This window comes from Blattabacterium cuenoti (genome assembly GCF_014251735.1).
GTDB lineage: Bacteria > Bacteroidota > Bacteroidia > Flavobacteriales > Blattabacteriaceae > Blattabacterium > Blattabacterium cuenoti_C.
On the sequence record NZ_CP059197.1, the window covers coordinates 57672 to 115342 of the forward strand.

The 57671-nt window shown below is 27.6% G+C and carries 55 protein-coding genes, 2 tRNA genes and 1 pseudogene (2 of these 58 cut by a window edge); 35 read left to right on the top strand and 23 right to left on the bottom strand.

Features of this window, described 5'->3' with window-relative positions; all coding sequences use genetic code 11:
* Positions 1–999, top strand: partial view of a 2-oxoglutarate dehydrogenase complex dihydrolipoyllysine-residue succinyltransferase gene (gene odhB / locus H0H60_RS00230; protein ID WP_185862732.1) — the 3' portion only. It extends 201 nt beyond the left edge of the window; 999 of the gene's 1200 nt are visible here — the last part of the coding sequence; the start codon falls outside the window, past its left edge; the stop codon is at positions 997–999.
* A 65-nt stretch (positions 1000–1064) separates the two neighbouring features.
* Here the strand turns inward: odhB and H0H60_RS00235 are convergent, their stop codons facing one another.
* The 3 genes and pseudogenes from H0H60_RS00235 to H0H60_RS00245 all read right to left on the bottom strand — a co-directional run bounded on the left by H0H60_RS00235 (position 1065) and on the right by H0H60_RS00245 (position 2975).
* Entirely contained in the window at positions 1065–1619 is a 555-nt protein-coding gene (locus H0H60_RS00235; RefSeq protein ID WP_185862733.1) for a hypothetical protein, read from the bottom strand.
* A gap of 4 nt (positions 1620–1623) precedes the next feature.
* Positions 1624–2289 (bottom strand): alpha/beta hydrolase, encoded by a 666-nt coding sequence (locus H0H60_RS00240; protein WP_185862734.1) that lies wholly within the window; start codon positions 2287–2289, stop codon positions 1624–1626.
* Between the two features lie 12 nt (positions 2290–2301).
* Positions 2302–2975: pseudogene (locus tag H0H60_RS00245) on the bottom strand (ABC transporter ATP-binding protein).
* A gap of 104 nt (positions 2976–3079) precedes the next feature.
* Between H0H60_RS00245 and sucC the strand changes: the two are divergent.
* The 4 genes from sucC (at position 3080) to H0H60_RS00265 (ending at position 8638) form a co-directional block, all read left to right on the top strand.
* Positions 3080–4309, top strand: a complete 1230-nt coding sequence (gene sucC, locus H0H60_RS00250) for an ADP-forming succinate--CoA ligase subunit beta (protein WP_185862735.1) — start codon at positions 3080–3082, stop codon at positions 4307–4309.
* Between the two features lie 6 nt (positions 4310–4315).
* A complete protein-coding gene (holA, locus tag H0H60_RS00255) occupies positions 4316–5767 on the top strand; it encodes a DNA polymerase III subunit delta (protein WP_185862736.1) in 1452 nt (483 codons plus the stop codon).
* 92 nt (positions 5768–5859) lie between these two features.
* Positions 5860–7998: an ATP-dependent Clp protease ATP-binding subunit gene (locus tag H0H60_RS00260; protein WP_185862737.1), complete on the top strand. Its 2139-nt coding sequence runs from the start codon at positions 5860–5862 to the stop codon at positions 7996–7998.
* Complete coding sequence (locus H0H60_RS00265) at positions 7967–8638, top strand: endonuclease III domain-containing protein (protein WP_185862738.1); 672 nt, start codon at positions 7967–7969, stop codon at positions 8636–8638. The genes H0H60_RS00260 and H0H60_RS00265 overlap by 32 nt, the downstream gene beginning before the upstream one ends.
* Here H0H60_RS00265 and H0H60_RS00270 read toward each other — a convergent pair whose 3' ends face one another.
* From H0H60_RS00270 to H0H60_RS00290, 5 genes are all read right to left on the bottom strand, one after another.
* Complete coding sequence (locus tag H0H60_RS00270; protein WP_185862739.1) at positions 8639–8989, bottom strand: DUF3127 domain-containing protein; 351 nt, start codon at positions 8987–8989, stop codon at positions 8639–8641. It lies immediately after the preceding gene.
* Positions 8990–8995: 6 nt separating this feature from the next.
* The gene (locus H0H60_RS00275) at positions 8996–9949 is read right to left on the bottom strand and encodes an SPFH domain-containing protein (protein WP_185862740.1); all 954 of its coding nucleotides are present in this window, start codon (positions 9947–9949) and stop codon (positions 8996–8998) included.
* A gap of 15 nt (positions 9950–9964) precedes the next feature.
* Positions 9965–10288: an SUF system Fe-S cluster assembly protein gene (locus tag H0H60_RS00280; protein ID WP_185862741.1), complete on the bottom strand. Its 324-nt coding sequence runs from the start codon at positions 10286–10288 to the stop codon at positions 9965–9967.
* 12 nt (positions 10289–10300) lie between these two features.
* On the bottom strand, positions 10301–11674 hold the full coding sequence (locus H0H60_RS00285; RefSeq protein ID WP_238784906.1) for a M16 family metallopeptidase: 1374 nt from the start codon (positions 11672–11674) through the stop codon (positions 10301–10303).
* A 61-nt stretch (positions 11675–11735) separates the two neighbouring features.
* Positions 11736–13022, bottom strand: a complete 1287-nt coding sequence (locus H0H60_RS00290) for a M16 family metallopeptidase (protein ID WP_185862958.1) — start codon at positions 13020–13022, stop codon at positions 11736–11738.
* Positions 13023–13235: 213 nt separating this feature from the next.
* On the opposite strand from H0H60_RS00290, the gene H0H60_RS00295 reads away from it, so the two are divergent.
* From H0H60_RS00295 to H0H60_RS00320, 6 genes are read left to right on the top strand one after another with little or no spacing between them, the layout of a single operon-like run.
* Positions 13236–14540: a c-type cytochrome gene (locus tag H0H60_RS00295; RefSeq protein ID WP_185862743.1), complete on the top strand. Its 1305-nt coding sequence runs from the start codon at positions 13236–13238 to the stop codon at positions 14538–14540.
* Positions 14541–14580: 40 nt separating this feature from the next.
* Entirely contained in the window at positions 14581–17532 is a 2952-nt protein-coding gene (locus H0H60_RS00300) for a 4Fe-4S dicluster domain-containing protein (RefSeq protein ID WP_185862744.1), read from the top strand.
* Positions 17533–17543: 11 nt separating this feature from the next.
* Positions 17544–18935, top strand: a complete 1392-nt coding sequence (nrfD, locus tag H0H60_RS00305; protein ID WP_185862745.1) for an NrfD/PsrC family molybdoenzyme membrane anchor subunit — start codon at positions 17544–17546, stop codon at positions 18933–18935.
* Positions 18928–19464 (top strand): DUF3341 domain-containing protein, encoded by a 537-nt coding sequence (locus H0H60_RS00310; RefSeq protein WP_185862746.1) that lies wholly within the window; start codon positions 18928–18930, stop codon positions 19462–19464. Before nrfD ends, H0H60_RS00310 begins: the two co-directional genes overlap by 8 nt.
* Positions 19461–20078 (top strand): c-type cytochrome, encoded by a 618-nt coding sequence (locus tag H0H60_RS00315; RefSeq protein ID WP_185862747.1) that lies wholly within the window; start codon positions 19461–19463, stop codon positions 20076–20078. The genes H0H60_RS00310 and H0H60_RS00315 overlap by 4 nt, the downstream gene beginning before the upstream one ends.
* Before the next feature lie 17 nt (positions 20079–20095).
* The gene (locus tag H0H60_RS00320) at positions 20096–21382 is read left to right on the top strand and encodes a hypothetical protein (RefSeq protein ID WP_185862748.1); all 1287 of its coding nucleotides are present in this window, start codon (positions 20096–20098) and stop codon (positions 21380–21382) included.
* A 22-nt stretch (positions 21383–21404) separates the two neighbouring features.
* On the opposite strand, the gene H0H60_RS00325 is transcribed toward H0H60_RS00320, so the two are convergent.
* From H0H60_RS00325 to tsaB, 5 genes are all read right to left on the bottom strand, one after another.
* Complete coding sequence (locus tag H0H60_RS00325; protein ID WP_185862749.1) at positions 21405–22109, bottom strand: uroporphyrinogen-III synthase; 705 nt, start codon at positions 22107–22109, stop codon at positions 21405–21407.
* Positions 22102–22803 carry a potassium channel family protein gene (locus H0H60_RS00330; protein WP_185862750.1) on the bottom strand — a complete coding sequence of 234 codons (702 nt, stop codon included), beginning with the start codon at positions 22801–22803 and terminating at the stop codon, positions 22102–22104. Before H0H60_RS00330 ends, H0H60_RS00325 begins: the two co-directional genes overlap by 8 nt.
* 13 nt (positions 22804–22816) lie before the next feature.
* Positions 22817–24364 carry a TrkH family potassium uptake protein gene (locus H0H60_RS00335; protein WP_238784908.1) on the bottom strand — a complete coding sequence of 516 codons (1548 nt, stop codon included), beginning with the start codon at positions 24362–24364 and terminating at the stop codon, positions 22817–22819.
* Positions 24365–24565: 201 nt separating this feature from the next.
* Positions 24566–25501 carry a hydroxymethylbilane synthase gene (gene hemC / locus H0H60_RS00340; RefSeq protein ID WP_185862752.1) on the bottom strand — a complete coding sequence of 312 codons (936 nt, stop codon included), beginning with the start codon at positions 25499–25501 and terminating at the stop codon, positions 24566–24568.
* A gap of 11 nt (positions 25502–25512) precedes the next feature.
* Positions 25513–26154 carry a tRNA (adenosine(37)-N6)-threonylcarbamoyltransferase complex dimerization subunit type 1 TsaB gene (gene tsaB, locus H0H60_RS00345; protein WP_185862753.1) on the bottom strand — a complete coding sequence of 214 codons (642 nt, stop codon included), beginning with the start codon at positions 26152–26154 and terminating at the stop codon, positions 25513–25515.
* A 50-nt stretch (positions 26155–26204) separates the two neighbouring features.
* Between tsaB and nadE the strand changes: the two genes are divergently transcribed.
* The 3 genes from nadE to cysS all read left to right on the top strand — a co-directional run bounded on the left by nadE (position 26205) and on the right by cysS (position 29244).
* Positions 26205–27032: an NAD(+) synthase gene (gene nadE / locus H0H60_RS00350; protein ID WP_185862754.1), complete on the top strand. Its 828-nt coding sequence runs from the start codon at positions 26205–26207 to the stop codon at positions 27030–27032.
* A gap of 88 nt (positions 27033–27120) precedes the next feature.
* On the top strand, positions 27121–27795 hold the full coding sequence (gene folE / locus H0H60_RS00355) for a GTP cyclohydrolase I FolE (RefSeq protein ID WP_185862755.1): 675 nt from the start codon (positions 27121–27123) through the stop codon (positions 27793–27795).
* Positions 27796–27798: 3 nt separating this feature from the next.
* Positions 27799–29244 carry a cysteine--tRNA ligase gene (gene cysS / locus H0H60_RS00360; protein WP_185862756.1) on the top strand — a complete coding sequence of 482 codons (1446 nt, stop codon included), beginning with the start codon at positions 27799–27801 and terminating at the stop codon, positions 29242–29244.
* Here cysS and H0H60_RS00365 read toward each other — a convergent pair.
* Complete coding sequence (locus H0H60_RS00365) at positions 29241–30389, bottom strand: trans-sulfuration enzyme family protein (RefSeq protein ID WP_185862959.1); 1149 nt, start codon at positions 30387–30389, stop codon at positions 29241–29243. The two genes, cysS and H0H60_RS00365, sit on opposite strands and share 4 nt — an antisense overlap.
* Positions 30390–30541: 152 nt before the next feature.
* Between H0H60_RS00365 and atpB the strand changes: the two genes are divergently transcribed.
* The 15 genes from atpB to ilvA all read left to right on the top strand — a co-directional run bounded on the left by atpB (position 30542) and on the right by ilvA (position 45950).
* Complete coding sequence (gene atpB, locus H0H60_RS00370) at positions 30542–31600, top strand: F0F1 ATP synthase subunit A (protein ID WP_185862757.1); 1059 nt, start codon at positions 30542–30544, stop codon at positions 31598–31600.
* A 15-nt stretch (positions 31601–31615) separates the two neighbouring features.
* Positions 31616–31843 carry an ATP synthase F0 subunit C gene (gene atpE, locus H0H60_RS00375; RefSeq protein ID WP_185849863.1) on the top strand — a complete coding sequence of 76 codons (228 nt, stop codon included), beginning with the start codon at positions 31616–31618 and terminating at the stop codon, positions 31841–31843.
* 9 nt (positions 31844–31852) lie between these two features.
* Positions 31853–32347, top strand: coding sequence for a F0F1 ATP synthase subunit B (atpF, locus tag H0H60_RS00380; RefSeq protein ID WP_185862758.1), 495 nt, complete (start codon positions 31853–31855; stop codon positions 32345–32347).
* A 10-nt stretch (positions 32348–32357) separates the two neighbouring features.
* Positions 32358–32915, top strand: coding sequence for an ATP synthase F1 subunit delta (gene atpH / locus H0H60_RS00385; RefSeq protein ID WP_185862759.1), 558 nt, complete (start codon positions 32358–32360; stop codon positions 32913–32915).
* Positions 32916–32928: 13 nt separating this feature from the next.
* Complete coding sequence (gene atpA, locus H0H60_RS00390) at positions 32929–34509, top strand: F0F1 ATP synthase subunit alpha (protein ID WP_185862760.1); 1581 nt, start codon at positions 32929–32931, stop codon at positions 34507–34509.
* Positions 34510–34520: 11 nt separating this feature from the next.
* Positions 34521–35411 carry an ATP synthase F1 subunit gamma gene (gene atpG, locus H0H60_RS00395; protein WP_185862761.1) on the top strand — a complete coding sequence of 297 codons (891 nt, stop codon included), beginning with the start codon at positions 34521–34523 and terminating at the stop codon, positions 35409–35411.
* A gap of 28 nt (positions 35412–35439) precedes the next feature.
* Positions 35440–36429, top strand: a complete 990-nt coding sequence (gene trpS, locus H0H60_RS00400) for a tryptophan--tRNA ligase (RefSeq protein WP_185862762.1) — start codon at positions 35440–35442, stop codon at positions 36427–36429.
* 86 nt (positions 36430–36515) lie between these two features.
* The gene (locus H0H60_RS00405; protein ID WP_185862763.1) at positions 36516–37067 is read left to right on the top strand and encodes a nucleotide exchange factor GrpE; all 552 of its coding nucleotides are present in this window, start codon (positions 36516–36518) and stop codon (positions 37065–37067) included.
* Positions 37068–37082: 15 nt separating this feature from the next.
* Positions 37083–38201, top strand: coding sequence for a molecular chaperone DnaJ (gene dnaJ, locus H0H60_RS00410; RefSeq protein WP_185862764.1), 1119 nt, complete (start codon positions 37083–37085; stop codon positions 38199–38201).
* Between the two features lie 55 nt (positions 38202–38256).
* The gene (gene mnmA, locus H0H60_RS00415; RefSeq protein WP_185862960.1) at positions 38257–39444 is read left to right on the top strand and encodes a tRNA 2-thiouridine(34) synthase MnmA; all 1188 of its coding nucleotides are present in this window, start codon (positions 38257–38259) and stop codon (positions 39442–39444) included.
* Positions 39445–39803: 359 nt separating this feature from the next.
* Positions 39804–41492, top strand: coding sequence for a dihydroxy-acid dehydratase (ilvD, locus tag H0H60_RS00420; protein WP_185862765.1), 1689 nt, complete (start codon positions 39804–39806; stop codon positions 41490–41492).
* Between the two features lie 6 nt (positions 41493–41498).
* Positions 41499–43193, top strand: coding sequence for a biosynthetic-type acetolactate synthase large subunit (ilvB, locus tag H0H60_RS00425; protein ID WP_185862766.1), 1695 nt, complete (start codon positions 41499–41501; stop codon positions 43191–43193).
* Positions 43194–43209: 16 nt separating this feature from the next.
* Positions 43210–43524 (top strand): acetolactate synthase, encoded by a 315-nt coding sequence (locus H0H60_RS00430; RefSeq protein ID WP_185862767.1) that lies wholly within the window; start codon positions 43210–43212, stop codon positions 43522–43524.
* 27 nt (positions 43525–43551) lie between these two features.
* Positions 43552–44610: a ketol-acid reductoisomerase gene (gene ilvC, locus H0H60_RS00435; protein WP_185862768.1), complete on the top strand. Its 1059-nt coding sequence runs from the start codon at positions 43552–43554 to the stop codon at positions 44608–44610.
* A 77-nt stretch (positions 44611–44687) separates the two neighbouring features.
* A complete protein-coding gene (gene ilvA / locus H0H60_RS00440; protein ID WP_185862769.1) occupies positions 44688–45950 on the top strand; it encodes a threonine ammonia-lyase in 1263 nt (420 codons plus the stop codon).
* A 20-nt stretch (positions 45951–45970) separates the two neighbouring features.
* Here ilvA and H0H60_RS00445 read toward each other — a convergent pair.
* Positions 45971–46055, bottom strand: a tRNA-Leu gene (locus H0H60_RS00445).
* A gap of 6 nt (positions 46056–46061) precedes the next feature.
* Positions 46062–46757: an SDR family oxidoreductase gene (locus H0H60_RS00450; RefSeq protein ID WP_185862770.1), complete on the bottom strand. Its 696-nt coding sequence runs from the start codon at positions 46755–46757 to the stop codon at positions 46062–46064.
* Positions 46758–46836: 79 nt separating this feature from the next.
* Here H0H60_RS00450 and dapB point away from each other — a divergent pair, with 79 nt between their 5' ends.
* Both dapB and lepB read left to right on the top strand, forming a co-directional pair.
* Positions 46837–47541, top strand: a complete 705-nt coding sequence (gene dapB, locus H0H60_RS00455) for a 4-hydroxy-tetrahydrodipicolinate reductase (protein ID WP_185862771.1) — start codon at positions 46837–46839, stop codon at positions 47539–47541.
* 8 nt (positions 47542–47549) lie between these two features.
* The gene (lepB, locus tag H0H60_RS00460) at positions 47550–49055 is read left to right on the top strand and encodes a signal peptidase I (protein WP_185862772.1); all 1506 of its coding nucleotides are present in this window, start codon (positions 47550–47552) and stop codon (positions 49053–49055) included.
* 4 nt (positions 49056–49059) lie between these two features.
* On the opposite strand, the gene H0H60_RS00465 is transcribed toward lepB, so the two are convergent.
* The 6 genes from H0H60_RS00465 to H0H60_RS00490 all read right to left on the bottom strand — a co-directional run bounded on the left by H0H60_RS00465 (position 49060) and on the right by H0H60_RS00490 (position 55152).
* The gene (locus H0H60_RS00465) at positions 49060–49761 is read right to left on the bottom strand and encodes a rhomboid family intramembrane serine protease (protein ID WP_185862773.1); all 702 of its coding nucleotides are present in this window, start codon (positions 49759–49761) and stop codon (positions 49060–49062) included.
* Positions 49758–51527, bottom strand: coding sequence for a DNA mismatch repair endonuclease MutL (gene mutL / locus H0H60_RS00470; protein ID WP_185862774.1), 1770 nt, complete (start codon positions 51525–51527; stop codon positions 49758–49760). The genes H0H60_RS00465 and mutL overlap by 4 nt, the downstream gene beginning before the upstream one ends.
* The gene (gene ribH, locus H0H60_RS00475; RefSeq protein WP_185862775.1) at positions 51527–52003 is read right to left on the bottom strand and encodes a 6,7-dimethyl-8-ribityllumazine synthase; all 477 of its coding nucleotides are present in this window, start codon (positions 52001–52003) and stop codon (positions 51527–51529) included. Before ribH ends, mutL begins: the two co-directional genes overlap by 1 nt.
* 7 nt (positions 52004–52010) lie before the next feature.
* Positions 52011–52652 carry a tetratricopeptide repeat protein gene (locus H0H60_RS00480; RefSeq protein ID WP_185862776.1) on the bottom strand — a complete coding sequence of 214 codons (642 nt, stop codon included), beginning with the start codon at positions 52650–52652 and terminating at the stop codon, positions 52011–52013.
* A gap of 61 nt (positions 52653–52713) precedes the next feature.
* Positions 52714–54024 carry a gliding motility-associated protein GldE gene (gene gldE, locus H0H60_RS00485; RefSeq protein WP_185862777.1) on the bottom strand — a complete coding sequence of 437 codons (1311 nt, stop codon included), beginning with the start codon at positions 54022–54024 and terminating at the stop codon, positions 52714–52716.
* 69 nt (positions 54025–54093) lie between these two features.
* Positions 54094–55152 (bottom strand): A/G-specific adenine glycosylase, encoded by a 1059-nt coding sequence (locus H0H60_RS00490; protein WP_185862778.1) that lies wholly within the window; start codon positions 55150–55152, stop codon positions 54094–54096.
* Positions 55153–55236: 84 nt separating this feature from the next.
* On the opposite strand from H0H60_RS00490, the gene H0H60_RS00495 reads away from it, so the two are divergent.
* The 4 genes from H0H60_RS00495 (at position 55237) to H0H60_RS00510 (ending at position 57353) form a co-directional block, all read left to right on the top strand.
* On the top strand, positions 55237–55530 hold the full coding sequence (locus H0H60_RS00495; RefSeq protein WP_012821259.1) for an HU family DNA-binding protein: 294 nt from the start codon (positions 55237–55239) through the stop codon (positions 55528–55530).
* A 1-nt stretch (position 55531) separates the two neighbouring features.
* Complete coding sequence (locus H0H60_RS00500; RefSeq protein ID WP_185859981.1) at positions 55532–55690, top strand: hypothetical protein; 159 nt, start codon at positions 55532–55534, stop codon at positions 55688–55690.
* 24 nt (positions 55691–55714) lie between these two features.
* A complete protein-coding gene (locus H0H60_RS00505) occupies positions 55715–57244 on the top strand; it encodes an Rne/Rng family ribonuclease (RefSeq protein ID WP_185862779.1) in 1530 nt (509 codons plus the stop codon).
* A gap of 26 nt (positions 57245–57270) precedes the next feature.
* Positions 57271–57353: transfer RNA gene (locus H0H60_RS00510), tRNA-Leu, on the top strand.
* An 80-nt stretch (positions 57354–57433) separates the two neighbouring features.
* Here H0H60_RS00510 and H0H60_RS00515 read toward each other — a convergent pair.
* Positions 57434–57671, bottom strand: the end of a protein-coding gene (locus tag H0H60_RS00515; RefSeq protein WP_185862780.1) for a GYDIA family GHMP kinase. It continues 716 nt past the right edge of the window; the window shows 238 of its 954 coding nt (coding positions 717–954); the start codon falls outside the window, past its right edge — the gene reads right to left on this strand; the stop codon is at positions 57434–57436.

The following is a 57671-nucleotide window of genomic DNA, read 5'->3' on the forward strand; positions in this document are numbered from 1 at the left end:
GTTGGGGATATTATATGTATCATAGACACTTCTAAAAAAAAACCCATTTATAACAATAAAAATTCTAAAGAGTTAGATTTTCATGAAAAAAAAATCCCAAAAGAACAGGATATCATAAAAAAAATTCCTTCTCCAGCATCCAAAAAAATATTATCAGAAAAAAATATTTCCATAGAATCTATTCACGGAACTGGTAAACAGGGAAGAATTACAAAAAAAGATTGTCTTCTTGCTGAAGAATGGATAAATCCCAAAACTTCCATGTCTCGTGCAAAAAAAGTTACTCCTCTTTCTTCATTAAGAAGAAAACTATCTGAAAGATTAGTATCTGTAAAAAATCAAACAGCCATGCTGACTACTTTTAATGAAGTGAATATCCAGGAAATTTTTCTTATAAGGAAAAAATATAAAGATATGTTTAAGGATAAACATGGAGTGAATTTAGGTTTTATGTCTTTTTTTACTCTCTCTTGTGTAAGAGCATTAAAATTATATCCAGATGTCAATGCTATGATTAGTGGATCAGAAAAGATTAATTTTGAATATTATGATATTAGTATTGCTATATCTGGACCTAAAGGACTAATGGTTCCTGTTGTTAGAAACGCTGAAAATCTATCATTTCGTGGAATAGAACAGGAAATTCATAGATTATCTACACGTGTTCGTGACGGTAAAATTACTATAGATGAAATGACAGGTGGAACTTTTACCATTACTAATGGCGGAGTATTTGGATCTATGCTTTCTACTCCAATAATAAATCCACCACAAAGTGCTATTTTAGGAATTCATAAAATAGTGGAAAGACCTGTAGTTATTAATGGATCAATAGAAATACGTCCTATAATGTATCTAGCTTTATCTTATGATCACAGAATCATTGATGGAAGAGAATCTGTTGGATTTTTAGTTTCTGTAAAAGAAACAATAGAAAATCCAATAAAATTTTTAATGGAAGGAAGTGAAAATAACATTCGTAAAATATTAGAATTATAAAAAAGAATAAAGAAAATAGGAATAATGTTTTCCTTATTCTTTTTTTTATTATTTTCATGAAAATTTCAAAAATTTTTTCTGAGAAAAGGGTTCTGTCTATTCCCTAGATTCATTTTTTTCATTTGTATTTTTATGATCTGAATCTGTTCATGTAATAAACCATGAACATCCGTCTTTTTTACCTCTAATAATAATAATTCAGCTTTTTTTTTATTTCCTTTTGATAAAGAAGCTATAGCTATATTTAATTTAGCTATGGCTATATTTTGTTTAAATTTTAATCCTAGATCTAGAGCTTTTTGCATGTAGTTTTCTGATTGATGTATATTGGATTCTGAATATAGGATTCCATGAAGAAAATAGTAATAAGCTAGTTGATTTTTAACTAATTGTAACTTTGGATCTCTTATATATCCCAAATACTTTTTTAAACCTTTCATATCTTTTTTTTTTATTTTAAAAAAGGCTAATAACAAAAATTCATTCATGAAAAGAAAAAAAACAGGAATAAAACTTAATAATAACAGAATTATTCCATAGAAATAATTTTTATGCAAAAAAAAATAAATACTGCCTATCATCATCATCAAGAATAAAACTATTTTTGTATATTTTTTCATGAGTTTAATGTGTTTTAATCCAGTTAATTAAATCCTGATAATTAGAATTGCATAAAACATGTCCAGAATCATATTCTTTATAGTCTAAAGAAAGTATTTGACGATTCTTAAGAAAAGACAAACCTTTTTTTACCCATTGGATAGGAATAATAGTATCATATTTTCCATGAGAAATAAAAAATTTTAAATCTGCATAAGAATCTTTGCAGATTTTTTCTTGATCTATTGATAAAAGATTTTCATCGAAATAGCCACTTAAAGCTATAACCCTTTTTACTTGACTAGGTTTTTTTAAAGCAATAGCATAACTCAAAATAGCTCCTTGACTAAATCCACATAACCATACATTATTTTTGTTTAATTTATATTCTTTAATGGATTCATCTATAAAAACAGATATTTTTTCAATTGTCTCTTTCGCCTGTGAGATATTTATAAATTTTTTTTGATCTTGAAAATCAATATCATACCATGAATATTTTTCTTTGTTCATGGCATATATTCCTTGAATACTAATTATAAAAAATTTTTCTGGAATATCCTTATGCAAGGAAAAAAGATCCTTTTCATTACTTCCATATCCGTGAATCATTAAAAAAAGAGGAGGATAATTTTTTTTATTTCTTGGTTTTTTTATAATATGTTTAATAGAAAATTTATTTAAGAGCATTTTTTTTTATTTTTATTGAATCTTATTTACTTTTCCATTTTTTATTTTTAGTTTTTCATCTGCCATATCAGCTAATTGAAGATTATGTGTGACAATTAAAAATGTTTGTTTTAATTCTTCTCTTAGAGAGAAGAATAGATCATGTAGATATTTAGCATTTTTAAAATCTAGATTTCCGGAAGGCTCGTCCGCAAAAATAACTTTAGGATCATTAATTAATGCTCTGGCTACTGCTAATCTTTGTTTTTGACCTCCAGACAATTCATCAGGTTTTGAATTTTCGTATGGAGAAAGATGCAATTTTTTTAATAATATTTTCGCTTTTTTTTTACATGATCTCTATCTTTGATTTTTATAAATCTTGGCAAACAAACATTTTCTAATGCGGTGAATTCAGGAAGAAGTTGAGGAGATTGAAAAACAAAACCTATTTTTTCATTTCTAATAATGGAAAGTTTTTGTTCCGATAGGGAAAGGACATTTTCTCCATCTATTTTTAAAACAGTCTTTTCCTTTTTTTTAAAAGTAGGTTTTTCCAAAGTTCCCAATATATGCAATAATGTACTTTTTCCAGATCCAGATTCTCCTAATATGCATACGATATTTCCTTTTTTTACTCTAAGATTGACTCCTATCAAAATTTCTTTTTTTCCAAAAGATTTGTAAATGTTTTCAGCTTGAACCATAAAGTTTTATATAAATTTAAAAAATATTCTCATCAAGAAACTAAAAAAAACGTTTCAAAAATAAACGAATTTTAGTTTAAATTTACTTGTAAAAACTGTTTTGAATGAATTTACATGAATTCCAAGGTAGGGAAATATTAAGATCTTTTTCTGTTAATATTCCTGATGGAGTTGTCGTTACTACTCCAGAAGAAGCAGTTGAAGCTGCAAAAGTCATCTTCAAAAAAACAAATAAAACTTCTTTAGTCATTAAAGCACAAATACATGCAGGTGGTCGCGGAAAAGGAGGAGGAATACAAATAGCCAAATCTTTGGAAGAAGTATATGAAAAATCAAAAAATCTTTTAGGAAAGTATTTGATTACTCCACAAACTTCAAAAAAAGGGAAATTCGTTCGCAAAATTCTCATTTCTGAAGATATCTATTCTAATTCTAGTAAGATGAGGATAACAATGAAAAATTGTTTTTTTTCTCCCAAAGAATACTATTTATCGATATTAATGAACCGTGATATAGAAAAAAATGTAATTCTATATTCTAAAGAAGGAGGAATGGAGATAGAAGATATATCTAAAAAACATCCAGATAAAATCTTTATAGAAGAAATAGATCCATTTTTTGGTTTACAATTATTTCAAGTTAGAAAAATTGGATATAATCTAGGATTCAATGAGGAAGTTATAAAATATTTCAAACATTTTTTAATTTCTTTATACAAAGCTTATTTGTCTTGTGATGCATTATTATTGGAGATTAATCCTTTAATTAAAACTTTTGATCATCAAATTGTAGCAGTAGACATAAAGATGGTTTTGGATGATAATGCTTTATTTCGTCAGAAAAAATATGCGAGTTTTCGTGATCAACAAGAAGAAGATCCTGTTGAAATAGAAGCTTTTGAAGCAAAATTAAATTTTTTAAAATTAGAAGGAAATGTAGGATGTATGGTAAATGGAGCTGGATTAGCTATGGCTACCATGGATATGATTAAATCTTGTGGAGGAAATCCAGCTAATTTTTTAGACATAGGGGGATCTGCTGATAAAGATCGTGTTGAAAAAGCTTTTCGAATTATATTGAAAGATCCATCTGTACAGGCGATATTAATAAATATTTTTGGAGGAATTGTCCGTTGTGATACGGTCGCAGAGGGAATTATTAATTCATATCATAACATTGATCATAAAATCAAAATTCCGGTGATTGTTCGTTTACAAGGAACTAATGAGTTGGTTGCAAAAAAAAGACTTGAAAATAGTCAATTACCTATTTATTTCACATCCACTTTAAAAGAGGCAGCTGATAGAATAAAAAAAATTTTAATGATTAGATAATATTATATGGATAAATTTTTTTCATACATTGTATGGAGTATAAAATATAGGCCTGTCAAATGGAATGAAGTTATTGGACAAATGGATATTACAACCATTTTAAAAAATTCCATAGAAAAAAATCGTTTGTCTCAAATTTTATTATTTTTGGGACCTAGAGGAGTAGGAAAAAACACCTGTGCACGAATTTTGGCTAATGAATTAAATTCTTTTTCAAATATTTTTGAAATAAGTGGATTTTTGAATCATTCAGTGGAATCTATATGTAAAACAATCCATAAAATTCGTTCATATCCAAAAAACGGAAAATATAATATTCTTATTATAAATGATTTTCACTTCATCCCTCAAGATTCTTTTAATATAATTTTGAAAATTATAGAAAAACCTCCTTCACATGTATTATTGATTTTCTGTACAACAGAAAAAAATAAAATTTTTTCTATTATTTCACGTTGTCAAGTCTATGAATTTAGACATATTTCTTTAAGAGATATTTTTTTTTACTTAAAAAAAATAGCGAAAAAAGAACGTATAGAAATAGATAATGAGGCTTTGTTTATTATTTCAAAAAATGGGAATGGTTCACTTAGTGAAGCGCTTAATACTTTCGAGAAACTTACATTTTATGACCAAAAAAAAATTTCTAGAGAATTAGTTATGGAAAAATTAGGAATTCTGGATACTGGTTACTATTTTAAAATAATTGATTATTTATTGAATCAAAAAATATCTCATGTCTTAATTTTATTAGATAAAATTTTTCAATCCGGAGTAAGTTCTATTAATTTCATAGGTGGATTAACTAAACATTTTAGAGATCTATTGTTATCGAAAAATACTGAAACTTTATTCCTTTTAAAATTAAAAAAGAAAACTATACAATTTTATATACAACAGTCCAGAAAAATATGTTCTTCTTTTTTAATTAATGCTTTGAAAATTTGTCGTCAGATGGAAAAAGAATCTATAATATATAATAATTCTAGATTAACAATAGAAATATATCTGATACAATTAGCCAATTGTCTATGTACTTATCCTAAAGATTCTGATGAGAATCATGAAAAAAAAGTTCAATATTTACAAGAAAACTGGATAAATTTCATCCAAAAATTTTCTGAAAAAATTCATCCTACTTATTTAAATTCACTCAAACATGAAATACAATTTCATATTGATAAAAATCAAATACTTCTAGTCATTCCATCCCAATTAGAAACTCGTAATTTTTCTTTTATACAAACACATTTTATAAAATATTTCAGAAATAAATTTCCACATTTAGAATTAAAAATTCTAGTAAAAGAAAAAGATTTGGAAAATTTTCCAATAGAACAATACAATTCTTTATCCAGAAAGAATAAGTGTGTAGATAAATTAATAGAAAGATTAAATTTGAAAATTTTATCTTCTATTCCAACTAAATTTTACGATAAAAAAATATCCTTATCGTAAGTAAACATTGGAGGAATTATCCGTTTATTTATTTGTACAAATGAAAGAGATCATTTATCTTCTTAGATAAACATTTTTAATGATTTTAATTTATGATTCATAATTGGTTATCCTTTTTTACAAATGAAAAAAAATATTTCTTTTTCTTAAAAAGAAGAATTTTTTTTTCTTCTGCTTATTCAGATGAAGATATTGAAAATGATAGTTCCACATCTTATGGATCTGGTGGAAGTGGAGCGGGATCTAGTTATTATGGAGGTGCTTCAATAAGAAGTAAAACACCAGTATTAGATAATTTTGGAAGAGATCTAAATGCCATAGCTATTCAAGGAAAATTAGATCCTGTAGTGGGTAGAGACAAAGAAGTAGAAAGGGTATCTCAAATACTGAGTAGAAGAAAAAAAAATAATCCCCTTCTCATAGGAGAACCAGGAGTTGGAAAGTCTGCTATAGCTGAAGGATTAGCATTACGTATTGTACAAAGGAAAGTATCTAGAGTTTTATATAATAAAAGAGTAGTTGTTTTAGATTTGGCTAGTCTAGTAGCCGGAACTAAATATAGGGGGCAATTTGAGGAAAGGATGAAAGCAATCATAAATGAATCCGAGAAAAATACAGATTTAATTCTTTTTATCGATGAAATTCATACTATGATTGGAGCTGGAGGGACAACAGGTTCATTAGATGCTTCTAATATATTCAAACCTGCTTTGGCTAGGGGAGATATTCAATGTATTGGAGCTACTACATTAAATGAATATAGACAATATATAGAAAAAGATGGAGCATTAGAACGTAGATTTCAAAAAATTATCGTACAACCCTCTTCGGAAGAAGAAACTATTGAAATTTTGAAAAAAATAAAAGGAAGATATGAAAGTCATCATAATGTGATTTATACAGAAGAAGCAATAAAGGCTTGTGTTCATTTAACTGGACGATATATTGTAGATCGTTATTTTCCTGATAAAGCTATTGATGCATTAGATGAGGCAGGATCTCGTGTACACATTAAAAATATTAAAGTTCCACAAGAAATAGTCCTTCTAGAAAAAGAATTGGAAAATATTCGTGAAGAAAAATCTCAAGTAGTTAAAAGTCAAAAATATGAAGAAGCTGCACGTCTCCGTGATACGGAAAAACGTATAGAAAAACAATTAATACAAGCACAAAAAGTTTGGGAAGAGTCTTCTAAAGAAAATAGAGAAACAGTTTCTGAAGAAAACGTAGAAGAAGTCGTCTCCATGATGAGCGGAGTTCCGGTGAATAGAATAGCTCAAGCTGAAATGAAAAAGTTGAATAAAATGATAGATATTCTAAAAGAAAAAATAATCGGACAAGATGAAGCTGTGGAAAAAATAGTGAAAGCAGTTCAAAGAAATAGAACAGGATTAAAAGATCCTAATTGTCCTATAGGATCTTTCATTTTTTTAGGACAAACAGGTGTAGGGAAAACTTATTTAGCAAAAGTTTTTGCTAAGGAATTATTTGATTCAGAAGAATCATTAGTACGTATAGATATGAGTGAATATATGGAAAAATTTTCTGTTTCAAGATTAATAGGAGCCCCTCCTGGCTATGTCGGTTACGAAGAAGGAGGACAACTAACAGAAATTATACGTCGTAGGCCTTATTCTGTCATTTTACTAGATGAAATAGAAAAAGCACATCCTGAAGTATTTAATGTCCTATTACAAATGTTGGATTATGGATGTGTAACAGATAGTCTTGGAAGAAAAGTAAACTTTAAAAATACCGTAATCATTTTTACCTCAAATACAGAAATACAAAAATTAAAAGAATTTGGTCAGGAGATTGGTTTTTATACTCAGGCTAGAAAATCGAATAATTATAAAAACATTTTAGAACATGCTTTGAAACGTACTTTTTCTCCAGAATTTTTAAATAGAATAGATGATATTATCCTTTTTCATTCTTTAAAACCAGAGCATATATCTAAAATAACTCATATAGAATTAGAAAAAATAAATACTCATATATCTAATTTAGGATATCAATTAATATTGCTTCCTGAAGTAAAACATTTTATTGAAAAAAAAGGGTTTGATAAAGAATATGGAGCTCGTCCATTAAAAAGAGTTATAGAAAAATTCATAAAAAATCCTATATCGGAATGTATCATTAGTGAAACCTTAAAAAAAGGAGATCAAATTACATTGAAAATGAATGAAAAAAAAGATGGGGTACAAGTTTTTATTCAAAAATCATAGAATCAAATTTCATGTTAAAAAAAAAATAAAAATTATCACAGATATTTTAAATTTTATTTATCCTAATCCAATTAGTTCCTTATACTACACTAATGAATTTACTTTGCTTATAGCAATTATATTAACTTCAAGAAGTCAGGAAAAAAAAGTGAACCAAATAACAAAACTTTTATTTAAAAAAATTCAAAAACCTCAAGATGTTATTCAATTGTCTGTGAATGATATTCAAAATTATATAAAATATATTGGACTTTATAACAGAAAATCCAAAAATATTTATGATTTATCCATTATTTTAATAAAAAAATATAATGGAATTATTCCAAAAAATATTTTCGAATTAGAATCTTTACCAGGTGTCGGACATAAAACGGCCTCTGTTTTTATGTCTCATGTATCAGAAGTCCCTGTATTTCCTATAGATACTCATATTCATCGAATGATGTTTCGATGGAAACTAAGTAACGGAAAAAATATAAAACAAACAGAAAAAGACGCCAAACATTTTTTTTCGAAGAAAAATTGGAAAAAATTACACCTTCAAATCATTTCTTACGGAAAAGAATATTCTCCATCTCGAGGATGGAATCCTAAAAAAGATATTATCTATCAAAAACTCGTCAACAATAATCTAATATAATTAAAAAGGTAAATCATCAAAATCATCTGAAGATGAAGATAAAGATGGAGATACAGATGTTTTATTTCCTATAGAATGCTGAATTTCTTCAATTTTCCATCCTTGAATAGAATTAAAATATTTGATAGTTCCTTCTGGATTAGTCCATTCTCTTCCACGAATATTGATAAAAACTTTGATTTTATCCTCTGGTCTTATAGATCCTAATAAATCCACTTTATCTTGAATAAATTCTATCAATATATTTTGAGGATACGGTTCTTCCGTAGTAAGAACCATTTCTCTTTTTCTAAATCCACTATTAAACTTTTGAATATCAAATAATTTCTTAACTCTTCCTATTATTTCCATGTAATTTTATTTATTTTTTTTACTATTACTATTTTTATTATCATTTTTCTTTTTTATAGATTCTCCAATCTGACTAGATATATTAAATGAAGTTATCATATTATTCAACATATCACTAGCAGCTCCTGGAGAATTAGGTAATAAAATTAAATTAGCATTGGAACTTTCTCCCATAGATTGAAGGGTATCATAATGTTGCGTAACAACAATTAAAGCTGAGGCCTCTTGTGAATTGATTCCTACATTGTTTAATACTTCTACAGATTCTAAAATTCCTCTAGCTATTTCTCTACGCTGATCTGCTGTTCCTTTTCCTTGTAATTTTTTACTTTCGGCTTCTGCTTTAGCTTTAGCTACTATTTTAATTCTTTCAGCTTCCGCTTTATATTCAGCAGCTACTTTTTCTCTTTCAGCTGTATTAATTCGATTCATTGCTTGTTTCACCTGTTCATCGGGATCCAAATCTGTAACTAAAGCTTTAATAATAGAATATCCATAATTTAACATAGCTCCTTCTAGCTCTCCTTTTACAGCAAGAGCTATATGATCTTTTCGTTCAAAAACATCATCTAGACGCATTTTTGGAACTTCAGCTCTTACAACATCAAATATATAGGAAGTAATTTGGGAATGAGAATTATCCAATTTATAAAAAGCTTCATATACCTTATTTTTAATCACTTGGAATTGAACGGATATTTTTACTTTCACAAAAACATTATCTTTAGTTTTTGTATCTACTAAAATATCTAATTGTTGAATTTTCAATGTTAACTTTCCTACTACATTATCTATAAAAGGAATCTTTAAGTGTAATCCTGCTTGACGAATGCTATAAAATTTTCCAAGTCTTTCAACAACAGCGGCTGTTTCTTGATGAACTATAAAAACAAAACTAGAAAAAAAAGAAAGGATTAAAAGAATTAATAATCCATAAAATAGTAAACTAAAAATGCTCATATATATATATAAAATTTATAACATTCCAAGTTCTAAACGAGCTTCTTCACTCATAAATTCTCTACTCCAAGGAGGATCAAACGTTAAAACTACATCTACCTTTTTAATTCCCTCAATAGATTGAACTTTTTCTTTGACTTTTATAGGCAAACTGTCTGCAACGGGACAATTCGGTGTAGTGAGAGTCATGACTATTTTTACCTCTTCTTCATGAGATACTTGTATATCATAAATAAGACCAAGTTCATAAATATCTACCGGGATTTCTGGATCATATATACTTTTCAATACATAAACAATACGATCCTCTAAATCTAAAGAGGAATAATCTTCTTTCATTTCAAATTATATTCATTTTAATTTGGTTCCAAATTTATCAAAAAAACGAATAGGATAACCCAAATTTCTCAAAATGGGCAAAATATCATTAGCTTTTCCTATAATTATGACTCTCCCATTTTTTCCAGAAAAAAATTTTTTACATGAAGAATGTACATCCGAAATAGTTACAGACTGTACACTATTCAAATAATTTTTGTAGAATCCACTTGGAAGATTATTTTTTAATTCACTTATAAAAAGATCACTAATTCTATTTGGATCTTCTAAATCTAGAATAAATAAACCACATATCTCTTTTTTCTTAATATTCAATTCTTCTAGGGTAACTTTATTGGTTGTAATTTCTAAAATTTCTTTTATAATATCTTTTATCGCTTTATCTGTTACTTCATTTCTTACCTGAGTATAAACAGAAAAATAACCTATATCTCTATCTGATTTTAAAACAGAATATGCTCCATATGTATAAGCTTTTTTTTCTCGAAGATTTAAAAATAAACGACTTTGAGGTCCTCCTCCTAGAATCCCATTGGCTAAAATAGAAGAGAAATAAGTCGGATCATTTTTATGAAAAAAGACAGGTCCTCCATAACAAATGGTAGATTGAGTAAGAGAAGGAATATCCACTAAATCTATTTCTATTTTTGGAGAATGATTTGATTTTTTGAAAATTTTGTTTCCTTGAGAACAAGATCCTTTTTTCCATTTAGATAAATAATGTTCACATAATTGTTTCGCTTCTTGTAAAGATATATCTCCTATAAAAGAAAGATAAGATATATTTGGAATGTAATATTTCCGATATAATTTTTTTAAATCTTTAAGAGTAATATTTTTTATGGTATCGTAAGTTTCATATTCGCCATAAGGATGATTTTTTCCAAAATATAAAACATTTCGTACCCGTTGCAAAATGGCATTTGGATCCTTTTCTGATAAGTTAATATCTATAATCTTTTGTTTCACTATTTTTTCCAATTCTTTAGAATTATCAAAACGACTATTCATCAAAATATCACTCATGATAGCAATAGACTTCTCTAAATGTTTTTTTAAAGTAGAAACAGATATTCCTGAAAAAGAAGTATACAATGTCGTTCCTATATAATCAATTATTTCATCCAATTCTTCCTTAGAAGAATTCTTCGTTCCAGAACGAAGCATTTGTCCAAAAATTTTTTTTATTCCAGCTTTGTCTTTTTCCAAAAAAGGTTTATAGTCTAATTCTAAACCGACTCTAACTAAAGGAAGTTTATGATTCTCTACAACTAAAACTTTTAATCCATTTTTCATTTGAAAAAATTTAGGCTTTTCAATATTAATGACAGTCTTTCTTGTTAAAGACTTAGGCGGTGAACTACGATTAACTATTTGAGAAAACATATTTGTATGAAAAAAAATGTTGATGGTTATTATAAGAAGAATAATTTTTTGATTAAAAAATTTAACTAACTGGAACATTATATAAACGTACTCTACTATTTTTGTTTAAATATTTATTGGCAACGATCTTGATATCTTCTACAGATATTTCACGATATTTTTCTATATCTGTATTAATTAAATCTGCATTTTTATAGTATAAATGATAATGAGCTAAATTTGCTGCTATTCCACTCATAGAATAATTATCGAAAAGAAATTTTTTTTCAAAAAAGTTCTTGTGTTTTTCTAACTCATATTCTGTTATTACTTTTTCTTTTAAATTTTCTATTTCTTCATCTATAACTTTTGTTAAGTGGTCTAAAGTCACCCCAGGATTTATTAATCCGTATATAATGAAAATCCCATAATCCTCCATAGGATCTAAAAAAGATCCTGCATAAGCAGCTAACTGTTTTTTATTTACCACATTTTTCATTATACGTGAACTTTCTCCAGAAGAAAGGATATGATCTATAATTTTTAATACATAAGAATCTTTATCCGTTATTTTTGGAAGTCTATACGATAAAAAAACACCGGGAACTTTAGTATTTTTATCTACATATGTAGAAACAATTTCCTTTTTAATAGGATCTTCTTCTATTTTATTCATGTGAAAATCTATTTTTCCTTTTGGAATAGGAGAAAAATATGTATCAATCAAATTTCTTGCTTCTTTCATATCAAAATCTCCTGCTACCACCAAAGTGGCATTATTGGGGACATAATAAGTTTCATAAAATTTTTTGTAATCTACTTCTGTAGCAGAATCTAAATCTTTTTCAAAACCAATAATAGGATACTTATAAGGATGTTTATTGAATAATAAAGAAGGAATAATTTCTGAGATAGCTTTAGCATACGGTTGATTTTCTATTTGCATTTTTTTTTCTTCTTTGACTACTTCTCTTTGGATATTGATACTTTCTTTATCTATTTTTGCGTGAAACATTCTTTCAGATTCCAACCATAAGGCTAAAGGAAGACTGTCTGATGGTAAAACTTCGTAATAACAAGTCTCATCATGGTTAGTATAAGCATTATTTTTTCCTCCATTAGAAGCGATATATTTGAAAAATTCTCCTCTTTTAATATTTTTAGAACCTTCAAACATCAGATGTTCAAAAAAATGAGCAAAACCGGATTTTCCTGGAGATTCATTTTTAGTTCCTACATGATATAAAACGGAAATAGATACCAAAGGATTTGTGTTATCTTGATGTAAAATAACATGTAGTCCATTTGACAGGGTTTCTTCAAAAAATCTAATTTTAGGTGCTTGATCTGCTTTCAAAGAATTAAACATTATTATTGTTATGATGATTAAGAAAGAAAATCTATTCATCTTGCATGTTGTTTGCTATGATATGAATAAAAAACAAATTTAAAAATAAATTAAAGGAATTTACGAATTTTTTTTCCCAAAAAATGGGATTTTTTTCTTTTATTCTATTATTTTGTGGAATAATTAATGTGGAGTTAAGAGTAAAACATTATGAATGTATTCATCAATATAACTATGAAATATTTTTTGTTTTTTGTCCTTTTTTTATTTTCTTTTTTTCTAAAAATTGAAACAAAAAATATAGAAGGAAATGCAGAAAAAGGAGCAGAAATTTTTAAAAAGAATTGCACGTCTTGTCATTCTATAGATTTAGAAAAGAAAATGATAGGACCACCTCTAGCTGGTGTTACTGAAAAAAGAAGCAGAGAATGGCTGCATAAATGGATTTTGGATAACAAATCTCTCCGAAAAAGTGGAGATAAAGACGCTATAGCTATCTACAAAGAATATGGAAATGTAGAAATGAATTTATTTCCTCAATTATCCGAACAGGAAATAGATGATATATTATCTTTTATCAAAAATCCTGTCATTAAGAAAGAAAGTACGGCTGATGAAAAAGAGGAAAAAAATACCAGATCAGAATCTCCATTTTTAATTAAAATAATTGTTTTTGGACTTAGTATTTTATCTGCAATTTTACTTTGGATTTTATATAGAATTCAAATTTTAACTAAATTATTACTAAACGAAGATATCCTTTATCAGAAAAAAGACAAAACAAATTTTTGGATAGATACTGCTTTATTTAAATTTTTAAGAAAAAATAGAAAAAATTGGGCTGTTCTATCTTGTTGTATAGGATTTTCATTCATATTAGTAATATACGGAATTTGGATATTTTTAATGCAAATTGATGTCAATAAAGGGTACAAGCCAGATCAACCCATTTATTTTTCTCATAAAATACATTCTGGAATTAATGGAATAGATTGTCAATATTGTCATTCTTCAGCAAAATATAGCAAAGTATCTGGAATTCCTTCTGCAAATATTTGTATGAATTGTCATATTACTATCAATGAATATAAAGGTGATTATGTTGAAAAAGGAAAAAGTAGAGAAGTATATAATCAGGAAATACAAAAAATATACCATTCGGTAGGTTGGAATCCAGAAAAAAGAGAATATTCTCAAAAAACAAATCCTATTCAATGGATACGAATACATAACATGCCTGATTTTGTTCATTTTGATCATTCTCAACATATAATAACAGGAGAAAAAATGATCAAAAAATCAAAAAAAGTAGATTTAACTTGTAATGCTTGTCATGGAGAAGTTCAAAATATGGACCAAGTAGAAATGTCTCAAAATTTTACCATGGAATGGTGCATTTCTTGTCATAGAAAAACAGAAATAGACATTAATAATCAATATTATCAAGAACATTTTTCCGATTTTATCCAAAAAAGAAAAGGAAAAAAAATAACCATAGATATGATTGGTGGAACGGAATGTGCTAAATGTCACTATTAAATGACTTAGTTCGTCATTTATTTTTCTTAATAAATTATTTATGATGAAATCAAATAAAAAAGAAAACGCTATTTCTAAAATGGATATTCCAATTAAAAAATTTTTAAAAAATAGAACCTCTAGACGTGATTTTTTGAAATGGGTAGGTTTTAGTACAGCTTCTGTTACTTTAGCTGCATGTAAAGGTCCAGTAATAAAATCCATTCCTTATGTTGTAAAACCAGAGGTGATTACTCCAGGCCTACCGACCTATTACGCATCTACCATGATAGATTCTTTCGATATTGGAAGTGTATTAGTTAAAACTAGAGAAGGGCGTCCCATAAAAATAGAACCTAATATAACCTCGAATTATTTCAATACCACATCAGCTAGAATTCAATCCTCTTTATTATCTCTTTATGATGAAGAAAGATTAAAAAACCCTTTTATTAATGGAAATAAAAGTTCTTGGAATCAAATAGATAATTATGTTATTTCTCATTTAGAAAAAATATCCAAATTAAAAAAAGATATTGTAATACTTTCGTCTTCTTATCCAAGTTTTTCTACAAAAAAATTAATACAAGATTTTACAAGAACATATCCAACCACAAAATGGATCACTTATGATGCGATTTCTTATTCAAAAGCTTTAGATGCTGCTGCAGAAATATTTGGATTCCGAGCTTTTCCACTTTTTGATTTATCAAAAACGGAATTAATAGTATCTTTCGATGCGGATTTTTTAGGAGATTGGTGTCCAGAAAATATGAGTCATTCCTATGCTAAGAATAAAAATCCAGAAAAATCTATGATACAACATATTCAGATAGAAACTAATATGAGTCTATCTGGAGCAAATGCAGATATTCGTATTTCAAAAAAGCCATCAGATATAGAAAAAATGTTGTTTGAAGTTTACCAAACAATAGTTCTTAAAAAAGAAACTAATAGTGAAATTGTAAAAAAAATAACTGACTTAATTCAAAAAAAAGGATCAAAAAGTGTAGTTTTTGCAGATGGAAGTAAAGAAGCATATATTTTTTCTTTTTTGATAAACAAAAAAATTCATAGTCAAGCTTTACAAAAAAATAAATTTATTTTATCAAAAGAAAGTGATGATGAAAAACTAAAGAATTTTATAGAAGATTTAGAAAAAGAAAAAGTTGGAGCTTTATTAATTCATAACACTAATCCAGTCTATAGTCTTCCTTCCTCTATTTCTCAGAAAATAAAAAAATTATTAAGAATAATACCAATGACTATCTCTTTTTCAATGAAAAAAGATGAAACTAATGAATTAATGGATGTATTAGCTCCTATTCCTCATTGGCTAGAAAGTTGGGGAGACACCCATCCTGTTACAGGGATTTACACTCTCATTCAACCTACTATTCAGTGTATATTTAATACAAGACAATTTCAAGAGTCTTTAATGATTTGGGGAAGAAAACCAGAAAAAAATTATTACGAATACTTAAAAAACATTTGGGAAAAAGAAATTATTCCAAAATCCAATGTTTCTTCTTTTCAGGAAGCTTTGTTTCACGGAGTAGTGGAAGTGGAAAAAGAAGAAAATATTATCCATAAAAAAAATATTTTATCTAATAATTATGATAAACAAGAATATTATATAGATGAAAAAAATAGATTAGATAAAAATTTTGAACTTCGATTATACACGAAAACAAGTATAGGAGACGGCCATCAACATGACAATCCATGGCTTCAAGAACTTCCGGATCCTATTACTCGTACTACTTGGGAAAACTATTTAACTATATCATATGATGATGCAAAAAAAATAGGAATAAAAAATTGGTATACAGGAACAGGAGCTATGAATGGCCATTGTGTTGATTTAATCAAAGATCATAAAACATTGATTAAAAATATACCTGTTTATATTCAACCTGGACAAGCAATAGGTTCTATAGGTTTATCTTTTGGATATGGACAAAAAATAGGAAAATTTACTCAAATGATCAAAGGAAAAAATGCTTATGTTCTTTATGAAAATTTTCATTTGATACAAAAAAATATACAGATAAAAAAAGTAAATAAAATATATAAATTTGCTTGTGTACAATTACAAAATACAACTGTAGGAAGAAACTTAGTCAAAGAAACGGATTTAGAAACTTTTTTAAAACATCCTAAAGAAATTTGGAATGAAGAAGAAAAAGTTTTTACTCACAAAGGAATGCTCCCACCAGAAAATATTTCTATTTGGAATGATCCTGTTGTAAAAGAAAAAGATAAAAGAGGCCATCATTTTCATCTATCTATAGATTTGAATGCTTGTATTGGATGTGGAGCTTGTATTATTGCATGTCATTCGGAAAATAATGTTCCTATTGTGGGAAAAGAAGAGATTAGAAAATCTAGAGATATGCATTGGTTACGTGTGGATAGATATTATTCCGGAAAAGAAAACTCTGAGGATGAATTTTTTATTAAAAATCCAAGGGTTTCTTTTCAACCTATAATGTGTCAACATTGTGATAATGCTCCTTGTGAGACGGTCTGTCCGGTTGGAGCAACATCTCATGGAGAACAAGGTCAAAATATGATGGCATATAATCGTTGTGTAGGAACACGTTATTGTGCAAATAATTGTCCTTATAAAGTAAGACGTTTTAATTGGTTTAATTATGCCAATAACCAAAATTTTGATTTTCACATGAATAACGATCTAGGGAAAATGGTTCTTAACCCAGATGTTGTTGTTAGAAGCAGAGGGGTTATGGAAAAATGCTCTTTATGCATACAAAGAACACAATCTGTTATAGGAGTAGCAAAAAAAGAAAATAGAAAGATCAAAGATGAAGAATTTGAAACAGCTTGCAGTATTTCTTGTCCTACAAAAGCAATTACTTTTGGAGATGTAAATGACAAAAATAGTCATATTTTAGAAAAAATTCAAGATCAAAGGAATTATAAACTCCTGGAATTTCTCGGAATACGTCCAAATGTATCTTATCAATTAAAGATAAGAAATCTGAAATAGAATGGATTATTATGTTAAAGCTAAATAAAAACCATGAAACCTCTATAAGAGAACCATTGATTATAGGAGATAAAACATTTCAAAATATCACCGAAGACATTTTGAGACCTATAAAAAATAAAGCTGGAAAGCAATGGTGGATCTCTTTATTAATCTCAATTATGGCTTTCTTTTGGGGTTTAGGATGCATATTTTATACTATAGGTACGGGTATAGGAGTATGGGGTTTGAATAGAACTATAAATTGGGCTTGGGATATTACTAATTTTGTTTGGTGGGTTGGAATTGGTCATGCGGGAACTTTGATTTCTGCTGTTCTATTATTATTTCGTCAAAAATGGCGTTTATCTATCAACCGATCAGCTGAAGCTATGACTATTTTTGCGGTTATTCAAGCTGGTTTATTTCCTATCATACACATGGGAAGACCATGGAATGCTCATTGGGTTTTACCTATTCCAAATCAATTTGGTTCTTTGTGGCCTAATTTTAATTCTCCACTATTATGGGACGTATTTGCTATTAGTACTTATTTTTCCGTTTCTACTGTTTTTTGGTTTATGGGATTGATTCCAGATTTTGCTATGATCAGAGATAGAGTCACAGATCCTATACAGAAAAAAATATATAGCATTCTTAGTTTTGGATGGGGAGGAACATCCAAAGATTGGCAAAGATTTGAAGAAATTTCTTTGTTGCTAGCTGGACTATGCACTCCATTAGTTTTTTCAGTACATACTATTGTTTCATTTGATTTTTCTACTTCGGTGATTAAGGGTTGGCATAGCACTATATTCCCTCCTTATTTTGTAGCTGGAGCCATATTTTCAGGTTTTGCAATGGTACAAACTCTATTAGGAGTAGCTAGAAAAGTCCTTTCATTAGAAAGTTATATAACTAGAAATCATATTGAATATATGAATATGATCATTTTGTTAACAGGAGGAATAGTGTTATTAGCTTATATATCCGAATTTATTCTTGCATGGTATTCTAGCAGTCCTTTTGAAGAGTTCACTTATTTTTCTGTAAAGGCTGCAACAGGACCATTTTGGTGGGCTTTTTGGGCTTTAATTATTTGTAATGTATTAATTCCACAATTTTTATGGATAAGATTTGTAAGAAGAAGTTTTTTTTGGTCTTATATAATAGCAATTTTCATTAATATTGGAATGTGGTTCGAAAGGTTTGATATTATCGTTTTAAATCTAAGTCATGATTATTTACCTTCTTCTTGGACTGGGTTTATGCCTTCATTTGTAGATGTAGGAATATTTATAGGAACTATTGGCTTTTTTTTCGTTCTTTATTTATTATACATACGTGTATTTCCAGTTATATCACAGGCAGAACTAAAAACAATATTGAAATGTTCTAAAAAAAATGTTACAAAAGATGATTAAATCCGTATTTAATATTCAGGCATTATATGATCATGAAGATTTAATGATAAACCATTTAAAAATTCTTCGGAAAAAGAACATAAATATACATGAAGTATATTCCCCTTTTCCCATTCATAATTTGAATAAATTACTTGAATTAAAAAAAACAAATTTGTCTTTTTTGTCTTTTATATATGGATTTATAGGATTTTTTACGGCTAGTATACTTACTTGGTATACCATGATTTATGATTGGCCACAAAATATTGGAGGAAAACCTTCTTATTCTTGGATTCACAATCTTCCTTCTTTTATTCCTGTAATATTTGAATTGTCTATTTTTTTTTCTGCACATTTTATGTGCATCACTTATCTTTTTCAATGTAAATTATTTCCAGGATCTACTCCAAAAAATCCGGATCCTAGAACTACTGATAACATGTTTCTAATAGAAATTCATACAGAAAAAAATGCTGAAGAATTACGGAATTTTTTAAAAGAAAATGGAGCTATGGAAGTGAATATAACTAAAATAGTTCAAACATGAGAAATAAATATCTTTATGTTCTTTTCCTTTTTATTTTTATGACACTAAATTCTTGTTGGTTTGATAAATCAAAACCTAATAGAGTATATATGCCGGATATGTACTACTCAGATGCATACGAACCTTATTCAGATCCATATCCTAATTATAAAAAAACTCTTAAAAAGATTCGCATTCCTCTTTTTATAAAAGGAAAAACTTCGTCTCTTTTACCTGTAAAAGGAACTATTCCAAGAAATTCTTATGGATTTAATTTTTACAAACTTGATGATACCCAAGAAGGATATAATCTGTCTAAAAAAATATTGAAATCTCCTTTACAAAAGAGTAATAAAAATAAAGAGGAATTAAATAAAATTATAGAAGATGGAAAAAATATCTATAAAATTAACTGTTCTATATGTCATGGAGAAAATGGAGATGGACAAGGTTTTTTAGTAAAAAAAGAAAAAATATTAGGAATTCCCAGTTATAAAGATAGAGATATTACTATTGGAAGCATTTATCATGTAATTACTTATGGAAAAAATAACATGAGTTCATACGCATCTCAATTAAATGAGATAGATAGATGGAAGGTGGCAGAATATGTAATGATTTTAAAGAATAAATAGTTCAAAAAAGATAAAAAATGTATCAATTTTCTCAAAAAAAGAAAAAAATTATTATTTCTATAATGATCATAGGTTTTTTTATTCTTCTTTTTGATCAAATTACTTTTTCAAATAAAAATTTTTTTCCCAAAAAAAAAGAACTTTTCTTAGAAAAGAAATCCATGGAAAATAAAAAAAATACTTTACAAAAATCCGAAAAAAGAGAAAATAAACCTTGGATAGGATTATATATGTCCCTATTTTATTTTACCAGCATTTCTCTAGGATCTTTATTTTTTTTAGGGATACAATATGTATCAAAATCAGGATGGTCCATTATCATCCATCCTATCATGGAAGAAGTTTCTTCTTTTCTTCCATATGGAGGAGTGATGATTCTAATAATATTATTATTAAATGCTATGGATTGTATTCATATATTTCATTGGATGGATCCTTTTTTATATGATCCGACCTCTTTAAAATATGATAAAGTCATTGCAAGTAAAAAGTTATTTTTAAACATTCCCTTTTTCTTAATCAGAAGTTTTATTTATATAATTGGCTGGTGTTTTTTTTATTTTAAAATAAAAAAAACATCTTCTATTTTAGATAAAACATGTTCTTTAACAGATTATAAAAAATTAAATTTTTTATCTATCATATTTATAATATTTTTTTCTATCACATCTATTTTTATGGGATGGGACTGGATTATGTCCTTGAATCCTCATTGGTTTAGTACTTTATTTAGTTGGTACGTTTTGAGCACTTATATAGTAACAGGAATAAGCACCATTACTATAATTGCTATTTATCTAAAAAAGAAAGGATGTTTACCTTTATTTAATGAAAATCACTTACATGATTTAAGCAAATATCTTTTTTCCACTAGTTTACTGTGGACTTATTTGTGGTTTTCACAGTTTATTCTTTATTGGTACGGAAACATACCGGAAGAAATTTATTTTTTTATAAAAAGAGAAGAAATCTACGGATCCATTCATTTTTGGATGCTCATTTCAAATTTTTTGATTCCTTTTTTAGGTTTGATGAGTAGCAGAAGTAAAAAAAATCCAAGAATTGTCTTTACAATTGCTAGTATATTACTTTTTGGACATTATATAGATATATACAATTTAATAGCTCCAGATGTAAATGGAATCTTTGATCAAAAATTTGGATTATCTGAAATTGGATCTTTACTATTGATAGGTTCCATTTTTAGCTATGTTTTATTTAGCAATTTAAACAAAAAACAACTCCATTCTATTGGAAATCCTTTTTTTCAAGAAAGTAAAAAATATAAATATCCTTATATGTAAAAAATAAAATAATGGTTCTTATCTATGGAAACAAATTTTTCTTATCAAAAAATTTTTTTACAAAAAGAAGAACTTCTTTCATAGAAGGGATATCTGGAATCCAGATTTCTTTGTTCAAATATCTTGAAACAAATTCTGCTGTAGTTTTTCCTATAGCAAAAAATTCCGTTTTGGAGTCATTCCGTATTCTGTTTTTTAAAAAAAACGATTTTGCTCCAGAAGGACTAAAAAATATGATTCCATGATAACTAGACAAATTTTCTATTTTATGAGGAAGAAAAAAAGTTTGATAAACTTCATATCGATTTAAAAGAATATTTTTTTTTTGGAAAACTTTGTCATCACTATTCTTAAGTAGATTATTTTTTCCACAAAACCAATCATAAGACTTATTTGAATTTTTTAGAATAATGTCATCTATAAGATCTTGTACATAATTCTTTCTCAAAAGAAAGGAAAAATTTCCAAAATTTTTTATAAAAAGATAGGTCTTCTCTCCAACTACATAAAATTTTTTTTTCTTCAAAAGATCTTTTCCAAAATTATATATAAATCCTTTTATTCCATTGTAACTAGTAAAAATGAATCGATCATTTAATATGATAGGTTTTTTTTTCTGTAAAATAGAATACTTTACGGATAAAAAATCACAAGATGTAATCAAAAAAACTTTTTTGAAAAAAAAAGAAGAAAAATTTACAGATTTAGTGATAAGAATTTTAATCATGATTTTTTTCTTTGACAAAATTCATTATGGATTTATTAGATCCAAAAAGGGTCAATATATCTCCTTTTTGTAGAATCGTATCTCCAGTTACCAAACCTATCACTTTTCTTGTGGATGCATTTCCTTTTCCCTTATACGACATAGGATTTTTAATATCTCGTATGACAGTGATTAAAGAAACGGAATATTTTTGTGTTAATTTTATACTTTTGACAGACTTCCCATTAAAGGAATATGGAGAAAAAACTTCTGCGATAGAATATTTATTATCCACTCTAAAATAATCTAAAGCATAATTAAAGGATATTTGTTTAGTTAATCGGAAAGCAGCGTCTTGTTCTGGATGTACTACATCGTTAATTCCCATAGCCTCTAATATAGTATCATGTATCTTTGATAAAGATCGACTAACTATTCTAAGATGTTTATATTTTTTTAGTATTGCCGTAGTTACTATTGATGATCCTTCGTTTTCTCCAATAGCTACAATTCCTAAATCCGCTTGTTGTATCGGCAATACTTTATAAGCTGCTTCATTATTAGCATCCATACATACCACATTAGCTATATGATCTTTTAATAAGTCTACTTTTTCCATTTTATAGTCTACTCCAAAAACTTCATGACCATTGTCTGTTAAATTTAGAGCTAAAGATCTACCAAAATTTCCTAGACCAATAATTATAATTTTCATATATCATTCATTATTAATTTATGAGAATATTTCCTTGAGTAAATCGATAATAATAATGACTATTGATTCTATTTTTTAATAATCCTACCATAATATTAAAAACTCCAATTCTTCCTAGCAACATTAAAATGATTAACACTAACTTACTTCCATTAGATAAATTAGAAGTAATTCCTAAAGATAATCCTACTGTTGAAAAAGCGGAAAAAACTTCAAAAGAAATGGACAAAATATCTTTTTTTGGATCTAAAAAAAGAATAATCAAAATACTTATATATATTACAATTAAAGATAATATGATTATAGCAAAAGAACGTCTAACAGTTTCTGAAGAGATTTCTTTTCTCTGAATTTCTAATCGATTCTTTCCTATAGATAAAGAAATAACATTCATTAATGCTAATGCAAAAGTACTTGTCTTAATCCCTCCACCTGTAGAAGCGGGAGATGCCCCAATCCACATCAAAAAAATAGTAAATAATATAGTAATAGGAGTCCATTTATTTAGGTTCAATACCTGAAATCCTGCCGTTCTAGATGTTGCAGAAGAAAAAAATGAAGCTACCCATTTTCCAGTAAAAGAAGGATGTTCTATAAGAGAGAAATGCAATTCACTGAAATAATAAAAAATGGTTCCAAAAAAAAGTAAAATAAAGGTTGTGAATACAACAATTTTTGTATTCAAAGTAACAATATGAGCAGGATATCTAAAATATTCCTCTTTAAAAACTCTATAAAAATATTTTTTAAATGTTATCCATATATATGTAAAAAAGTTAAATAAAATATTAAAACCTATTCCCCCCAATATTAATAAACAGGCAATAATAAATTGTAATAGATAATTAAATCTGACAGATTCAGAATAAAGACCTTTACTAAGAGTAGAAAATCCGCTATTGCAAAAAGCGGATATAGAATGGAAAATAGAAAAAAACAAACGACTATCAGTCTCTATGAAATTTCTATTAATAGAAAAATAAATTAACAAAGTTCCTATTGCTTCTACTATTAAAGTAAACATAACAACTTTTACAGCTAAACTAAGAACATTATTAGTAGTTTTTGTATTCAAAAAATTGCTAATGTATATTCCTTCTCGAAAAGAAAAACCATCCCTAAAAAAATAACTAAAAAAAGAAGTGATAGTTAAAATTCCTAAACCTCCCAGTTCTACTAACGTTAGAATAATCACTTTTCCAAAATATGTAAAATCTTTTGCGGTATCTAATACGACTAGACCGGTCACACAAACGGCACTAGTAGAAGTAAACAATGCATCTATAAATGATATTTTTTTAACTGTAGAAGTCGGAAGCATAAGTAATACTGATCCTAAAAAAGATAGAAACACAAAACTAGTAATAAAAATAAAAGCAGGATTATGTATTTTTACATATATTATTCGCATCAAATAGGTAATACGAATTAATATGTATAGAGTCAAACAAATTAACAAGGTTATTTGTATATCTGTTGTTTTATCAGTTTTGGAAAAAACTAATTGTCCAACAGAAAAAATAAAAGAAGTCATTAAAATAAAAAAAGATAATAAAATCATGGATTTATATCCCTTGTAAAGGCTCCTTTCGAACAAAAAACAAAAATGAAAAATACTAAGTATAAATACTATTCCCATGAGGGTGCCTATATTTAAAACAGGATTGATAGATGTTTTCCACCCTAAAGAAATAATTATATAGAAAAATGTTATTGGAGTTATAAATGGTAATATATTTCGGAATATAATTTGGATCATCACTTATTTCGAAATATTTTTTTTTCTCATATTCTCCAATATCTCCTTTCCTCCTTTCTCTAATATTTCCTTTGCACACTGATATCCGATAATATTATAATTAGTTCCTATTTTTGTTTTTATGATTTTTTGCATGCCATCTAAACTGAATAATATTCCAGTAAAATAAATAATTTTATTTTTAATAATTGCATGGGCCCCAATGGGTGTGATACATCCACCTCCTAAAGTTTTCAAAAATTGACGTTCTATACTTGCTGATAATCTAGTATTCCTATCATCTAATTTTTTAGTTAAATTCTGAATCCATTCATTATCTTTACGTGTAGAAACAACAATAATTCCTTGTCCAGGAGAAGGGATCATCCAATCTAAAACTTTAAAATTAAAACCTTCTAAATCATTTAATATTCCCAAACGTTCCAATCCTACCTTAGCAAAAATAGCTCCTTTCCAAGAATTATCATATAATTTTTTTAATCTAGTATTTATATTACCTCTTAAATCAACAATAGTGTGATGTGGATAACGATTTTTCCAAAAAGCAACTCTTCTAAGACTTCCAGTAGCTATAATAGCTTTTATTTTAGGATTAAATAAAAAATTACTGGATCCTTTATATACTAATAAATCGGAAAAACTTCCACGCTTCAAATAAGCAGAAAGAGTTATTTGTTCTGATAGATTAGTAGGAACATCTTTTAAAGAATGCACAGCCATATCAATTTTTCCAGAAATAAGAACATTAGTTAATTTTCTAGTGAAAACACCTACTTTTTTAAATTTATCAATAGGAATATTTTGAATTAAATCTCCTTCAGATTTTATAAAAAACAAATGAGAACAATAACCTAGTCTATGAAGGATTTTCTGAACTTCTATTGCTTGAGAAATAGCTAATGGACTATCTCTTGTTCCTATTCTAATAATTCTATTCAAAAAACTCTTTATTATAAATAACAAGGAATAAATTGTTCAATGTTATTGAATTCTTTATGACAAAACTTCATGTATGAAAGAGAAGACATATCCATTGCAGATGGATAAATAGGAGAAATAAAACGAAAATTATTCGCAAATAACTTATCTTCTTTTGTCAAATTTATATTTCCAAATAAATATGCTTTTTTATCCTCTGTTATAGATTGAAAAAAATCACCACAAAATTTTTTTATCGAAATAGGACATAATCTTTTTCTATGTCTATTAAATAAAGTAGTATAAAAAAAATCGGATTTTGCATGTATCATGGGAATTAAAAATCCATCTTGGACATCTATTTTTTGACTCAAAATAGTTAATGAATCTAACGATAATAATGGAATGCCTAAAGCATAACATAGACCTTTAGCAGCGGATACTCCTATTCTTAAGGAAGTGTAGGAGCCTGGACCTTTGCTTACACAAATGGATTGTAAATCATTTATATTAATTTTGGAAATTTTTATAGCATATTGTATAAATGTATGTAATTTTTCCGAATGAAGATGTTTATCCGTATGTTCTTCTATAGAAATTAAGCATATGCCGTTTTTGGCTATGCTAACTGAGCAATTTTTTGTGGAAGTTTCCAAATTTAGGATCAAAGTCATTTTTATTTATTATTTTTTTTCACAATCAAAATATCTAAAATCTATTTAAAATGATAAATAATGCAAAAAAAATAGTTCATCATATTGTGCAGTGGTTAAAAACATACATAAAAAAAACTCAATCAAATGGTTTTGTTATTGGAATATCCGGAGGAATAGATTCTGCTGTTACCTCCATGTTAGTAGCTATGACTAAGTCTCCCACTTTAACATTAGAAATGCCTATTTTAGAAAAAAATCCAAATCTGCTATCTGAACAACATGTAATTTTTTTAAAATCTAGATTTTTAAATGTTCATCATATAAAAAAAGACCTATCTTCTTTATTCACTTCTTTTATTCACACTATGGATGATAATATTACAGAAAAAAAAAATAGACCTTTAGCATTAGCCAATGCAAAGTCTCGTATCCGTATGTTAACTCTATATTATTACGCCAATATAGAGAATTATCTAGTGGTAGGAACTGGAAATAAAGTAGAAGATTTTGGAGTTGGATTTTTTACAAAATATGGGGATGGAGGTGTAGATATACATCCTATCGCAGATTTAACTAAAAGTGAAATTCGTTTACTTGCTAAAGAATTAAATATTATTGATGGAATACAAAAAGCTGAACCTACAGATGGATTATGGGAAGATCAAAGGTCAGATGAAGATCAGTTAGAAGCTACTTATGAAGAATTAGAATGGGCGATGAAAATTACAGAAAAAGTAGAAAAAAAGAAAAAAAATTTTCATGATACATTTAAAGGAAGAGAATATGATGTTTTGAAAACATATCAATATTTACACAAAAAAAACGAACATAAAATTAGGCCTATTCCTATCTGTGAAATTCCTGATATTTTAAGAAATGGAAAAATCGTTTGCTAAAATTTAGATAAAAATGTGAAATAAAAAGATAAACATATCAATACAAAAACCTTTTCGTACCTTTGTTTTTCATGGATTAAGTTAAATTATGATGGGAGATAAAAAAATTTTAGAAAAAGATAATAAGGATACTAATTCTTATTTTTTAGAAAATCATGGAACCCCACTACGTGATGATGCATTTCTTATAAGTGATGAAAAAAAAATTGATAAAATAGAAAAACATTTTTTTCACATTATGGAAATTTTAGGTTTGGATATGAATGATGATAGTTTACGCAGTACACCTAAACGTGTGGCAAAAATGTTTATAAAAGAAATATTTAGCGGTTTAAATCCAAAAAATCATCCTCATTTATCCACATTTGAAAATAAATATAAATATAATCAGATGTTGATAGAAAAAAACATAATAGTTTATTCTACTTGTGAACATCATTTTCTACCTATTGTTGGAAAAGCACATGTTGGCTACATTTCTCATGGAAAAGTTGTGGGGCTTTCTAAAATTAATAGAATCGTAAATTTTTACGCAAAAAGACCACAAGTTCAAGAACGTCTAACTATGCAAATTGTGAAATCTTTACAAAAGATACTAAACACAAAAGATGTGGCTTGTGTTATAGACGCAAAACATTTATGTGTAAATTCTCGTGGAATTCGAGATATAGACACCAGAACCATTACTACTGAATTGGTAGGAGCATTTAAAAAAGATTCGGAAATTCGAAGAGAATTTTTTCATTATATTGGAATATCCTAATTTATGAATATAGAAAATTATACTCGTTATATACGAGATCATATACAAATATATAATTCTTTCACCGGAAAAAAAGAATTATTTCAACCTATTCATAAGGAATATATAGGAATTTATGTTTGTGGTCCCACGGTTTATAATCATCTTCATTTAGGAAACTGTCGTACTTTTATATTATTCGATTTAGTTTTTCGTTATTTTAAACATTTAGGTTATAAAGTACGTTATATCAGAAATATTACCGATGTAGGACATTTAGAAAATGATAGTGATGATGGAGAAGATAAAATTCATCAAAGATCTATTTTTGAAGGGCTTGAACCTATGGAAATTGTTCAAAAATACACTTTGTCTTTTCATTATATATTAAACATTTTCAATACTTTACCTCCAAGTATTGAACCAACAGCTACTGGTCATATAATCGAACAAATTGATATGATTCAAAAATTAATTCAAAAAAATCTAGCTTATGAGAATAATGGATCTGTTTATTTTGACGTAAAAAAATATAGCCAATTATATTCTTATGGGATATTGAGTCATAATAAAATTGATCAACTTATTAATAATGAATCTAATTTTTTAGGTGAAAAACGTCATTTTCAAGACTTTTCTCTTTGGAAAAGAGCTAAATACAGTCATATTATGAACTGGAACTCTCCATGGGGAAAAGGAGTTCCAGGTTGGCATATAGAATGTACCACTATGAGTACAAAATATTTAGGAGAAGTTTTTGATATTCATGGTGGAGGTATAGATCTTAAATTTCCCCATCATGAATGTGAGTTAGCACAAGCAATAGGAGTTTATAATAAGAATCACCTTGCACATTATTGGATGCATACGAACATGCTCACTTTAAATGGCAAAAAAATGAGTAAATCCACAGAAAATTACTTATCCATAAAAGATTTAATATCTAAATATCATCCAATAGTCATTCGATTCTTTATATTACAATCTCATTATCGTAGCCTTTTAAACTTTTCTCAAAAAGGACTTATAGATGCAGAGAAAGGATATCATCGTTTAATGAATGCAATAGAAAAATTGGAATTTATTTCTATAAGTGATGAAAAAAATATATCAAAATTTGATGTTAATCAATGGATCAAAAATTGTTATGAAGCTATTAATGATGATTTTAACACCCCTTTATTAATCTCTCATCTATTCAAAGTTGCCAACATTTTGAATCATATATATATAGCGGATTCATATTTATTAAAAAAATATATGAAACATTTTTTTTTTGATATACTTGGTCTTCAAAAGATAGAAAAAAATCCCTTTGAAAAAACATCTCAAAAATTAAAAATTCTCACTGAGATATTAATAAAAATTCGGACAGAAGCAAGAAAAAAAAGGAATTGGACTATTTCAGATCTAATTCGCAAAGAACTATCTCGCATAGGGATTTCATTACATGATGACAAATTTGTTTAATATTTTAAAGCTTGATCTATATCTTCCATAAGATCTTCTCCATTCTCTATTCCAAAAGATAAACGTATAAGAGAATCTTGAATTCCTGCGTTTCTTCTCACCTCTAAAGGAGTAGATTTATGTGTCATAGTTGCCGGATGACAAATTAAACTTTTTGTTCCTCCTAAACTTTCTGCTAGTTTAAATAATTTAGTAGAGATTACAACTTTTTTTGCCGCTTCTATAGTATCATCTTTAAGACTAAAGGATACTATTCCTCCGAAATATAGTTGTTGTTTTACTGCTATTATATGATTTTTATGTTTGGATAATCCAGGATAATAAACCTTATCAATACAGGTATTTTTATCTTGTGATAAAAAAGAAGCTATCTTAAATGCATTGTCAGATTGTTTCTTGATACGTAGATACAAAGTTTGGCACCCTCTTATAGTTAACCAACAATCAATAGGAGATAAAATACCTCCAGTAGCATTCTGAATGTATTTTAATTGTTCATATAAATCTGCATTTTTCACGGTAATTAGTCCAGCTAATACATCTGAATGTCCTGCTAGATATTTTGTAGCACTGTGAATAACGATATCTGCTCCTAAACTGAGAGGATTTTGAAGAGCTGGAGTAGCGAAAGTATTGTCTACAACAATTAAAATATTTGGGTTTACTTTTTTAGAATTTTCACTAATATATTTAATATCAGATATTTTTAAAGTAGGATTCGTAGGAGACTCTAACCAAACCATCTTAGTTTTAGGAGTCAGGATAGAAATAACATTTTCTGCATAAGTTGTATCCACAAAATGGGTGTGAATTCCTAATTTCTTATACAAATTTAATAAACGAAAAGTTCCCCCATAAATATCATCCACAGCAACTATTTCATCTCCAAACTCTAATAACTTTAAAACAGCATCCACAGATGCCAATCCAGAAGAAAAAGCCAAACTCGCATAGCCTTTTTCTAAATCTGTAATTAATTTTTCCAATATTTTTCTTGTAGGATTATTGGTTCTTGTATAATCAAAACCTTTGTGAACTCCAGGAGATTCTTGAACATAAGTAGAAGTCTGATATATTGGAGTAGAAATGGCCCCTGTTAGAGGATCTGATAAAATGTTTTGAATTAATTTTGTTTCTTCCTTCATTGCCATTATTGTATTTTGCACAAATTTATATACAAATGTACTCTTTCAATTCAAAAATTCAAAAAATGGAAATATAAGTGTTGGAAATTCTTTTAGAGAATATTTCCATTTTTTATGGAAAAAAATCTAAATTTGTTTCCTACTTTTTTTGAATGACTTTAGCTTTAAAAAAATTAGGATTATATTGCTTTTTGATTTTTCTTTTTGTTACAAATCTTTTTGCTAATGAAAATGAAAATAAAAAAAATATAGATGTAGCTAATACTATTATTGAACATGTAAGTGATTCTCACGAGTGGCATATTATAGGAAATCATGAAAGGGGAATCATATTTTCTTTGCCCGTATTTTTGTGGAATCATGGTAATGGATGGGAATTTTTTTTATCCTCTCAGTTTTCTCATGGAAAAGTGGTAAAAGGAAAATATGGAAATTATAAAATGTTTCAAGAAAAAATATATAAAACCAATTCTGTTGGAAATTTATATATAGATGCCAGAGGGAATCCGACAAATGATAGACCTTGGGATTTTTCTATTACAAAAAATGTAGTGTCTATTGGAATATCATTTTTGATATTATGCTACATCTTTAGGCGAATGAGATATAGCTATAAAAATCATCAAACGAAATGGAATTTCGGTATCTTTTTAGAATTTTTAATCTTGTTTATTCGCAATGAAATAGTTATTCCAAATATTGGAAAAGAAAAATATAAAACATATTTTCCTTTTTTATTGACTGTGTTTTTTTTCATATTGGTTAATAATTTAATAGGTCTTTTACCAGGATTCCCAAATGTTACAGGAAATATAAGTGTTACATTGGTTTTAGCAGTAATTACTTTTATCATAATCAATATTAAGGCCAATAAAAATTATTGGAAACATATTTTTTGGATGCCAAATGTTCCCATAGGAATAAAATTTTTGTTAGCACCTATAGAATTTATAGGTATTTTCATTCGCCCATTAACTTTATGTATTCGTTTATTTGCTAATATCACTGCTGGACACATAATTATTTTAAGTTTTATTTGTCTTATTTTTATTTTTAAAAATTTTTTTATTGCTAGTTTTTCCATTATTTTCGGTTTTTTTATTTTATTGTTGGAAATTATGGTGGCTTTTTTGCAAGCCTTTATTTTTACAAATTTATCTGCTTTACTTATAGGAATGTCCGTAAAGGATTATGAACATAAAACGTATTAAAATAATATTATAATTATGGATATAGATTTAACTTATTCAGGTTTGGCAGCTTTAGGTGCTGGAATTGCGGTAATAGGAGCGGGTTTAGGAATTGGTAAAATTGGGAGTTCTGCAATGGATGCTATTGCTAGACAGCCTGAAGCTTCAGGAAAAATACAAAACGCCATGATTGTTGCTGCAGCTCTTATTGAAGGTGCGGCTTTGTTTGGAATAGTAACCGCTTTATTAGCTGTGTTTAAATAAATTTTAGTAATGGATCTGGTTACTCCTTCTGTTGGTTTAATTGTTTGGCAGACAATAATATTTTTGATATTGATTTCTTTTCTTTCCAAATATGCGTGGAAACCAATTATGAAATTTATTGATCAAAGAGAAGAAAAAATTAGAATTTCTATAGAAAATGCTGATCTCGTTCAAAAAGAATTGAAAATGGTAGAAAATAAAAAAAATCAAATTTTGAAAGAAACTCGCATAAAAAAAGATAGAATTTTGGAAGAGGCAATTCAAATTAGAGAAAAAATCAAACATAAAGCTATAGAAGAAGGTGTTTTGGAGAAAAAAAAGCTTATAGAAGAGACAAAAAAAATTCTACGATTAGAGAGAAAAATGGCTATACAGGAATTAAAAGATCAAATAGGTGATATTTCCATAATAATTGCCGAAAAAATATTAAAGAAAGAGTTGGATCCAAATCAAAAAACGAATAAACAAGAAAAATTTATCAAAGAATTAGTAAACAAGTTGTAAAGTTGTAAAAATGTTTTTGAAAAAAAAAGTGACCAGACATTATGCTGAAGTTCTTTTTGAGCATTCGATGAATAACGATAAAAGGGATTATACTTATCATAAAATAAAAAAAATATCCTTCCTATTATCTAAAAGTATTGAGTTGAATAATGTTTTTTGTACCTCTTTGTTAAGTTCTGTAAGAAAGATACAAATTTTAGAAAAAATTTTCTATTCTTTCGATCCTTTTATTTTTCATTTTATAAAAATTTTAACAATACGAAAAAGAGAACATCTTTCCAAAAATATTTTTTTGGAATATCAAAAAATTTATCAGGAAAAAAGAGGATTGTTGAAATGCATCCTAATTTCTGCTTTTCCTTTAAAGATGGATCTTCAAAAGATTATTATGAATAAAATCATTTCTTTAGAATCAGAAATAAATCACAAAAAATATCAGATTATTAATAAAATAGATGAATCCATTCTTGGAGGTTTTTTGCTGCGTATAGGATACAAAGAATGGGATTTTAGTGTGAAGGGACAGTTATTTAGTATTCGAAAAAAATTATTGAAAAATTCAGTTTAAAGCATTTATTTTCATGTCCGATTTAAAATATTCTGAAATATCATCGATTCTTAAAAAAGAACTATCTGATTTTCAATATGAATCAAAATTATCTGAATCCGGAGTTATTGTTCAAGTAGGAGATGGGGTGGCTAGATCTGTTGGATTGAATTCTGTATTTTCTGGAGAAATAGTGGAATTTCATGCCGGAATCAAAGGAATTGTATTGAATTTGGAAGAAGATCATGTAAGCATAGTATTAGTAAATTCATCAAAAGATGTTAAAGAAGGAGATATTGTAAAGCGTACAGGTAAGGTTCTTTCTATACCAGTTGGAGAGGGAATGCTTGGTCGCGTAGTAGATGCATTAGGAAATCCGATTGATGGAAAAGGTCCTATAGGAGGTAAATTATTTGATATGCCATTGGAAAGAAAAGCCCCAGGTGTTATTTATAGAGAACCTGTAAAAGAGCCTCTTCAAACAGGAATTAAATTTATAGATGCTATGATTCCTATAGGAAGAGGACAAAGAGAATTAATCATTGGAGATAGGCAAACAGGAAAGACCACTATAGCCATTGATACTATCCTCAATCAGAAAGAATGGTATGATATAGATAAACCAGTTTATTGTATTTATGTAGCTATAAGTCAAAAAGGATCTACAATAGCCAGAATTACGAAAACTCTAGAGGAAAAAGGAGCCATGCCCTATACAGTTGTAGTCGCAGCAAATGCTGCTGATCCAGCAGCTATACAAGTTTTTGCTCCGTTTTCTGGTACAGCTATTGGAGAATACTTTCGTGATACAGGTCGTTCTTCTTTGGTGATTTATGATGATTTATCCAAACAAGCTGTTTCTTATAGAGAAGTATCTTTGTTATTACGACGTCCTCCTGGTAGGGAAGCATATCCAGGAGATGTTTTTTATTTGCATTCCAGATTATTAGAACGTGCAGCTAAAATAATAACAGATACAAAAATCGCTCAAGAGATGAACGATATTCCAAAATCTATCAGAGAATATATAAAAGGTGGAGGTTCTTTAACCGCACTTCCTATTATTGAAACACAATCTGGAGATGTTTCTTCTTATATTCCTACCAATGTCATTTCTATAACAGATGGACAAATTTTTTTAGAAAAAGATATATTCCATTCTGGAATACGTCCTGCAATTAATGAAAGTATTTCTGTTTCCCGGGTCGGAGGTTCTGCTCAAATTCAATCTATGAGAAAAATATCTGGCACTTTGAAATTAGACCAAGCTCAATTTCGAGAATTGGAATCTTTTTCTAAATTTGGTTCTGAATTAGATCCTGCAACTATGAAGATCATAGATAAGGGAAGAAGAAACATAGAAATATTAAAACAACCTCCTCATTCTCCATATAATATAGCCGATCAAATTGCTATTATTTATGCTGGAACTAAAAATCTTTTAAAAAAAGTACCTATTGAAAAAATTTCCTCTTTTGAAAAGGAATATCTTTTTTATTTAAATGAAAATCATCAAGAATTATTAAAAGATTTGAAAAAAGGAATTTTCAACAAAGAATTAGCTGAAATACTGGAAAGAGTAGCCATGGAAATAAGTGAAAAATATTATTCTTAAGAATACTTTTTATGTCTAATCCAAAAGAGATAAAAAAAAGAATTTTATCTATAGATTCCGTTATAAAAACCACGGAAGCTATGAAAATGATTTCTATTGTAAAATTGCGAAAATCCAAAGAATTGCTTTTACATATAAAAAAATATTCCGAATCTATAGAGCAATTATTTCAACATTTTATGTTCTCATTCCATGAGAAATTAGAAAATATTCAGGATAACAAATATTTTTTTTCTTCAGGAAAAAATAAATTGTTTATAGTCATCACTTCTAATCGTGGATTATGTGGAGCATTTAATTCCTTAATTTTTGATAAAATTCATAGATATATTCAAGAAAACAGTTATTTGAAAAATGATTGTATTTTTTTTTCTATCGGAAAAAAAGGATTTGACTTTTTATCGAGAAAATATAATATGTATGAAAATAAGAAAAAAATACCAAATAATTTTACTTATGAATATAAAGATGTAATCATTTTGATAAAAAAATTAATTAAAGATTTTTTATCCAAAAAATTTAATTCAATATATCTAATTTACAACAAATTAAAAACTTCACTATTTCAAGAAATAATTATAGAACAATTTCTTCCAATTATTTTTCATGAAAATGAATCATCAAAAAAATCATCTAATTATTCTATTTTAGAACCATCTAAAGAAGAAATTTTGGATTATATTATTCCTAAATTTCTTAGCGCAAAACTATTTAAAAGTTTATTAGAATCATCTACTTCAGAACATACTGCACGTATGATGTCTATGCATAAAGCTACAGAAAGCGCCTCTGACATTAAAAAGAATCTTATGTTGAATTATAATAAAGAAAGACAAACTTCCATTACTAAGGAAATACTTGAAATTATTAGTGGATTAGAAGCTTTAAGTGAAACTAATTAAAGTTTTTTTTATTCGACATAAAAAAATTATGAAAACAATGTTAACAGGAATTCAAAGTACAGGAACTCCTCATTTAGGAAATATTTTGGGAGTGATAATCCCATCTATAAATATGGCTAATAATTCCAAATACTCCTCGTTCATATTTATTGCAGATTTACATTCACTGATACAAATGAAAGATATAGAGACGATTCGTCATAATACTTATCAAATAGCGGCAGCATGGTTAGCTTTTGGTTTAAATACAGAAAAAAGCATATTTTATAGACAATCGGATGTTTCCGAAGTGACTGAATTAGCTTGGTATTTTAATTGCTTTTTCCCTTATCAAAGACTTACGTTAGCTCATTCTTTCAAAAAAGAAATAAATCGAAAAGGTAAAATTAATGTAGGTTTGTTTACATATCCTATGTTAATGGCTGCTGATATATTGCTTTACAATGCAGAAGTCATTCCAGTAGGAAAAGATCAGTTACAACATATAGAGATCGCACGCAACATAGCCAGTCGTTTCAATAAAAAAATAGGTCAACAACTATTTGTTTTGCCTAAAGCTTTCATGTCAATAAAAACTGGATTAGTTCCTGGTACAGATGGAAAAAAAATGAGTAAATCCCAAAAAAATTGGATTAATATTTTTTCTTCAGATGAAATTCTGAAAAAACAAATTATGAGCATTCATACGGATAATAAATCTTTAAAAGAAAAAAAAAATCCGGATAAAGATTGTATAATGGCTTTGTACAGATTGTTAGCTCCACTTGATAGAGTAGAAGAAATGGAAAAAAGATATATAAAAGGAGGATATGGATATTTAGAGGCTAAAAAAGAATTGTATGAGTGTATTCTAAAAAGATTTTCATCTGAAAGAAAAAAATTTTCTTCTCTTGTAAAGGATCAATCTTTATTAGATCGTATTTTTCATTTAGGAGCTAAAAAAGCAAGACATATAGCTTATGAAAGATTAAATAAGATTCGAAAAACTTTCAAATTTAATTCTTTATCTAAGATTTGACATTGTGTCATTATGACACAATTATAAAACATGGCAAATCTTTTGCTTCTAGAGCATAGAATTGCTTTATAAATATTTTTTAGTTTATGAATATCAATCAAAAAAATACTGATTCTCAGGATGAAAATAAATCTATAGATTTATCTGAGATGGAAAACTCTTGTCAAGAAAAAACAGAAGATCCATTAAAAAAAGTGGAAATTTTTAAAGAAAAATTGAAAAAAGAAAAAGATAAATTTTTACGTATTTTTGCAGAATTTGAAAATTATAAAAAACGTATTCAGAAAGAAAGATTTGATCTTTTTAGGTCTGCTCATCAGCAAATTATTATAGATTTAATCCCTATTTTAGATGATTTTGAAAGAGGACTTAAAGAACTGAAAAAATCAAAAGACGAAATTCTCATTCAAGGAGTATCTTTAATACAGGAAAAACTCATAAAGATTTTAAAAGAAAAAGGATTGAAGAAAATAAAAATCAAAAAAGGAGATGATTTTAATACTGATTTCCATGAAGCCATTACACAGATCCCAACTACGACAGAAGAGTTAAAAGGAAAGATTATAGAAATTATAGAAGCTGGATATATTCTACAGGAAAGAGTCATACGACATGCCAAAGTTATTACTGGAAAATAATTAACTTTTATCTTCATGGTGAAAAAAGATTATTACGAAGTATTAGGTGTTTCTAGAAATGCTTCTTCAGAAGAAATTAAAAAAGCTTATCGAAAATTAGCAATTAAATATCATCCAGATAAAAATCCGGATAATAAAAAGAAAGCAGAAGAAAAATTCAAAGAGGCTGCTGAAGCTTATGAAGTATTAAGCAATCCGGAAAAAAGACAACGTTATGACAAATTTGGACATGCCGGTGTTAAAGGAAGTAGTTCTGGATCAGGAATGAATATGGAAGATATTTTTGCAAATTTTGGAGATATTTTTGCGGATGCATTTGGAGAAGGATTTTCTAGTTTTGGATTTGGAAAATCAACACGAAATAGAACTATTAAAGGGAGCGATCTGAGAATAAGAGTCAAACTGACCTTAGAGGAAATAGCTAATGGAATAGAAAAAAAGGTAAAAGTTAAAAGATTGAAAGTAGCTAGTGGAGTTCAATTTAAAAATTGTACTTCTTGCAATGGAACGGGGCAAATAACCCGTATAGCTAATACCATTTTAGGGAGAATGCAAACAACTTCTCAATGTTCCATATGCTCTGGAACTGGAAAAAGTATAGATAATATCCCTTCTGGTGCTAATAAACATGGATTGATTAAAGAAGAAGAATTAGTCAATATACAAATACCTGCAGGGCTAACAGAAGCTGTTCAACTTAAAGTTTCTGGAAAGGGAAATGAAGCTCCATTTAACGGAATTCCGGGAGATTTGATTGTATTAATTGAAGAAATTCCTCATCCGAAATTAAAAAGAGAAGGTTGTAATCTTCATTATGATTTATATATTTCATTTCCAGACGCAATATTAGGAGCTTCAAAAGAAGTTCCTACCATTAATGGAAAAGCCCGTATTAAAATAGATCCAGGAACACAATCAGGAAAAACTCTTAGATTAAAAAATAAGGGCTTACCTAATATTGAAGGATATGGATATGGAAGTCTTTTTATTCATGTTAATGTTTGGACTCCAAAAAAAATCAATGAAGAACAGAGAAAATTCTTTGAAAAAATGAGAAAAAATGAAAATTTTCTCCCTCATCCTGGAAATTCAGAAAAATCTTTTTTTGATCGCGTTCGAGAAATGTTTTCTTAAATTATGTTTTTTTGCAATTCCTATATCATCCTTTTTTTATCATCTTTTTATTATGATGCAAAAACAAAGAGTAGTAGTAGGACTTTCAGGAGGAGTTGATTCTAGTGTTGCCGCATTACTTCTTAAAAAACAAGGTTATGAAGTTATCGGATTATTTATGCATAACTGGGATGATTTTAATGAAACTCATCAATGTAGTTGGAAAGAAGATAGTATTGATGCGTTGTTAGTAGCTAAAGATTTAAATATTCCTTTTCAAGTAATAGAAATGAAAAAAGAATACGAGGAATCTATTATTAATTACATGTTTGACGGATATAGATCTGGAAAAACTCCTAATCCAGACATCTTGTGTAATCGAGAAATCAAATTCAATGTTTTTTTGAAAAAAGCTATTGATTTAGGAGCAGATTTTATTGCTACAGGTCATTACGTTAATAAAAAACAAATTATAAAAAATAATAAAATCATATATCGTCTTCTTGTTGGAAAAGATTCTAATAAAGATCAATCCTATTTTTTATGTCAGTTAACACAATATCAATTGGAAAAATCTCTATTTCCATTAGGTTCATTAACTAAAAATCAAGTTCGAAAAATAGCGGAAAAAAATGGATTATGTAATGCATATAAAAAAGATTCTCAAGGATTGTGTTTTGTGGGAAAGATTCAATTATCCAAATTTCTTCAAAAAAAGATCTTTCCAAAAAAAGGAGAAATCGTTATGATTGATTCAAACGCTTTAATGTATCATCCAAAAAAAAAATCCTTTTTATCAAAGGAAGAAGAATTGTTTTTTTTATCCAAGAGAAAAAAATATCAGAAATCAGATGGAAAAGTTATTGGATATCATCATGGAGCTCAATTTTTTACAAAAGGACAACGAAAAGGTATTTCTGTAGGAGGACATAAGAAAGCTCTTTTTGTTATTGAAACAGATATCAAAGAAAATATCGTTTATACAGGTATGGGAAAAAACCATCCAGGTTTATATAAAAAATCCTTATTTATTCATGAAAAAGACATTCATTGGATTCGAGAGGATCTAGCTCTATTAAATGGAGAAAAAATAGAGGTTCTTTGTAGAATTCGTTACAGACAACCTTTGCAAAAAGCCTTGTTATATAAAATCAAAAACGGAATGTTTATAGAATTTGAAATCCTACAATGTGCTATTACCGAAGGACAATTCGCGGTATGGTATTTAGATGAGGAGTTAATAGGATCAGGCGTTATTTCATAAATTATTATAATATTTATCGGGATATATTTATTTTGTTAAATATTGAATCTATTTTTTGATATCAATATTGTAATATTTTTAAAAAAAATATGTTTTTTTTTATTAAAAAATAAAATACTTTACACAAACGAATTCTCAATTATAAACTTTATAATATTTTCATTAATAAATAGGAAAATTAATAATATTATAAAATGAAATACACAAAAAACACTTTTATATAATCTATTTTTTTCATATTTTTGCATATTATATAATTTTTGATATGCATAAGTAAATTTTCTTAAAGGAAAAGTATTTTTTTTAAATCCCTACTTGATAATTGATTCAGTAGGGCTTTTTGATTTATAAAACATCTCATGAAAAAAAGAATTAATAATTTTAGCAGAAAAATTACGGAAGAACCTAATTTACCAGCTTCACACGCTATGCTTTATGCCACTGGGTTGAGAGAAACGGACTTTTGTAAAGCTCAAATAGGAATAGTCAGTAACTGGTATGAAGGAAATCCTTGCAATATGCATTTGAATCAACTAGGAAAAAAAATAAAATCTTCGATCATAAATGATGAAAATTTAATAGGATTTCAATTTACTACTATAGGAGTGAGTGATGGAATTACTATGGGGACTTATGGAATGAGGTATTCGCTTCCTTCCAGAGAATTAATAGCAGATAGTATAGAAACAGTGGTAGATTCACATCATTATGATGGAGTCATCGCTATACCTGGATGTGATAAAAATATGCCAGGAGTTATGATTGCTTTACTCAGATTAAATAGACCTTCTATTATCGTCTATGGAGGGAGCATCTCTTCAGGTTATTATAATGGAAAAAAATTAGACATTGTTTCTTCTTTCGAGGCTTTAGGTAAAAAAAATACTTGTAAAATATCCGAAAAAGAATATAAAAATATTGTAAAACACTCCTGTCCAGGACCTGGAGCTTGCGGAGGCATGTACACAGCTAACACCATGGCTTCCGCTTTGGAAGCTATGGGAATGACGTTACCTTATTCTTCTTCATCTCCATCCACAAGTGAAAATAAAAAAATAGAGTGTGAAGAAGTTTCGATTTTTATTAAAAAACTTCTAGAAAAAAACATAAAGCCTAAAGATATTGTCACAAAAACTTCTATAGAAAATGGAGTGAAACTAGCTATGTGTTTAGGTGGATCTACTAATTTAGTTTTACACTTTTTAGCTATTGCGAAATCCGCAAATATAAATTTTACTTTAAAGGACTTTCAAAAAATTAGTAATCAAGTCCCTCTCCTTGGAAATCTAAAACCAAGTGGAGTTTTTTTAATGGAGGATATCCATATGTATATTGGAGGAATGCCCGTTATTATAAAATACTTATTAAATGAAGGAATTTTATCTGGAGATTGTATAACAGTAACGGGGAAAACTCTATCTGAAAATATGAAAAATGTCCCGAATATAACTTTTAATCAAAAAATTATTTATCCCTTAAACAACCCCATCAAGAAAGATGGACATATACGAATTTTATATGGAAATCTTTCTCCAGAAGGAGCCATAGCAAAAATTACTGGTAAGGAAGGAATAATTTTTAGGGGAAAAGCGAATGTTTTTGATTCAGAAGAAGAGGCGAATCAAGCTATTTTAAATCATCAAATTTATCATGGAGATGTTGTGGTCATTAGATATGTAGGTCCAATAGGAGGTCCAGGAATGCCTGAAATGCTTAAACCAACGTCTTATATTATGGGTTCTGGATTAGGAAAAAATGTAGCTCTTATTACGGATGGAAGATTTTCTGGCGGATCACATGGATTTGTAGTTGGACATATTACTCCAGAAGCACAATCTGGAGGACCAATAGCTTTGATTAAAAATGGAGATTTCATTAAAATAGATGCAGAAAATAATACTATAACTCTTGAAGTAGAAGAAGAGGAAATAAAAAGAAGAAAGAAAGTTTGGACCCCACCTGTATTAAAAGTGAAAAGAGGGTATCTATATAAATATATAAAAACCGTTTCTCCAGCTTCTGAAGGTTGTATGACAGATCAATTTTAATTGTGTATGGAAAAAAAGTTATTCTCTGGTTCAGAAATAGTAATAAAAACTCTTTTACATGAAGAAGTAGAATATATTTTTGGATATCCAGGTGGAGCTATTATGCCTATATATGATTCTCTACACGATTATTTAAATATGGTTTCTCATATCTTAATGCGTCATGAACAAGGGGCTATTCATGCCGCACAAGGTTATGCTAGAGCTACTGGAAAAATAGGTGTATGTTTTACGACATCCGGTCCTGGAGCTACCAATTTAATTACTGGATTAGCAGATGCTTTAATAGATAGTACTCCTATTGTGTGTATTACTGGACAAGTATCTTCTCATCTTTTAGGTACTGACGCTTTTCAAGAAACAAATATTATAGATATATCTATTCCTGTAACCAAGTGGAATATTCAAGTGTTGAGAGCGCAAGATATTTGTGAATCTATTCAGAAAGGGTTTTTTATCGCCAAAAAAGGGAGACCAGGACCCGTATTAATAGATATCACCAAAGATGCTCAATTTCAAAGAACGGAATTTATTTATAATCGTTGTAAATATGTTAAAAATTTTCATCCATATCCTTGTATCAAAGAAGAAAAAATAAGAGAAGCCGCTGATTTAATCAATTCGGCTAAAAAACCTTTAATACTTGTAGGACAAGGAGTAATTTTAGCTCATGCAGAAAATGAATTTAAAAAATTTATCGAAAAAACTGGAATTCCAGTTGCTAGTACCCTTTTAGGATTAGGAAGTTTAGAAAGTCATCATCGTCTATATGTGGGAATGCTAGGAATGCATGGAAATTATGCCCCTAATATTCTAACCAATCAGTGTGATATTCTCATTGCTATAGGCATGCGTTTTGATGATCGTGTTACAGGAGATGTAAAAAAATATGCAAAACAAGCTAAAATTATCCATTTAGAAATAGATTCTTCTGAAGTTAACAAAAATATATTATGCCATATCCCTATTTTGGGAGATTGTAAAATTTCCTTAAATAAATTAACTTCTTATGTCAAAGAATCTACTCATGAAAAATGGATAGGAGAATTCTATCAATTAAGAAAAAAAGAAGAAATATCCGTCATAAAAAAAGATCTTTATCCAATGAAAGAGGGAATGACCATGGGAGAAGTGATTAAGTGGATAAACCAATATAAACAAAAAAATGCCATACTAGTCACAGACGTAGGACAACATCAAATGGTAGCTTCTAGATATTTTGATTTTACCTATAAAAAAAGTCAGATAACTTCTGGAGGTCTAGGGACCATGGGGTTTGCTTTACCTGCTTCTATAGGAGCAAAACTAGGTGCAAAAGAAAGACAAGTCATTTGTATTGTAGGAGATGGAGGGATTCAAATGACTATACAAGAAATGGGAACTATTTTACAGAATAACATTCCTATAAAAATTATATTACTAAATAATAATTTTTTGGGAATGGTTCGTCAATGGCAACAACTTTTTTTTGATAAACGTTATTCTTGTACAGAATTAGTTAATCCAAATTTTATCAAATTAGCCCAGGCTTACAATATTGAAGCACAAAGGGTCAATAAAAGAGATGAATTAGAAATGGCTGTTAAAAAAACATTAGGGAAAGAGAATGCTTTTTTGTTAGAAATAGTAGTAGAACAAGAGGATAATGTTTTTCCTATGATTCCTGCAGGAGCTGCTGTAGATGAAATTCGTTTAACATAATAATAATAAAAATACTATGAAGCATCAATTCAGAATAATAATTTTAGTGGAAAATCAAATCAGATTGTTGAGTAGAATACTTGTTCTATTGAATCGTAGAAATTTAAAAATCAGTCATATTAATGTCTCTAATAATGAAAACGGGACCATAAATATGGATAACGTTCAATATATTATTGATTTAGAATGTCACGAGGAACAATTGATGAAATTGACAAAATTAATTGAAAAATTAATTGGCATCATTCATGTTTACTCTTTCAAAATAAAGGAAAAAAATTCCAGAGAAAATTCCTGGAAACAAATAGATTTACCGTTAGCAACGTCTTAATTAAGAAAATTAAATTTTAAATAAATCATGAAAATCAAATTTGGATCTGTAGAAGAAACGATTGTAACAAGAGAAGAGTTCCCATTATCGAAAGCTAAAGAAATATTAAATAAAGAAACTATTTCTGTATTAGGATATGGAGTTCAAGGACCTGGTCAATCTCTAAATCTAAAGGATAATGGTTTTAGAGTCATTGTGGGACAAAGAAAAAATTCTTTATCTTGGAAAAAAGCTTTAGAAGATGGATGGATTGAAGGAAAGAATCTTTTTTCCTTAGAAGAGGCTTCTGAAAAGGGGACTATATTGATGTATTTACTCTCAGATGCTGGTCAAATTTCTTTTTGGCCTACTCTTCATAAAAATCTAACAAAAGGAAAATCTTTATATTTTTCGCATGGATTTGGATTAACATTTTGTGAAAAAACTAAAATTCATCCTCCTAAAGATATAGATGTTTTTTTAGTAGCCCCCAAAGGCTCAGGAACAAGTTTAAGGAGACTTTTTAAACAAGGAAAAGGAATTAATTCTAGTTATGCAGTTTATCAGGATTATAGTGGCAAAAGTTTAAAAAAAGCTATTTCTATAGGTATAGGAATTGGATCTGGATATTTATTTGAAACAACTTTTCAAAAAGAAGTCTATTCTGATTTAGTAGGAGAAAGAGGAACTTTAATGGGAGCCATACAAGGAATTTTTGCCGCTCAATATCAGATTTTAAGAGAAAAAGGGCATTCTCCTTCGGAATCTTTCAACGAAACAGTAGAAGAATTAACTCAAAGTCTTATGCCATTAGTATCAGAAAATGGAATGGATTGGATGTATGCTAATTGCTCTACCACTGCACAAAGAGGAGCTTTAGATTGGTGGAGAAAATTTAGAGATGCGACTTTACCTGTATTTAAAAGTTTATATCAAGAAGTTTCTTCAGGAAATGAGGCCAAAAGAATTATAGAGGTAAATAGCCATCCAGACTACAGATTGAAATTAGAAAAAGAATTAGCTTCTCTTCGAGAAAGTGAATTATGGGAAGTCGGAAAGACGATTCGTGATCTCAGACCAGAAGAAAACAAGTGTCATAATAAATAATAGTGAATTAATTAATTCACTATATATATATTATTAACTACATAAAAGAAACAAAAAATTATTTTATTTTTAAAATATTGAAAAATAAATTCTATTTTCCTTCTTATGAAGAAGTTGTTAAGGCTAAAAACCTATTAAAAGATATTATTTATGAAACTCCATTGCAGAGAAATTCTCTTTTGTCCGAAAAATATCAAGCTAATATTTTTTTAAAAAGAGAAGATTTGCAGATTATACGTTCTTATAAAATTAGAGGAGCATATAATAAAATAAAAAGTTTATCCCATCTAGAACTAAAAAAGGGAATTGTTTGTGCTAGTGCAGGAAATCATGCACAAGGCGTAGCTTATTCTTGCAATATATTACAATTACCAGGAAAAATTTATATGCCTAGTACTACTCCTAAACAAAAAGTAGAAAGAGTCAAAATGTTTGGAAAAGAAAATGTGGAAATTGTTCTTATTGGAGATACTTTCGATGCGGTTAGTTATGAAGCAATGAGAGATTGCAAAAAGAATAAGAAGATATTCATTCATCCTTTTGATGATATTAAAATCATTGAAGGTCAAGCAACTGTAGGTGTAGAAATTTTAAAACAATCTAATTCTAACTCCATTGATTACGTTTTTATTCCTATTGGAGGAGGAGGTTTGGCTTCAGGTGTAGGAAGTATTTTTAAACAATTTAGTCCAAAAACTAAAATCATAGGAGTAGAACCTCTGGGCGCTCCATCTATGAGTCATTCTTTAAAAAAAGGAAAAGTAATAGAATTAAAAACCATTGATAGATTTATTGATGGTGCTTCAGTGAAAAAAGTAGGGGAATTAAACTTTTACATATGTAATCAAGTTTTATCTGAAATAAAGACAGTCCCGGAAGGGAAGGTTTGCACTACTATTTTAGATTTGTATAATTTGGAAGCTATTGTAGCGGAACCAGCTGGAGCACTTTCAATATCTGCATTAGATTTTTATTCCAAAAAAATAAAAGGAAAGACTATCGTTTGTATATTAAGTGGTGGAAATAACGATATCACTAGAACAGAAGAAATAAGAGAAAGATCCCTATTATATGAAGAAAAGAAACATTATTTTATTGTAAAATTCCCACAAAGAGCTGGAGCATTAAAAGAATTTGTTAATAATATTTTGGGTCCAAAAGATGATATTGCTTATTTCGAATACTCGAAAAAAAATTCTAAAGAAGAAGGACCAGCTATAATAGGAATAGAATTAGCAGATAAGAATGAGTTTTCTGGATTACTAGGAAGAATGAAAAAGTACAGAGTTCATTTTCAGTATTTAAATAAAGATCCAGATTTATTTCGTGTTCTTATATAAGAAGATACGAAATAAATTCGTACCCACGACTGGATTTGAACCAGCACATCCTAATCGGATACCACCCCCTCAAGGTGACGTGTCTACCAATTCCACCACGTGGGCTTTGATTTAATTTTTAGAAGAAATAGGGATTGTTTTTCCATTAAAAAATGTGTTTCCTTCTATAGAGAAGGAATAAATATATTGTGCCATTTTTTTAGAAGAAATAGAAGAATCATACAAACAAGGAAAAGCCTCTTTTAACATTTTAGATTGTACTGCTCCCAATGCTAAACAATTTACACTAGGTCCATTTTTTTCTTCTTTAAATTCTTCAGCTATAACTTCTGTTAGATTAGATAAGGCTGCTTTAGAAGAACTATATATAGATAATCCAGGAAATTTTTTAGTATTTGTAATTCCTCCCATGCTCCCAATATTTACAATATGACTTTTTTTTCCCATATAAGGTTTTACTAATTGTATCATTTTTATAGGAACAAAAATATTGACTTCATAAGAATAATATATATCTTGATCTTTTAATTTATCGAAATTCTTTTTTACTAAGAAACCGGCATTATTAATAAGTATATCTACGAACATCCACTCAAATAAAATTTTTTCAATTTTTTTATAGGATGATTTTTGAGTTAAGTCCATTTCTAATGGAATACAAATTCCAAATGGACGATTTTTTAATTTTAATAGTTTACTTACATCTCTGGATATAGCTAAGACATGATGCCCCATGTTTAAGAATTCTTTTGCGATTTCATATCCTATTCCATTTCCGCTACCTGTAATTATTACTTTTTTTTTCATCTTTGCATAAAGATAATTTATTTTTGCTTAATAAAGTTGATTTATATTATATACATACATCAATTTAAAAAAAAAGAATATGAATATAGCAATAATAGGATATGGTAAAATGGGAAAATCTGTAGAAAAAATAGCGAAAATTAGAAATCATCAAATTTCATTTCTCTCTAACGAAAGTCCTAACTCCATGTCATTGAAAAATACGGATGTGGCTATAGAATTTACTCAGCCAGACTCTGCTTTTAATAATATAAAAATATGTTTGGAAAATAATATACCTATAGTATGTGGAACTACGGGGTGGCTAGAAAAATTTCCTCTTGTTAAGGATCTTTGTAAAAAAAAGAACGGGGCTTTTTTATATTCTTCTAATTTCAGTATAGGGATGAATATATTTTTTGTGATCAATCATCAACTATCCAAATTTTTATCTACATACGCCACAGATTATGAAGTAAAAATTGAGGAAATTCACCATAAAGAAAAAATAGATAAACCTAGTGGAACTGCTATTTCTTTAGCAAAAGATATTATTAATAATAAAATGAAAACAGCATGGATTTTAGATAAAAAAGACACAAAAGATCAAATATTAATCATTTCCAAAAGATTGGAAAAAATTACAGGAACACATACAGTCACATATAAATCTATAATAGAAGATATAGAAATACAACACAAAGCTCATAGCAGAGATGGATTTGCATTAGGAGCTATTATAGCTGCAGAATGGATTAAAAATAAAAAAGGATTTTTTTCTATGAAGGATGTATTAAAAATATAGATATTATCATGTATCAATATCTTTTTTTTAGTGTAATTTTTTTGTTTGTTGAACACATTATTCATGTTTTAGGAACATGGAGACTTTTGAAAAAAATGGGAATTAGTTATCATCAACAAATGATTCCTATATACAATATTTTTTTTCTTATAAAAATTTTTCATAGACCTATTTGGTGGATTTCTCTTTTATTTGTTCCATTAACAAGTATTTTTTTACTTATAACTCTATGGATCGATTTACTTCGTATTTTCGGAAATGGAACTAAAAAAGATATTTTATTATTTTTTGTATCTATAGGAGGATATATCTATTATATAAATTACTTTAAAAAACTGAAAACAGTCAAAATAATCTACAAAGAAAAAGAAAATACAGGATCAAATATCCTATTTGCTATGATTCTTTCTTTTATTACACACACTTATATAGTTCAACCATTTGCCATTCCCACTTCATCTATGGAAGGATCTTTACTAGTAGGTGATTTCATATTGGTCAGTAAAATTCATTATGGATTACGAATGCCTATAACTCCAATATCTATGCCTTTTACACATAACACGATAGGTAGATGTAAATCTTATATTTCTTTTTTTCAATGGCCTTATTTCCGTTTATCTCCTATACAATCTATAAAAAGGAATGATATTGTAGTTTTTAATTTTCCTAAAGATTTAAATCATCAAGTGATAGATAGAAAAGAAAACTATATCAAACGTTGTGTAGGTTTACCGGGAGATATAATTTCTATTAAAAATGGAATTTTATTTGTAAATAAAAAACAAGAAGAAGCATCTCCATATCAGATAAATAAACAACAAGTTTATCTGATTAAAACAAAAAATATTCCATTAAATATAGAATTTATTAAAGAAAATATGGATATCGAAGATGTGGATATAATAGGAGAAAAAAATGACGAATATTTTTATCAAATTATGTTAACTGAAAAGAAAGCCATACAGATCAGAAATTTATTTGAAAATATAGTTTATATCAAAAAATACCTCTTTCCAAGATCTTTTTCGGAAGATTCTATATTTCCCAGTCATTTTGGTTGGAACAGAGATTTTTTTGGTCCGTTGTATATTCCTAAGAAAGGAGATATTATTAAATTAAATTCAAAAAATATTCATATTTATTATGATATTATTGTATATGAAGGGAATAAAATAATAAAAGAACGTTCATGCTTCGTCATCAATAATAAGAAAAATAATTATTATCAAGTGCAAAGAAACTATTACTTCATGATGGGAGATAATAGACATAATTCTTCCGATTCTCGTTATTGGGGGTTCGTTCCGGAAGATCATATAGTAGGAAAACCCATATTCATATGGATGAGTATAGATTGGGATAGAAAAAATCCTTTAAATTTTCTCAATTGGAAATTTCGTTGGGATCGTATTATGACTACAGTAGATGGAAAAAACTCCTATTTATCCTTTTTTTTTATATTTTTATTTATATATTTTTCTTATTTCCTATTTTTAAAAAATCCTGGATGAGTTATTAAAAGCGATTTTCTTTTTTTAGAAAAAAATTTCCTATAAAATAACCAGATAATATTCCTCCGATGTGAGCAAAATGTGCTACTCCAGGCGCCAAATTAAAAATAGCCGAAACAAAACTTCCAAAAATAAAAATCATAAGAGCTTTTCGTACAGCAATTGGAAAAGGAAATGGTAAAATAAATATTTTATGTTCTGGAAAATATCTAGCAAAAGCTCCTAGTATTCCACTTACAGCTCCAGAAGCTCCCATCATTGGAGAATACATAGAACTGTAAAGATTTATACGTTGTTCTTGATTTAAATAATCAAATGTTCTTTTTGCTTGGGAAAAATCCAACGAATGAACGAAATAATAAAGAATACTAGTATTGAATACTAATTGTAATAATGCAGCTAGAATACCTGATAAAAAATAGGTGATCAAAAATTTTTTAATTCCTAACAAAGTTTCCATTTGTCCTCCAAACATGAATAAGGCTAACATGTTGAAAACAATATGTAGAAAAAGACGTTTGGAATGTACAAACATATGAGTTAAAATCTGATATAATTCAAATCTATTATCCAAAGGATGATATAAAGAAAGAATATTTTCTATTTTATATTGTGAAAAAACAAAAGTAGCTGTATATACAAGTATATTAATACTAATTAAGTGTTTTACAGCATCTGAATTAAAATTTGATATATAAAAATTCACTTACAAAATTGTTTTTTTAAAAAATTGTTATTTAATACAAAAAATACAGGATCTCCTGCATACGTAAAACTTGTATTTTTACAAGAAAAAAAATCTCTAATTAAACATTCCATTTTATCAGAATGTAATTTTGTACCGTATTTTATAGCAGCAGATTTAGCTATAGATTTAATAAGTATTTTTTTGTTATTTTTTTCTCCTTTAGCAAAATTATATGTTAAAATATTGTGAAAAATTTCAACCAGTATATTTTGATGTACCTTTTCCGGTATAGAATATAAGTAGGCAGATTGTTTCCAAAAATATAAATGAAATCCCATTTCAATTAAGTCATCTTTAATGTTGTTTAATGAGTTTAATTCATGCTTTAATAGTTTCACTTCAATTGGAAAAAGAAACTGTTGGCTTATTAATTTTTTTTTTCTTTTTTGAAAAAAAAATTCAAATAATATATTTTGATGAGCTCTATGTTGATCTACCAATATGATATCTCCTTCACTCCATGGAAAAATTATATATTTTCCATTTATCTGAAAAGTTTTTATATTTTTTTCATTAGAAACATAGCTAGATAATTTTTTTGTAAAATGAATATCGATAAAAAAATCTGATTTTTTCATTTTTTGGAACAAATTATCTAATTGGATTACTTGTTCTTTATAAGAAAGTTCTTCAAAAAAAGAATTATAATGATTCATCAAAAAAAACGATTCTTTAGAGGAATCACAAGAAAATAAAAAATCTGAATGATTTAAATCATCCTTTTCTATCTTATATTGACAACATAAAACATTTTTTATTTCCTGTTGAATCAGATTTCCAACTATATCTTCTTCCTCCAATTTTGCTTCTTTTTTTGTAGGATGAATATTCCAATTTACTAAATTTGGATCTATATGAATAAAAATAAAATAGGAAACTGTTTTTAAATTTTTTAAAATTCCATCATAAGCGGAAATAATTTTTCTATGTAAGAAAGTATTTGTGATGCAACGTTGGTTGACAAATATAAATTGATCTCCTTTTTGTTGTACATAAGCATCTGGTTTACTAACAAAACCTTCTATAATGATTCTACTTTCTTTTTCTTTGATTATAATGGGTATTAATATTTTATTTTTTTTACTAAAAATTTCTTTTATTCTATCCTTTAAAGAAGCCTTTTTAAAATAAAAAAGAATTTTATCATTATGATAAAAACGATAGACAATATCTCTATGTGCTAAAACTATTTTATAAAATTCATTAATAATATGTTGAAATTCTATTCGGGAAGATTTTAAAAATCGTCTCCTAGCAGGAATTTTATAGAAAATGTTTTTTACCGATATTCTAGTCCCTTGAAGCATGTTTATGGGAATTTGTTTTTTTATTTTTCCTTCTTCTATAAACAGGTGAAATCCCATAACATTTTCTTTATTCTTAGTTTGTATTTCTAGTTGAGAGATGAAAGCAATGGAAGCTAATGCTTCCCCACGAAATCCTTTCGTTCTAATTCTAAAAAGGTCATCATTGGTTTTTATTTTAGAAGTAGCATATCGTTGAAAACTCATTCTAGCATCATGAAAACTCATTCCATCTCCGTTGTCTATTAATTGAATTAAAGTTTTTCCTGAATCTCTTATAAATACATCAATCATTTTTGCTTTTGCATCTATTGAATTTTCCATAAGTTCTTTTAATACAGAAGAAGGACGTTGTATGACTTCACCCGCAGCAATTTGATTGATCACTTTTTTAGGTAAGAATTGAATAGAATTATTCATTATTTAATAGATTTCCGAAAAATTGCCATAGATAAAGCTGTTTTAGCGCATTCTATGCCTTTATTTCCTTCTTTTCCACCGGATCTATCCAACGATTGCTGTTTATTTTTGTCAGTAAGAACACAAAATATAACTGGAACATCATATTGAATATTGATATCCTTTATCCCTTGTGAAACAGCTTGAGAAAGATACTCAAAATGATAAGTTTCTCCTTGTATAAGTGATCCTATGACAATAATAGAATCAAAATTATAACAAATGGCTATTTTTTTAGCTGAATAAATGAGTTCATAACTTCCTGGAACTTTCCAAGTTTTAATTCTTTCTTTTAAAATTCCTGATTGAATTAAAGTTTCATATGCTCCTTTATATAGTTTATCGGTAATATCATTATTCCATTGGGCCACTATAATAGCAAATTTTAGATCTTTGTTTTTTGATTTATCTATTTGATATACAGGAGTTTTTTTCATGTAAAATTTACAATTTATTTTCAATAAACATGAGATATTTTTCTACGTTTTTTTTATGCATAAAAAGAGGATATTTATTTTCAATTTTTTTCAAAAAAAATTTAGAACTTTTGTATTTTTTCATAGAAAAAGTTAATAATGCTGCTTTGTAATAATAAAGAGGCGTAGTAATTTCATTTTCTCTTATATTAGCTGCTATAACGTAATTTTTTAAAGCCTCATTTTTATTTTTAATCTGTGTAAAAGCATCTCCTATCACTCCATATTTTATAGAGGATAAAAATTCATCTTTTGCAGAAAAATTTCTCATCATTTTTATAGATTCTTTATAGTTTCCTAATTTATAAAAGCAAATTCCAGCATAAAATTTAGAAATATTACCTGCTTTAGTAAAAGGATATTTAGTCACAATTCCATAAAATCCTAGATAAGGAATTTTTAATTTTTTTTTATTTAAAGCTTTATCTATGGCACCCTGAGAAAGATATTTTTGTGCATAGTTTAATTCTTCCAAGGCTTTCTCCTCGGATGGATATAAAACAAATTTTTTATAAAAGAAATAGCCTCCTGCTGTTATAACAATTATACTCCAAAAAAGAACCACAATTTTTTTTTTTTTTAAAAAAGTACAAAAACTAAAATTAATCATATTACAGGGTTTTTTTTCATAAGGAAATTGACTAAATCTAAAATATACATAATAAAATCATTTAGTTTTTTTTTCGTATTACTTCTATACTCTTTATTCTTTTATGATCTATGCTTCTTATAATGAAAGAATAGTTCAAAAAATTAATTTTTTGTTTCCGTTTTGGAAATTCTTTATTGATTTCCATAAGAAAACCTCCCAAAGTATCTGCATCTCCTTTTTTTTTTTCGAAAAAAACTTCCTCTTTTATTCCCATAATACGATAAAAATTGATCAGGGAAGTTTTTCCATCAAATAAATAATTATTCTGATTTAATTTTGAATAAGAGATATCTTCTTCATCAAATTCATCTACAATATCTCCTACTATCTCTTCAATAACATCTTCAAGAGTAATCAATCCACAGGTCCCCCCGTATTCATCTACAACAATAGCTAAATGAATCTTTCTATTTTTAAAATCACTTAAAAGATCATCTATTTTTTTATTTTCTGGAACAAAAAAAGGAGGATGAATCAGTTTAGTCCATTCAAATTCTTTTTCATGAATGAATGGAAGAAGATCTTTAGCAAAAAGCACTCCTTCTATATCATCAATACTGTCTTTATAAATAGGAATCCTAGAATATCCCTGATAACAAACTAATTCTAAAACGTGAGAAAAAAGAGTATTACTGTTTAAAGCAAACATATCTATTCTAGGAGTCATGATTTGATGTATTTCCGTATTTCCAAAATTCACAATTCTTTGCAAAAAGAGACATTCTTTAACATTTTTTTGATTAGAAGATGCAATTTTTAAAGCTTTTGAAAGTTGATCTACAGATATTCTATTCTTTTTCTTTCTTATCTTTTTTTCTATAAGTTTAGAAATTATAATCATGATTTTACTAACAGGATATAGTATGTTTCCAAGAAAAATCAATGTTTTTGACATGAAAAGAGCAAAACGAAAATTATTTTTTCGAGCATATATTTTTGGGATGATTTCTCCAAATAAAAGCAAAATAAAAGTTAAAAAAACCACTTCTAAAATAAAATTCATAGGAATAGAAAAACTTTTTTGCATAGATTCTGTTATTAAATATGAACTTAATATCACAATCCCCATATTAGCAAAGTTGTTGGAAATCAATATTGTAGCTAAAAGTTTTTTTCTATCTTTAAGAACATTTAACACTCGATCTCCTCTAGATGGATTTTTTTTTCTTTCTCTATCAATAGTTTTTTTTTCAAGACAAAAAAAAGCAGTTTCGGATCCAGATATAAGTGCAGAAAATAATAGTAAGATTATTATTAACACGAAATAAAAAAATATTTGAAAATATAGAGTACTTTCTAAAAAAATGCTCGTCGAAGATTCTTTTTCCAAGAGATTTAATTTTGATAATAACTTTTAGAAAAAAAAATATAATACTGATTCAATCAAAGATAAAAAAAACTAAATCATTTTTTCATGTTTTAAAAACAAGGTAATGGGACGAGGAAAAGGGTATTCAACAATTTTTTCGTGTGGAATGAAAAAAAAATTATCGAAATATTTTTCTTTTTGAATATTTTGTATGATTCTACAATTTAAAAATTGAATGGATAAAGTTTGATGAGTTAACTTATGTATTATTTGATAAATAATAGAATCAGAAATTATCCTAAATTTTGTCCAAATCTTATCTTTTATTTCGCTAATGGAAAGATTTTTTTCTGATTCTATTAACGGAAAATCATACAAACCTTTCCATATATCTTTGTTATTTCTTTTCTGAATACAGAGATGGTTGTTTTTTTTATCCCATATAAAAACATAATAAAAAAATCTATGTGTAATAGGTTTTTTTATTATGTTTTTAACAGGAAGATCATATACAGTTCCATTTTTAAATGAAAAACAAGAATATTTTACTGGACAGGAGAAACATTTAGCTTTCCTTGGAGTGCATAAAGTAGAACCTAAATCCATAATAGCTTGATTGAAAATGCCTGGATCGTTATGATCCATTATTTTTAAAATGAAAAATCTAAATATATTTTTGGCTCCAAAAGATGTGATATTGTGGTAAATTCCTAGATATCTAGAAAATACTCTATAAGCATTTCCATCCAGAGCAGGAATGACTTCATCGAAACATATAGAGGCTACAGCTGCTCCTGTATATGGACCTATCCCTTTATATTTGATTAATTCTTTATATGTTTTTGGAAAAAATCCACTTGGGTTTTTTTTTACTAATTGTTTAGCAAACAAATGTAAATAGCGAGCTCTAGCATAATAACCTAACCCTTCCCATTTTTTCAACACTTCTTGTTCTTCTGCATGAGCTAGTTTTTCTATATCTGGAAATTTTTTGACAAAATCCAAATAATATTTTATAGTTTTTGATACTTTTGTTTTTTGCAACATAAATTCCGAAACTAATATATAATATGGATTTTTAGTCTCTCTCCAAGGAAGTTTTCGATGATTATTTTTATACCAGTTAATTATTTTTTTAGAAAAATTCATATCTATTTAATTTTAGAGCAATTTTATAAAAAATTGGTATATTTAGGAAACCGAATTTTGTTATTCGATATATAATGATTAAACATGACAAAAGCAGATATAATAACAGAAATCATATCCGAAACGGGATCTGAGAGAATAGATACGCAAAAGGTGATAGAAACGTTTATGAAAAAAATAAAACAAAGCCTAACATCTGGAGAAAATGTTTATTTACGAGGATTTGGATCCTTTATTATTAAATATAGAGCGAAAAAACTTGGACGTCATATATCCAAAGATATGTCTATTGTCATTCCAGCGCATAATATACCAGCATTTAAACCTGCAAAAGCATTTACTGAGTTAGTCAAAAAAAACGTTCCTATTAAAAAATAATATGTCGGTGATACACAACGATTTAAAATTATGCCCAACGGAAAAAAAAGAAAAAGACGTAAAATTGCTACCCATAAAAGAAAAAAAAGAAATAGGAAAAATAGACATAAGAAAAAAAAATAAAAATTTTTATCAAAAGTTCATCTTTTATAATTTTTAAAACTTTTTTTCCTTGTTTTTGTGTATGAATAAAGAATTAGTTATAAATGCAGAAGAACAAGAAGTAAAAATAGCCCTTTTAGAAGAAGGGAAGTTGTTAGAACTTCATCGAGAAGTTTTTAATAAAAAGTTCTCTGTAGGGGATATATATTTAGGTCTAGTAAAAAAGATTTCATATGGATTAAATGCAGCGATTATTGATATAGGATATTCCAAAGGAGCTTTTTTGCATTATAATGATCTTGGATTTCAAGTAGAAAAAATGTTAAATCTGATAACTCAAAAAAAAAATTCTTTTTTTCTCAAAAAAGGGAATATGAGTTCTATAGAAAAAATTTTATATCCTGGACAAAAAATTTTGGTTCAAATTTCGAAAGAACCCATTTCCAACAAAGGACCAAAATTAACTGCGAAGTTATGTATTCCTGGAAGGAATTTAGTATTAATTCCTTTTTTAGAAAAAATTTCTATTTCAAAGAAAATTAAAAACACAAAAGAAAAAAATCGATTAATTTCTTGTATAAAGAAAATACAACCAAAAGAATTTGGAATTATCATTCGAACGGCGGCTTATTCCAAAAAAGAACAAGTTTTGAAAAAAGAACTATTCTTTTTAATAAAAAAATGGGAAAATATATTAAATAATATAATCAAATTACCTCCAGTTAGGGTTTTAAGCGAAAGTAGTAAAACTTCTTGTTTATTACGAGATACTTTCAATGATGATTTTAAATCTATTTATTGTAATAATAGGTTTCTTTGCGAGGAAATTCATTCTTATTTATCTTTAATTGCCCCAGAAAAAACAAGCATTATTAAACATTATAGAGGAAATATTCCCATATTTGAAAAATATGGGATTGAAAAACAGATACAAACTTCTTTGGGAAAAAATGTTCCTCTTGCAAATGGGGCTTATCTTGTTATTGAACATACTGAAGCTTTACATGTGATAGATGTAAATAGTGGAATGATTAATCACATTAAAAAAAATTGTACAGAATCAGAAAGAATAGATACTATATTAAAAGTTAATCTGTTAGCTGCAACAGAAATAGCGAGACAACTGAGATTAAGGGACATGGGAGGAATAATTGTAGTAGATTTTATAGATATGTCTGAGCCATATCAAAGAAAAAAATTATATGAACATTTGAAAGAACAAATGAAAAATGATAGAGCTAAACACCAAATTTTACCTCCAAATGAATTTGGTTTAGTTCAATTTACTCGTCATAGAGTAAGACCTGAATTAAAAGCTAATCATCATGATAAAAAATATCAAGAATCTCCTATAGTTTATATTCATCATCTAGAATTTATATTAGAAACTCTTGTAAAAGATAAATTTCATAAAGGAATACAATTACATATACATACTTTTGTGGCTGCTTATCTGAAAAAAGGATTTCCTTCTATTCAACATAAATGGCTGTTTAAATATAAAAAATGGATTAAAATTATCCCTAGAGATTCTTTTAAGTATACAGAATATCAAATTTTCAATAAAAATCAAGAAGTAGTTTCTTCTTCCTTTTCCTTTAAAAGAAATTAATTTATTAAATTAATTATGTTATGTATGTGGGCGTGGTGGAATTGGTAGACACGTCAGACTTAGGATCTGATGCCTATCAGGCATAAGGGTTCGAATCCCTTCGCCCGCACAACAACACAATACATAGTTTTGTCGTATAGTATGAGTAGGTGTGGTGTTATTTTTCGATCATAAAATAAATAAATTATATTATGATATAATCATTTCATCAAATGAAATAAGGGTATGAAATCCTTTTTTTGAAAAATATTTTCTCATTCCATCTCTATAACTGATTAAAACAAAATCTCCTCCCCATGCTCCTAAACTTTTAACCAAACCTAAATAATCTGGAAAATATGTTTCTTTTATAGGAGGTAGATCTAATATCTCGGACATGACCTTTTCGTGTTTAAACAAAAGTTCTTCAAATTCTTTTAAAGTTTTA

Coding starts and splice junctions, on each gene's coding strand:
- ilvB (WP_185862766.1), top strand. CDS start 41,499: ATGGAAAAAAAGTTATTCTCTGGTTCAGAAATAGTAATAAAAACTCTT.
- H0H60_RS00490 (WP_185862778.1), bottom strand. CDS start 55,152: ATGAATTTTTCTAAAAAAATAATTAACTGGTATAAAAATAATCATCGA.
- H0H60_RS00310 (WP_185862746.1), top strand. CDS start 18,928: ATGATTAAATCCGTATTTAATATTCAGGCATTATATGATCATGAAGAT.
- H0H60_RS00260 (WP_185862737.1), top strand. CDS start 5,860: ATGATTCATAATTGGTTATCCTTTTTTACAAATGAAAAAAAATATTTC.
- holA (WP_185862736.1), top strand. CDS start 4,316: ATGGATAAATTTTTTTCATACATTGTATGGAGTATAAAATATAGGCCT.
- H0H60_RS00275 (WP_185862740.1), bottom strand. CDS start 9,949: ATGAGCATTTTTAGTTTACTATTTTATGGATTATTAATTCTTTTAATC.
- ribH (WP_185862775.1), bottom strand. CDS start 52,003: ATGAAAAAAACTCCTGTATATCAAATAGATAAATCAAAAAACAAAGAT.
- H0H60_RS00290 (WP_185862958.1), bottom strand. CDS start 13,022: ATGTTTAATTCTTTGAAAGCAGATCAAGCACCTAAAATTAGATTTTTT.
- ilvC (WP_185862768.1), top strand. CDS start 43,552: ATGAAAATCAAATTTGGATCTGTAGAAGAAACGATTGTAACAAGAGAA.
- nrfD (WP_185862745.1), top strand. CDS start 17,544: ATGTTAAAGCTAAATAAAAACCATGAAACCTCTATAAGAGAACCATTG.
- sucC (WP_185862735.1), top strand. CDS start 3,080: ATGAATTTACATGAATTCCAAGGTAGGGAAATATTAAGATCTTTTTCT.
- tsaB (WP_185862753.1), bottom strand. CDS start 26,154: ATGACTTTGATCCTAAATTTGGAAACTTCCACAAAAAATTGCTCAGTT.
- H0H60_RS00500 (WP_185859981.1), top strand. CDS start 55,532: ATGTCGGTGATACACAACGATTTAAAATTATGCCCAACGGAAAAAAAA.
- nadE (WP_185862754.1), top strand. CDS start 26,205: ATGATAAATAATGCAAAAAAAATAGTTCATCATATTGTGCAGTGGTTA.
- mutL (WP_185862774.1), bottom strand. CDS start 51,527: ATGAATAATTCTATTCAATTCTTACCTAAAAAAGTGATCAATCAAATT.
- dapB (WP_185862771.1), top strand. CDS start 46,837: ATGAATATAGCAATAATAGGATATGGTAAAATGGGAAAATCTGTAGAA.
- H0H60_RS00300 (WP_185862744.1), top strand. CDS start 14,581: ATGATGAAATCAAATAAAAAAGAAAACGCTATTTCTAAAATGGATATT.
- H0H60_RS00265 (WP_185862738.1), top strand. CDS start 7,967: ATGGGGTACAAGTTTTTATTCAAAAATCATAGAATCAAATTTCATGTT.
- H0H60_RS00295 (WP_185862743.1), top strand. CDS start 13,236: ATGAAATATTTTTTGTTTTTTGTCCTTTTTTTATTTTCTTTTTTTCTA.
- atpB (WP_185862757.1), top strand. CDS start 30,542: ATGACTTTAGCTTTAAAAAAATTAGGATTATATTGCTTTTTGATTTTT.
- H0H60_RS00430 (WP_185862767.1), top strand. CDS start 43,210: ATGAAGCATCAATTCAGAATAATAATTTTAGTGGAAAATCAAATCAGA.
- atpA (WP_185862760.1), top strand. CDS start 32,929: ATGTCCGATTTAAAATATTCTGAAATATCATCGATTCTTAAAAAAGAA.
- H0H60_RS00450 (WP_185862770.1), bottom strand. CDS start 46,757: ATGAAAAAAAAAGTAATAATTACAGGTAGCGGAAATGGAATAGGATAT.
- H0H60_RS00330 (WP_185862750.1), bottom strand. CDS start 22,803: ATGAAAATTATAATTATTGGTCTAGGAAATTTTGGTAGATCTTTAGCT.
- atpF (WP_185862758.1), top strand. CDS start 31,853: ATGGATCTGGTTACTCCTTCTGTTGGTTTAATTGTTTGGCAGACAATA.
- H0H60_RS00405 (WP_185862763.1), top strand. CDS start 36,516: ATGAATATCAATCAAAAAAATACTGATTCTCAGGATGAAAATAAATCT.
- H0H60_RS00270 (WP_185862739.1), bottom strand. CDS start 8,989: ATGGAAATAATAGGAAGAGTTAAGAAATTATTTGATATTCAAAAGTTT.
- H0H60_RS00315 (WP_185862747.1), top strand. CDS start 19,461: ATGAGAAATAAATATCTTTATGTTCTTTTCCTTTTTATTTTTATGACA.
- atpH (WP_185862759.1), top strand. CDS start 32,358: ATGTTTTTGAAAAAAAAAGTGACCAGACATTATGCTGAAGTTCTTTTT.
- H0H60_RS00335 (WP_238784908.1), bottom strand. CDS start 24,364: ATGATTTTATTATCTTTTTTTATTTTAATGACTTCTTTTATTTTTTCT.
- H0H60_RS00235 (WP_185862733.1), bottom strand. CDS start 1,619: ATGAAAAAATATACAAAAATAGTTTTATTCTTGATGATGATGATAGGC.
- atpE (WP_185849863.1), top strand. CDS start 31,616: ATGGATATAGATTTAACTTATTCAGGTTTGGCAGCTTTAGGTGCTGGA.
- H0H60_RS00365 (WP_185862959.1), bottom strand. CDS start 30,389: ATGAAGGAAGAAACAAAATTAATTCAAAACATTTTATCAGATCCTCTA.
- mnmA (WP_185862960.1), top strand. CDS start 38,257: ATGCAAAAACAAAGAGTAGTAGTAGGACTTTCAGGAGGAGTTGATTCT.
- H0H60_RS00280 (WP_185862741.1), bottom strand. CDS start 10,288: ATGAAAGAAGATTATTCCTCTTTAGATTTAGAGGATCGTATTGTTTAT.
- H0H60_RS00240 (WP_185862734.1), bottom strand. CDS start 2,289: ATGCTCTTAAATAAATTTTCTATTAAACATATTATAAAAAAACCAAGA.
- H0H60_RS00285 (WP_238784906.1), bottom strand. CDS start 11,674: ATGTTTTCTCAAATAGTTAATCGTAGTTCACCGCCTAAGTCTTTAACA.
- H0H60_RS00495 (WP_012821259.1), top strand. CDS start 55,237: ATGACAAAAGCAGATATAATAACAGAAATCATATCCGAAACGGGATCT.
- H0H60_RS00505 (WP_185862779.1), top strand. CDS start 55,715: ATGAATAAAGAATTAGTTATAAATGCAGAAGAACAAGAAGTAAAAATA.
- folE (WP_185862755.1), top strand. CDS start 27,121: ATGATGGGAGATAAAAAAATTTTAGAAAAAGATAATAAGGATACTAAT.
- H0H60_RS00325 (WP_185862749.1), bottom strand. CDS start 22,109: ATGATTAAAATTCTTATCACTAAATCTGTAAATTTTTCTTCTTTTTTT.
- trpS (WP_185862762.1), top strand. CDS start 35,440: ATGAAAACAATGTTAACAGGAATTCAAAGTACAGGAACTCCTCATTTA.
- atpG (WP_185862761.1), top strand. CDS start 34,521: ATGTCTAATCCAAAAGAGATAAAAAAAAGAATTTTATCTATAGATTCC.
- H0H60_RS00320 (WP_185862748.1), top strand. CDS start 20,096: ATGTATCAATTTTCTCAAAAAAAGAAAAAAATTATTATTTCTATAATG.
- H0H60_RS00480 (WP_185862776.1), bottom strand. CDS start 52,652: ATGATTAATTTTAGTTTTTGTACTTTTTTAAAAAAAAAAAAAATTGTG.
- cysS (WP_185862756.1), top strand. CDS start 27,799: ATGAATATAGAAAATTATACTCGTTATATACGAGATCATATACAAATA.
- dnaJ (WP_185862764.1), top strand. CDS start 37,083: ATGGTGAAAAAAGATTATTACGAAGTATTAGGTGTTTCTAGAAATGCT.
- ilvD (WP_185862765.1), top strand. CDS start 39,804: ATGAAAAAAAGAATTAATAATTTTAGCAGAAAAATTACGGAAGAACCT.
- lepB (WP_185862772.1), top strand. CDS start 47,550: ATGTATCAATATCTTTTTTTTAGTGTAATTTTTTTGTTTGTTGAACAC.